This window comes from Streptomyces acidiscabies, from assembly GCF_020010905.1.
Lineage (GTDB): Bacteria > Actinomycetota > Actinomycetes > Streptomycetales > Streptomycetaceae > Streptomyces > Streptomyces acidiscabies.
The window spans coordinates 902433-945000 of record NZ_JAGJBY010000001.1 but is presented as its reverse complement, the minus strand read 5'-3'; the positions used below and the strand labels follow the sequence as shown (position 1 = coordinate 945000).

Sequence of the window (42568 nt, the reverse complement as noted above, 5' to 3'; positions counted from 1 at the left end):
TGTCGACGTACGCGCTGTTCGGGCTCGGCGAGTCGATGCTGGCCCCGACGGTCGCGCCCCTGGTCGCGGACCTCGCGCCCACCGGCATGGCCGGTCAGTACAACTCGGCGTTCGCTCTGGTCAAGCAGCTCGCGCTGGCCATCGGTCCGGCGATCGGCGGGCCGATGGGCGCGTCGCTGCACGCCCCGTACGTCGTGACGTTCCTGCTGTTCTCGCTCGGCATCACGTGGCTCGCGCTGCGGCTGGGCCGTCAGCTGACCCCCGTCCAGGACCAGCCTCTGCTGGCCCGGAACCGGGTGGTCGCGCGGGGTGGGGCGCGGGTGGAGTCGGTCAGCGCCTGAACCGCCGTCTCGCAGCCTGGATCGCCGTCTCGCACAGGGGGTCGTCGTACCGCTACGACGGCCCCCTTTCCGTATCTACATCTACCTCTACGGCAGCGCGAACTCGCACCACACCGCCTTGCCGCCCCCCGGTGTCCGCCGCGATCCCCAGCTCGTGGCGATCGTCGCGATGATCGCGATGCCCCGGCCCGATTCGTCGGCGGGGTCGGCCTGTCGGCGGCGGGGCAGGTGGTCGTCCCCGTCCGTCACCTCGATGATCAGGCGGCGGTCGGTGCGGCGCAGGCGTAGGCGCATGGGTGGGGTGCCGTGCTGGAGGGAGTTGGCGACCAGCTCGCTGGCCGCCAGGACTCCGTGGTCGTGGAGGTCGGCGGGGAAGCGCCAGCTGGTGAGGACGCCCGAGGCGAACGCCCGCGCGCGGGGCGCCGCTTCGATGCCGCCCAGCAGTTCCAGCGCCGCGTTGCGGAAGAGTTCGCCCTCCGGGCCCGTGCGGCTGGGGTGCTGGAGGACGAGGACCGCTACGTCGTCGTCGTGGTCGGCGGTCACGCCTGCCGAGCGGACCAGGCGGTCGCAGACGACCTGGGGGGTGCCGGTCGCTCCGGACAGGGCGCGTTCCAGGGCCTCGATGCCCTCGTCCAGGTCCGCGTCCCGGCGTTCGACCAGGCCGTCCGTGTAGAGGACGGCCGTGGAGCCGGGGCCCAGGGGGATCGTGGACGACGCGTGCATCAGGCCGCCTGTGCCGAGGGGCGGGCCGGTGGGTTCGGGGGCGCGTTGGACCGCGCCCGTCTCGTCGCGGACCAGGATCGGGAGGTGGCCGGCGGAGGCGTACACGAGGCGGCCCTCGTTGGGGTCGTGGACGGCGTAGACGCAGGTGGCGATCTGGTTGGCGTCGATCTCGGAGGCGAGGCCGTCGAGGAGCTGGAGGATCTCGTGCGGGGGGAGGTCCAGGCGCGCGTACGCGCGGACGGCCGTGCGGAGCTGGCCCATGACCGCCGCCGCGCGCACGCCCCGGCCCATCACGTCGCCGATGACCAGGGCGGTCCGGCCGCCGCCGAGGGTGATGACGTCGTACCAGTCGCCGCCGACCGCCGCTTCCGTGCCGCCGGGGTGGTAGACGGCGGCGATGCGCAGGTCGTCGGGTTGTTCGAGCTCCTGGGGGAGGAGGGAGCGCTGGAGGGTGACGGCGGTCTCGCGCTGGCGGCGTTCGCTCGCGCGCAGGCGCTCGGCGGCCTCGGCGTGGTCGGTGACGTCGACGGCGAAGATGAGGACGGCGTCCTTCTCGCCGCCGTCGTCCTCGGTGACGGGCGTGCAGGTGAACGTGTAGGAGCGGCCGTCGGGGGCCTTGCGGGACTTGAGGGTGCGCGGCCGGCCGCTGCGCAGGGCCTGGTCGAGGAGGGGGAGCAGGCCGAGTTCGGAGAGTTCGGGGAGGGTGTCGGCGGCGGGTTCGCCGGGCGGGCGGGGGCCGAAGGCGGCGGCGTAGGCGTCGTTGACGTAGGCGAGGCGGTGGTCGGGGCCGTGGACGAGGGCGACCAGGGCGGGGACCCGGTCGAGGACCTCACGGACGGGGAGCGCGTCGACGGCCTGGGCGGGCCGGGTGTCGTCCGGGTCGGTGAGGTGTTCGGCTCGGGCCGCGGGGACGGAGCCCTCGCCGCGCCGGTCGGGGGTGGCGTGCGGGTGCTCGGCCCGCGCGGCGGCGCGGCGCTGCGTTCCGGGGAGCCGGGCGCTCCAGCGCGTGAAGTTCACGAATCCTTGCCTCGTGTCGTGGTGGTCGGCCGGCTCCGGGGCGGCCGTGCGGCGGGGACACGCCGTGTGCTGCCTTGGTCGGTAGGACGTGAGAGGGCGGTAAGAGGGTCGTCGGGATGCAGTCTGGCAGTGCGGGCGCCGGGCCCGGTATTCGTTCGACGCCGGGGCGCTCGGCGGAGTTCCTGGATCGGGTGAGGACTACTCCTTCGGGTTGTCCTCGTCGCCCGGGGAACCGGGATTCCCGGGCGGGCCGGTCCTTTCATCGGAAGACTTTCCACCGGCGGCCAGTTCGAACTCCGCGCGAGGATGTTCGAGGGAACCCAGCGAGACGATCTCCCGCTTGAAGAGCCCGGAGAGCGTCCATTCGGCCAGCACGCGCGCCTTGCGGTTGAAGGTGGGGACGCGGCTGAGGTGGTAGGCGCGGTGCATGAACCACGCGGGGTACCCCTTGAGCTTGCGGCCGTACACCTGCGCGACGCCCTGGTGGAAACCGAGGGAGGCGACCGAGCCGGCGTACGCGTGCGCGTACTGCCGGAGGGGCTCGCCGCGCAGGGAGCGTACGACGTTGTCGCCGAGGACCTTCGCCTGGCGCAGGGCGTGCTGGGCGTTGGGGGCGGTGTGGGTGCCGGGGGCGGCGGTGAGGTCGGGGACGGCGGCGGCGTCTCCGGCCGCCCACGCGTGCGCGGTGCCCTCGATCGCCAGTTCCGGGGTGCACCTGAGGCGGCCCCGGTCGGTGAGGGGGAGGTCGGTCGCGGCGAGCAGGGGGTGCGGTTTGACGCCGGCCGTCCAGACGATCGTCCGCGTGGGGAAGCGTGAGCCGTCGCTGAGGACGGCGATGCGCTGGAGGCACGACTCCAGGCGGGTGTTCAGGCGGAGGTCGATGTTGCGGCGGCGGAGTTCGCTGATCGTGTAGCGGCCGAGGTCGGGGCCGACCTCGGGGAGGATGCGGTCGGAGGCCTCGACGAGGATCCACTTCATGTCGTCCGGGGTGACGTTGTGGTACGAGCGGGAGGCGTAGCGGGCCATGTCCTCCAGCTCGCCGAGGGCCTCCACGCCCGCGTAGCCGCCGCCGACGAAGACGAACGTCAGGGCCGCGTCGCGGATCGCCGGGTCGCGGGTCGAGGACGCGATGTCCATCTGTTCGATGACGTGGTTGCGCAGGCCGATGGCCTCCTCGACGGTCTTGAAGCCGATCGCGTGCTCGGCGAGGCCGGGGATCGGGAGGGCGCGGGAGACGGAGCCGGGCGCGAGGACCAGTTCGTCGTACGCCAACTGCCGGGGGCCGGTGCCCTCTTCCGCCGTGGCGAGGGTGGTCAGGGTCGCGGTGCGTACGCCGTGGTCGATCGCCGTGACCTCGCCGACGACGATCCGGCAGTGCGGCAGGACGCGGCGCAGCGGGACGACGACGTGCCGCGGGGAGATGGAGCCGGCCGCGGCCTCCGGGAGGAACGGCTGGTACGTCATGTACGGGTCGGGGGTGACGACCGTGATCTCGGCCTCCCCGCGCTTCAGCTTCCGCTGGAGTCGCAATGCCGTGTACATCCCGACGTAGCCGCCGCCGACAACGAGAATGCGCGCACGTTCCTTCACCACCCCATGACGCACCCGGCACCGGAGTTTGTCCACAGTCCCGGCGCGCAGCGGGGCGGGCGCCCCGGTGTGGCCGGGGTCGGCCGGGCCGCCCGCACGTACGCCAGGCGCGCAGGTCAGGCCAGGTGCGCCGGGGCGTGCGGGGGTGCGCGACCGGGATACACACCCCGTGTACTCCGATCGAGCGGTCCTCTGAGCGGAACGTGCCCCTTCTGAATTGACCGTCCCTCAACTATGTTCGTGTGACGACGGGGTGTAGGGCTTCCTGTCCGGTGCGTGTCCGCGTGGGGCGCGGGGCGTGCCGGCCGGAGAGCCCGAAGGGGGACGTGTGCCGCCGTACCCGCGACACGCGGGGGTGGGCTCGCTGCTCCCTGTTCCACACGCTCCGGCATTCAATGGCGGAGAAAGTCTCCGGGGGGAGACGACATTTACCGGGGGATCATTGATGCACATTCAGGACTCGCAATGGTCTACGGCGTCCGCTCTCGCGGGCGGCGCCATCATGAGCGCGACGGGGAACGGCCGCGGGGACACTTCGCGGACGACGCCGTTGCGTGTGGACGCACAGCGCAACCTCGAACACGTGCTGCGGGCAGCGCGCGAGGTGTTCGGGGAGTTGGGTTACGGGGCTCCCATGGAGGACGTCGCCCGGCGGGCCCGCGTGGGGGTGGGCACCGTCTACCGGCGCTTCCCCAGCAAGGACGTGCTGGTCCGGCGGATAGCCGAGGAGGAGACGGCCCGGCTGACGGAGCAGGCGCGTACCGCTCTCGGGCAGGAGGACGAGCCCTGGTCGGCTCTGTCCCGCTTCCTTCGTACGTCCGTCGCGTCCGGGGCCGGGCGGTTGCTGCCGCCTCAGGTGCTGCGGGTGGGGGTGGCCGAGGAGGAGGCACGTGTGCCTCAGCAGCGGTCCCAGCCGGGTGGGGGGGAGCTGCGGCTCGTTCCCGAGGCGGAGGCCGTGTCGCCGCTGGATGATCCGGGCGTGGCGGCTCTGCTCGACGTGGTCGGGCAGTTGGTCGACCGGGCTCGGGCGGCCGGGGAGCTGCGGACGGACGTGTCCGTGTCCGACGTACTGCTCGTGATCGCCACGGCGGCGCCGTCCCTGCCGGATGCGGTGCAGCAGGCTGCGGCTTCGGCTCGGTTGCTGGACATCCTGCTGGAAGGGCTGCGGTCGCGGTAGTGGCCGTGGATCGACACGGTCCGCGCCCCTGGGGAGGTCTTGCCCGGGGGCGCGGGTCCGTTTCGGAGCGGGGTGTGACTCGAAAAGGTGACGCTTCCGTCGTCGAACACGTGAACCATTTTTGATGCCCAACGTAACTACCTTGTTTCCTGCGGTAGTTGAGCATTCCCACGCCGGGTGAGTTCTAGTACAAGGGAACGGCAAGGGGGCACTTACGGGTGGAAGGGGGCGTTCGTGGGGGGCGGCGGGCGAAATGTGTGTGGCACTCTGAGCCGGTGTTCGGGACTGGACGGGCTGGCGGCGGGGGCTTTCCGCGATGAGTGTTGACGGGCGGGACGAGTCGCAGGGCGGCGACACCGGTGAGCTCGACGCGCCACAGGTCCCGCCACAGCGCGACCGGCGTGACGACAGTCTGCTGCCGCCGCTGCGGGAACTGCCGCCGGCCGACACCGAGCTGATCGCCTCCATGCGCGCCGGGGACGACTCGGCGTACGAGGAGCTCTACCGTCGGCACGCCGACGCCGTACGGCGCTATGCGCGCACCTGCTGCCGGGACGGGCACACCGCCGACGACCTCACCGCCGAGGTGTTCGCGCGGATGTTGCAGGCGGTACGGGGCGGGTCGGGGCCCGAGTACGCCGTACGCGCCTATCTGCTGACGTCCGTACGGCGGGTTGCCGCGCAGTGGATCCAGTCGGCGAAGCGGGAGCAACTCGTCGACGATTTCGCGGTGTTCGCGACTCAGGCGGCCGGGCGTGCCTCCGAGGTCGGTGACGACGACACGCTCGAACTCGGCGCCGACGTACGGGCCATGCACGAGGCCGAGCAGTCCATGGCGATGCAGGCTTTCCGGTCGCTGCCCGAGCGGTGGCAGGCCGTTCTGTGGCACACCGAGGTCGAGGACGAGTCGCCCAGTGAGGTCGCGACGCTGTTCGGGCTGGACGCGAACGGGACGCGGGTGCTGGCATCCCGGGCCCGCGAGGGGCTCAAGCAGGCGTATCTCCAGGCGCACGTGTCGGCGACGCTGACCTCCGACGAGGAGTGCAGCCAGTACGCCGATCAGCTCGGGACGTATGCGCGCAAACGGTTGCGGACGCGGGCCGAGCGGGGGCTGCGCAAGCATCTGGAGGAGTGCGCGAAGTGCCGGCTGGCGGCGTTGCAGATCGAGGAAGTCGCCAGTGGGATTCCGGCGGTCGTGCCGGTCGCGGTCATCGGGTGGTTCGGGGCTGCGGGGTACGCGAAGGCGGCTGCGCTCATCGCGGGTGGGGTGGGGGCGGGGGCTGCCGGTGTCGGTGGCGCCGCCGCCGCTGCCAACGGGGGTTCTGCCTCGGGTGGTGCCGCTGCTTCCGAGGGGCTCGGGGCGCCGGTGAAGGCGGGGATCGCGGCGGGGGTGGTGGCGGTGGCTGCTGCTGCCGTCGCGCTTGCGCTGGTGGGGAACGACAGTCCGGCGAAGACGCCTGCGGCTCCGGCGCCGTCGTCTGCGCCGGTGGTTCGGGAGGAGGTGACGCCTTCGCCGTCGCCGTCGCCGTCCAAGAAGCCGCCGGTGGTGGTTGCGCCGGTCGCTCCGGTGAAGCCCTCACCGAAGCCGTCTGCGAAGCCTTCGGTGAAGCCGAGTCCGGCTCCCGTGGTGCCGCGTCCCCCGGCGCCGAGTCCGACGCCGAGCGCCAAGCCTTCACCCACGCCCACCCCCACACCGACCCCGACTCCGCCGCCCGCCCCCGCCGTCTATCCCCTCAACGAACTCGCCTACAACGCCAACGGCGACGGCACCGGCCCTGAGATCCGGCTCTTCGAGAGCGACTGGGTCTGGCAGCGGGACAACCTCTCCATCGCCGGTCAGCCGTACAGCGGGGTGACCGTGCGGGCGGGGTCGTCCGTCACCGTCGACCTGAACCGGACCTGTACGTCGTACGACGCGCTGGTCGGCATCGACGACACGACGCTGCGGCTGGGGCAGGCGTACTTCGCCGTGTACGCGGACGGGGTGCGGCTGTGGCGGTCGGGGCTCGTCAAGGGCGGGGATCCGGCGGTGCCGGTGCATGTGGATCTGACCGGGCGGAAGACCGTGCGGTTGGTGGTGGAGCCGTATACGCGGTTCGACGAACTGGCGTTGGTGGACTGGGCGGAGTCCCGGTTCCGGTGCGGGTGAAGTCTGAGGTACCCATGAGGTTTCTCGGGTCCGCCGTACCCAACAATCACAGGCAGACGGAGACGGCGTGCACATGCCATCCGGGGAGCGGCATCCAGACGCTGTGATGGTGTGCGCCTGCCTTGCCGCCTGTGAGAAGTGACCAGCTCATCGAAACGGGGACCCATGAGATACACGTTGACGCGCACCGCACTTCCGTTCATAACCGCTGCGACGGTGCTGTTGGCGGCGTCCGGCGCCGGTGCCGCCGAGGCGGGTGACGAGCCTGTACCGGCCGCCGGTACGACGATCGTCATGAACGACGGGACTGTCGCCGGTGTCGACGACGAAACCGGTTTCGCGTTCGCGGGTGACGAGCCGGAGCCGCACGACTTCCGGGGCCCCGTCTGCCCCGAGGTGAACCAGCCGCCGGAGTACACGGTGAAGGGGAAGCCGTACTTCCTGGCGGACAAGGGCAAGCCGCAGTCGACGTGGCTCCTGCCCCGGCAGTCGGTGTCGTGGGCGGTGACGGGCTCCCACACCTTCACGTTCGACGTCACCGGCGGGTACGAGGCGGAGGCCAAGATCATCGTGGCGAAGGCCAAGGTGAAGGTCGACGTCAAGATCGGCAACTCGTGGACGTGGACGGGGTCTCAGACGGTCTCCGACACGAACAGCACCAACAAGGGGTACCGCGCGGTTCTCGGGCAGGTGGGCTGGAAGCTCACGTCGGTGAAGACCTGGTACGCGCCGCCGTGCACCAAGAAGACGAAGACGATCATCGTGAAGGCGCCGCGCAAGGGGGACATGTCTATCGGGCGGCAGAGCTCGTAACTCGGCATCGGAGAGCCGGCACCTCCAGCGAGGGGGTGCCGGTTCTTCGGCGTTCAGAGGGTTCGGATGAACGCGGTCCAGGTGGTGGGGGTGAAGAGGAGGGGGGTGCGGTGCGGGGTCTTGCTGTCGCGGACGGGGAGGATGCCGGGGAGGTTGTCGGCGACTTCGAGGCAGTCGCCGCCGTCGGCGCTGTAGCTGCTCTTGCGCCACGTGGTGGGCTCAGGGCTGAGGTTGTTCATGTGCTGGCGCTCCGGGTGTCGTGCTCTACATCTCCCGCCGAGCCTGGCCGATGAGAGCGAGACTGTCCTCAGGGCTCAAGGCTGTCGACAGCACCGAGTCGTACAGGAGGGCGTACTCCGCTGTCTCCTCGGGGGTCTCCAAGTACTGCGTACCCGTGCGGTGTTCCAGGGTGACGATGTCCGGGAACCGAGGGCTGGCGAAGCTGAACATGACGAACGACCTGACGGACAACGCGGCGTGCGCACCTGTCTGGTAGGGGACGACACGAATCTCTACGGACGGGTGTCCAGCCATGGTCTCCAGGTGTTCCAGCTGCTTGCGCATCACCTCTCGACCGCCTACCTGAAGCCGGAGAGCCGCTTCCCCCTCGACCACGCACAGGTGGGGCGCCGAGGGGCTCGACAGGATCTCCTGCCGTTTCATACGCCCCTCCAACATGGCCTCGGCCTCGTCGGGGAGCAGGGTCGTGGGAGTGGCGCCGAGAATGGCGCGCGCGTAGTCGGGTGTCTGGAGCAGGCCTGCGACGACGAGGCTCTGATACGAACGGATGCGTTCGGCCGTCGTCTCGTAGTAGAGGAAGTCCGCGAACGACCGCCGCGCCTCCAGCACCCGCTTGATCCACGCCGGTTCCCGTACCCGCTGCGCCAACGTCACCATCTCGTCGACCTGTGCCGCGTCCGTGACTCCGTAGAAGGTCAGCAGGTCGCGCAACTCGCCGAGAGAGATGCCCAGTCGGGCGTTCTCGATGCGGTTGATCTTCGTGCGGTGGCAGCCGATGCGTTCCGCCGCGTCGTCGAGGCTCTTTCCCGCCTTCTCCCGGTACTCGATCAGCAGAGCCGCGAGATGCCGGAGTCGAACTGGCGCTTGAGGCCTGGTCATTCGTCCCTCCTTCACACGGTTCTACCGGCGCAAACGGTACCCCAAGCTGATGATGTTGGAGATATTTCCAAGAAGTAGGTTGCGGACAGAGACATTGCTCACCACTCTGAGTTGAGTCACACGCCTCCCCAACAGGGCTCTGTGACACAGACCTTGACGTGCAGTCACTCGCTCCCCAGGAGATGAGCCATGTCCACCGAGACCGCACCCCCTCACACCACCAGCCACCAGTACCCCAGCCTTCGCCGCACCGTCTCTCTCGCCCGCGACGACCTCCGCCGTCACCTCTCCCGCTGGCGCATCAGCGGTGAACTCGCCGACAACGCCGAGCTGTTGCTCTCCGAGCTGGTCACCAATGCCGTGAACGCGAAGACCCTTCCCGGGCGGGAGATCCTCGTTGAAGTCGTCCTCACCGAACGGGAGTTGCGGATCGAGGTCGCCGACGCGAGTGATGGGCAGCCTGAGTTGAGGTGTGCCGGGGCGTTGGACGAGGGCGGGCGGGGGCTCGTGCTGGTTGATGCGCTGGCGTCGGAGTGGGGGTGCGGGGCTCGGGACGGGGTGGGGAAAGTGGTTTGGGTGACGCTGAACTTGCCTGAGAGGGGAACGAGTTGAGCCCCTTTCCGCCGCCGGGTCGAGGTACAAAGGCCGTATGACCGAGTGGGCGGACATCCTCGTACGGGCCCGGGGTGGGGCGTCTCCCCTGTGGGGCGTGCTGGACTTCGGGGAGTTGAAGTTCGAGGACGCGTACTTGTTCAGCGTGCCGCTCGATGATGATCGGCTCGGGTTGGCGGGGGATCTTGTCGACGCGTTGCGGGCTTGGGGATCAGAAGGGGGCGGGGATTTCGCGGCGGGGCTCGTTCTCGCTCGGCGGGTTGCCCGGCAGTTGGGGGACTCGTGGGTCGTGCGGTGTTGGGACGACGTTCGGCGGGAGGGGCGGCGGGTGTGCTGGGGGTGCGAGTTGTTCTACGACGAGCACGAGGAGGGACGTCCGCCGCACCCCGTCCACCTCGTCGTCGAGGGGGAGGTCGGGTGCAGTCCCCTCCGCGCCGAGGGGTTCGGGGACTTCCGTGCCGACGATCTTCTGGCCGCGATGGAGCTTTCCGAGGGGCTTACAGGGGCGCTCCGCGCGTGGGCGTACGCCATCGACGACGCGCTGCACCTCTGGCTTCGGGATCGGGTGGACTGGAGGTACGAGAGTGAGTGCGAGAGGTTGTTGCAGGAGGGGTTCGGGCTGGCGGAAAGGGTTGCGGGGGAGGTTGGGGCCACCCGAACCGTGACGTACAAGGGGTTGGTCAATGGGGGGCTCGGTGCGATGACTTCGGTCAGCTGGAGGGGGGACCGGCGGATATAGGTCACGCCGCCAGCGTTCTTCCCGCCGCCGCTACCAAGTCGTCCGTCGCCTTGATCGCCGTTTCCCTGCGGGTCGACAGCGTCTCCCTGTCCGGTACGTCTCGCAGGGCCACCGCCGCGAGTACTGCAGTACGGGCCGGCTGGGCCAGGGACGGTTCCAGGACGGATACGGAGACCAACGGGGCCGTCAGTGCGGAACGCGTCGCGTGGGAGGCGGTTCTGGCGGACTGGCGTACCTCCTCCGACGCGCCCTGCAACCGCAGTTCCTCCCGATGCCAGAGCGCTCTGCGGTGATCCCCCAACGCCGCGACCAACTCCCCCAACGCCACGCGCAACGCCTCTTCCCTGCGCTCAGCCCTCGCCGCGCGTTCCCCTCGCTGCTGAAGAAACCCGGCGAGCAGGCCGCCGAGGAGAGTGCCGGCCACGGCTATGACGCTGGACCACATGGGGGCTCCTGGGGGAACGTGCGTACAAGGGGCTTCAGTTTCACGCGGGTTGTTGACGGGGGCGGGTTCGGGAGGGGTGGGGAGGTGGGTGGTGGGGTGCGGGTTGTGGGGGGCTGGTCGCGCCTGCACTCCAGAACCGGGCAGCACCCCAGTCCCTCAGGGGCGCGGGGCTGTGTCAATGTGCGGCTACCGCCGCGCGGGCGCGACCAGCCCCACACAACCCGCACCCCCTCACCCCCCCGAAGACAACGCCCCCCTCCGAGGCGCAATCCCCGCCGGCACAGCGCGAGCCCGAGCAGGCGTGCCCGTCCAGCACGTCCCCCTCCGCGCCAGCAACCTCCTCAGCCACAACTCCAGCGACACCAAGTCCGCCAGCCCCGCCAACGGCAACGGCTCCCCCGCAGCCGCCGCCCGCACCGCCTTCCGCACCACCCGCGCCTCCACCAACCCCGCCTCCGCGAGCAGCGGCGTCTCGAACAGCGTCAGGACGCTCCCCGTAGCCGCCCGCAGCCCCGCGCGAGCCGTCGCCGTCGCGGAACCCGGCGTCGGAGTCCCCCACCCCGGCGGCAACTCCCCCACCCCGGAAGCCGTCAGCACCCGACGCAGAATCGCCGCCCGAGCCCCCGGCTGAACCCGAAGCGTCTCCGGCAGGGCCTGACAGGCCCGAATCACCTGGTTGTCGAGGTAGGGAGCGTGCAGCCGCTGGGAGCGAATCTCGGTCGCCTGCTCCAGCACCCGCAAGTCGGCCGCATGCCTCGCGAGAGCCGCACGCGCGCGGTGGTCGCCGGGTCTCTGTCCGGGCCCGACGGCGCCCGCACGGGACGTCGACGACTGGAGGCGAACCGATACTTCAGCCAACGCCTCACCCGTGAGCCAACGAGCGGCCGGACCCGCAGGAGCCCAGGTCAGAGCCGCAAGGGACGCCCCCACGGCACCGGGCGTGTCCTCGAACCGCCGGGACAGCAACCGGTCCGCCAACGACTCCAGCCCAGCGGCGTAAGGAGTCCGCGCCAGACGCCGAGCAGCCCCGTACACGCGCGCAGGGACAAGCACCGACCCGTCCGCCTTCGTCAACGCGGCCATCGGCCGGACCAGATGACGCCGCTTACGGTCCATCAGCAGATCGGCGAGGCGGGCCGGGTGCGCGTCGAGGGCCTGCCGCGCCCCGTGCCCCGTGAAGTGGTCCGCGCTGCCCGCTGCGAGCCGCGCACGGTGCCGGGCGGCCAGGACCAGGGAGGGGCCGGGTTCGTCCGTCAGGGGGCCGTCCAGGGCCGCGTAGGGGAGCATCTCGGCGTCGCCGGTGACGACGACGTGGTGGAGCCGGGGGTTGGCGGCGAGTTCGCCGGCCCGCTCCAGCTCCTCCTGCTGACGCCGGGACGTGAGGTCGTTGAAGGTGACCGCGAGAAGCCGCTCCCCCGCGCCGGTCCCGTGCCCGAGGACCGTACCCGGCATCCCGGGAAGTCCCGCCGCGAGCAGAGCCAGCGTCCCCGAAGCAGGCCCGCCCGTGAGATCCGCCCCGATCCCCGGCACCGGCATCCCGCGCGCGGCACGCCGCTCGGCGGGCCCCATGCCGGGAACGGGCCCGGGATCCATGTCAGGCACATGCCGGGGAGCCGACAGGCGCGTACGCACCGCCTCGACGAGCGCGTCCCGCACCCCCTCGATCGCACTGTCCGGATCGGTGGACGCGGCGGCGACGGCGAGCGAGGCGACGGGTTCGTAGTTCGCGACCTCTTTCGCGCCCGCGCGCAGGACGAGCGCGTGCCCCGGGGGTACGCGTCGCACGCCGTCGTAGGGCGTCGAATCGAGGAGGGCGGCCGGTACGTCGGGCGCCGCGAGCAGCGCGGCGAGGTGCCCGAAGTCGAGGTTGGCCTCGACGAGGTCGGCCAGCGGGAGCGCGGCGGTCGCGTACGCCGTACCGCCCGCCCACGGCGTGTGGAAGACCGGGCGCGCGCCCGCGAGGTCGCCGCAGACGGTGATCCGGCGGTCGACCTGGACGACGGCGGTGTAGCTGCCGGGCCAGGCCGTGAGGTGCCGCAGGGCGCCGCCACGGGCCGTCAGCAGGCCGATGCGCAACTGCTCGTCGCTGGCCCCGCACAGGCCCAGGACGGCGATCCTGGTGCGCTCGTCGACGCGGACGACACGGATCTCGTCGGGCCGCCAGTCGCCGACGGCCCACAGGGGATCGGGGTCGCCCCACAGGAGCTGCGAACCGACCGGCTGGACGACCTCGCCGTCCAGGCCGACGGCGCCGCCGCCCTCGTACCCGCCGTAGGGATCGCCGTAACCCGGCGCTGACCCCGCGGCGGTCATGCTCCAACCCACCAACCACCGCATCGACGCCTCCACAGGCTGTGGACAACCGGTGCACCGTACGAACCGATTCACCATGCTGCCACGAAGAACGCGCCCATGACGGAAGGCAGAACGCCTGACCGGCACCGCAACGCGCCCACGCGCGCGTGCCGTTGCCGAGGCCGGGACCCCGGCTACACCCCCGCGTGCGCCCCCGCGCCCGCGACGTGAATGCGCCCCCGATACGCTCCCCCCGGACGCCCCGTGCGCCCTCGATTCCCATGGTCGGGGCCTTGATCACCTGACGGTCCGAGGGGCGTTTTTCAGCCAAATCCGTAGCGTGACGCGGCGGTTGCCGAAGCTTCCGGGAACGCCGCGCACACGCTCCGTACACAGCTCGCACGACCCTGTGCGAGTGCGCGATCCGGGAGACGGAGTTCGCCCCCCGGACCGTTCCGCCGCCCGCGGGGATGTAGGCGGCGGTGTCCCCCAGCCCACTGGATCCAGTACAGCGGGCCGACCCACGCATCGCCCATCGAAGCGCTCCCGCGATGGCCGGAGAAGAGCGCACGCACGGGCGCACGGCCACACAGCGGGAGCACATCGCGACGGACCGCTACGGAGCCCGCACTTCCGTACGGGCAACAATCCCGCCAACCGGAACAATGCCTCTTAACGCTTGGGATGCGGCGAACTACGCTGGGTTTACGAATGCCGCGTGGTTATGCCAGCGCGGCAGCCGTCTGTGTCGAGGGGTGGCGCAATGTCCAGGGAGCAACGCGGGCCGAACGAAAAACTCGGCGCCGTTCTCGCCCTCGCGGGAATCAGCAACGCGGGGCTCGCGCGCCGCGTCAACGACTTAGGCGCGCAACGAGGGTTGACGCTGCGCTACGACAAGACGTCGGTCGCGCGCTGGGTGTCGAAGGGGATGGTCCCCCAGGGGGCCGCGCCGCACCTCATCGCCGCCGCGATCGGCCAGAAGCTCGGCCGGCCCGTCCCGCTGCACGAGATCGGCCTCGCCGACGCCGATCCCGCGCCCGAGGTGGGCCTCGCCTTCCCCCGGGACGTCGGCCAGGCCGTGCGCTCCGCGACCGAGCTGTACCGGCTCGACCTCGCGGGCAGGCGCGCGGGCTCCGGCGGCATCTGGCAGTCCCTCGCGGGCTCGTTCGCCGTCAGCGCGTACGCGACGCCCGCCTCCCGGTGGCTCATAACCCCGGCCGACAGCTCCGTGGCCCGCGAGGCGCCCCTCGCGGAGAGCGCGCCGGTGAAAGTCGGCCACAGCGACGTCCGCAAGCTCCGGGAGGCCGCCGAGGACGCGCGCCGCTGGGACTCCAAGTACGGCGGCGGCGACTGGCGTTCGTCCATGGTGCCCGAGTGCCTGCGCGTGGAGGCCGCGCCGCTGCTCCTGGGCGCGTACTCCGACGAGGTCGGCCGCGCGCTCTTCGGGGCCACCGCCGAACTCACCCGCCTCGCCGGGTGGATGGCCTTCGACACCGGCCAGCAGGAGGCCGCCCAGCGGTACTACATCCAGGCGCTGCGCCTCGCGCGCGCGGCGGCCGACGTCCCCCTCGGGGGCTACGTCCTGGCCTCGATGTCCCTCCAGGCCACCTACAGAGGCTTCGGCGACGAGGGCGTCGACCTCGCGCAGGCCGCCCTGGAGCGCAACCGCGGCCTCGCGACCGCGCGCACGATGAGCTTCTTCCGGCTCGTGGAGGCCCGCGCGCACGCCCGCGCGGGCGACGCACACGCCGCCGGTGCAGCGTTGAGGGCTGCCGAAGGGTGGCTGGAGCGCGCGCGCGAGGGCGACAGCGACCCCTCGTGGCTCGGCTTCTACTCCTACGACCGGTTCGCCGCCGACGCCGCCGAGTGCTACCGCGACCTCAAGGCGCCCCGCCAGGTCCGCCGGTTCACCGAACAGGCCCTCTCCCAGCCGACCGAGGAGTTCGTCCGCTCGCACGGACTGCGCCTCGTCGTCTCCGCCGTCGCCGAGCTGGAGTCCGGCAACCTCGACGCGGCCTGCGAGCAGGGCGTGCGCGCGGTCGAGGTGGCCGGCCGCATCTCCTCCGTCCGCACCACCGAGTACGTCAAGGACCTGCTCCACCGCCTGGAGCCGTACGGCGACGAGCCGCGCGTCGTGGAACTCCGCGAGCGGGCCCGGCCGCTGCTGATGACACCGGCGTAGATCTCTTCCGGGATCACGTTTGAGGGCGTTGTCAGTGGCGCAGTGCACTATCGAGAGTGGAGGTGGTGCTCGTGTCCGGTGGGGTTCCGTACGACTGTGACGTGCTCGTCGTCGGAGGTGGCATCGTCGGCCTGGCCACCGCGTACGCCGTCAGCCGTGCCGCCCCCGGGACCAAGGTCACCGTGCTGGAGAAGGAGACCGGGCCCGCGCGCCATCAGACCGGGCACAACAGCGGCGTCATCCACAGCGGGATCTACTACCGGCCCGGCTCCCTGAAGGCCCGGTACGCCGTCCAGGGCGGCGCCGAGATGGTCAAGTTCTGCGCCGAGTACGGGATCGCCCACGAGGTCACCGGCAAGCTGATCGTCGCGACCGACCGCGCGGAGCTGCCTCGCCTGCACGCCCTGGTCCAGCGCGGGCGCGAGAACGGCATCTCCGTCCGCGAACTCGGCGGCTCCCAGATCCAGGAGTACGAGCCCGAGGTGCGCGGGCTCGCCGCGATCCATGTCGGCTCCACCGGCATCTGTGACTACGGGGGTGTCGCGCGCGCCCTCGCGGACGCCTCCGGCGCGGAGATCCGGTACGGGGCCGAGGTCGTCCGCGTGGACCGGCGCGCGCATCGGGGGGTCGCCGTCCTGACCTCGCGCGGCGACGTCGTCCGTGCGCGCGTGCTCGTCAACTGCGCCGGCCTGTACTGCGACACGCTGGCCCGCATGACGGGCGACGTGCCGTCGGTCCGCATCGTCCCGTTCCGGGGCGAGTACTACGAACTGACGCGTCCCTCCCTGGTCCGGGGCCTGGTCTATCCCGTCCCCGACCCGGCGTTCCCCTTCCTGGGCGTCCACTTGACCCGGGGCATCGACGGCGACGTCCACGTCGGCCCCAACGCCGTTCCGGCGCTCGCCCGGGAGGGGTACGGGTGGGGGGTGGTCCGGGGTGCCGAACTCGCCGGAACCCTGAGCTGGCCCGGGACTTGGCGCCTGGGTCGACGCCATTGGCGCTACGGCGCGGGCGAGATCCGCCGCTCCCTGTCGAAGGCCGCCTTCGTCGACGCGGTGCGCCGGATGCTGCCGGGGGTCGAGGAGGCGGACCTCGTGCGGGGCGGCGCGGGGGTGCGGGCGCAGGCCGTGCTGCGGGACGGGGGGTTGGTGGACGACTTCCTGATCCAGGAGGGGGCTCGGGCGGTGCATGTGCTCAACGCGCCATCGCCTGCGGCTACGGCTTCGCTGCCGATCGGGAGAGAGGTGGCTCGGAGGGCGTTGGGGGTGTTGTCGGGGGTGTGAGGGGAGGTGAGGGCTGGCGTTCTGTGGGTGAGTCGGCCTTGAAGGGGCTGAAGCAGGGCTTACTACACGCCGGTGTTGCGGGCCAAGGCGATGAGGCCGGTGAAGGCCGCGCGGGTCAGCGTCAGGTGGGGACCATCAGGGGACTTGCTGTCACGGACCTTGAACTCGCCCGTCGTACGCGCGTGTTCAGGCGCCCACTCAAGACACTCGCCGCCGTTGTTGCCGCTGTACGTAGAGGCACGCCAACCACTCTGCGGGGCGGTGGAGTTCATGAGTGGCAGTCCTTCAAGACGGAGTCGATCAGGGCGACCGTCTCGTCCGGCGGCGCGGCGACGGCCGTAAGCAGATCATAGGCTTCGCGGGCCTGTCGGACGTCGTCCGGTTCCAGCAGGACGTACCCCTTGGGGTAACCGTCGACGTGCACCGCGTCGGATCCGTCGCCGAAGGACAGCACACCGAACGGACTGGGGTAACCGTGATACGGCCCCTTGTCAGGAATGATCTGCACCCGGTTGCGCGGAACCTCCGCCAGAACCCGCAGATGATCGAGCTGCCCCCGCATCACCGCCGAGTCACCGACCCTGTTCCGCAACGCGGCCTCCCCGATGATCACCCACAACCGTGCGGGCACATCCTCGCGGTGCAGGATCTTCTGGCGGCTCATCCGTGCCTCCACCAGTTCCTCCAGGTTCTCCGGACGCCCCGTCCGCAGCACTGCCCGCGCATACTCCGGCGTCTGCGCCAGCCCCGGCACGAGCTGAGGATGGAACATCCGCACCCAGATCGCCTTCTCCTCCAGCGTGACGTACGGCAGGAACCAGTCGGGATGCCCGAGATTGACCAGCCGCGCCCGCAGACGGGCGTACACCCCCGGCGTCCCCGCGACCCTGTCCACCGCCATCGCGAAGGACTCCGACGCCAGGACCTGCCCGCCCTCGACCTTGCAGACCTGCGCCGCCCCGTACTTCAGCTCCTTCGCGAACTCGGCCTGCGACATCCCCAACGCCTCGCGGAGCGCCTTGACTTCGTTGCCGAAGTATTCAGCCGCGTTCGAGGGGACACCCACTTCGCTCACGCGTTCCATCAACTCCCCCAGATTTCCAGCGCTGTTGGAATGCCTCCAGATCTGGCGAGCGTACGCCCCTCCAGTTCACCATGTGATCGAGACGACACAGAGAGTCAGACCTCTTGGAGGAACGACGTGCCCACTTCCAACGCGACCCCCTGGGGCGTACGGCGATTGGCGCTGTACCCAGACGTCACCCAAGTGCCCTACGCCCGAACCGAGTTGGACCCGGCGACCCAGACGACCCGCTACTTCCGCGCGGACGGCACCCACGTCGACATCGGCAACAAGCACGGCACCGGCACGACAACCGCCGGCCAGACCTCGACCTCGTCCGACGGCGGCGGCCCCAACCCGCCCCCACCCTCGGACTCCGACCTCACCGAAGACTCCGACTCGGACGCCTGAGATGACCGACGCACCGGTTCTCGTCGTCACCGCGCTGGGCGACGTCACGGCAGACCTGGTGCTGGACGAGCTCCACGGCCGGGGCGTCCCGGCCGTACGGCTCGACCCCGCCACCGACTTCCCGTACGCCGCGCGGATGAGTACCCGGCTCGGACAAGGCACCTTCACCGGCGAGGTCACCACCAAGACCCGCCGCCTCGACCTGTCGAACGTCCGCTCCGTCTACTGGCGCCGCCCGAGTCCCTTCGGCACGCCGAACGGGACCCCCGCACAGCGGTTCGCGATCGAGCAGTCGCGTCACGGCTACCTGGGGACACTGCACGCGCTTCCCGGAGCCCTGTACGTCAACCATCCCGCGCGAAACCGCGACGCGGAGAACAAGGTGCTCCAGCTCTCCACGGCGACCCGCCTGGGCTTCTCCGTCCCCGACACCCTGATCACAAACGTCCCGGCGGACGCCGAGAAGTTCACGGCCGAGTACCAGAGCGTGATCTACAAACCGGTTCACCGCGTCCACCTCGCCTGCGAGGACGGCCGCAACCGAACCGTCTGGGTACACCCGGTCCAGGCGGACGACCTCGACGACTCGATCGCCCTGTGCCCCCACCTCTTCCAGGCCTGCGTCCCGAAGACCGCCGACGTACGCCTCACGATGGTCGGGGACGAAGCCTTCGCGAGCCGTATCGACACCGCCGGCGACCACCTCGACTGGCGCCGGGACCAGACCCTGATCACCTGCACCCCCATCCCCGTACCCGGCCCCGTCCGCGATGCCGCACGCGCCTTCCTGCACACTTTCGGGCTCCGTTTCAGCGCCTTCGACTTCGCTCTCGACGCGCAGGACCGATGGTGGTTCCTCGAATGCAACCCCAACGGCCAGTGGGCGTTCGTCGACGAGTCCACGACCCGCGCCATCGCGAGCGCACTCGCCGACACCCTGGAGAAAGGCGACACCGCATGACCGAGGAAACCGCCGCCGACCTGCGCCACCGGCTAGTCGAGCGGCTCGTCGCGGACGGCGTCCTGCACGACCCGGACGTACGGCGAGCAGCCGAGGCCGTCCCCCGCGAGGTGTTCCTCGGCCCCGCGATCTACCGGCAGAGCGACTCCCCGACAGGCACCACCTGGACCCCTGCCCGCCGCGCGGACACCCCGGATCGCGCATGGCTGCGCCTCGCCTACGAGAACCAGACCTGGGTGACCCAGATCGACGGCGTACTCGCCGAGAACGCCACCGGCCCTGTCACCGGTCTCAGCCCGACCTCGTCCTCGACCCTCCCCAGCCTCGTCCTCCGAATGATCGAGCAGGCCGGTATCGCCCCCGGCAAACGCGTACTCGTCATCGGCACCGGAACCGGCCTCTCCACCGCCTACATCACCGAGATCACCGGCGCGCGGAACGTGACCTCGGTCGAGACCGACCCCTCAGTGGCCGAGCGCGCCCGCAAGGCGCTCGCGGCGACCGGCCACACCCCCACGCTCGTCACCGCCGACGGCCTGCGCGGCCACGCCGCCCGCGCCCCCTACGACGTCGTCATCGCGTTCTGCGCGATGCGGTACGTCCCGTACGAACTGCTCCGCCAGATCACCCCCGGCGGCACGCTCCTCGTCACCCTCTCCGGCTGGAGCTTCGCGCACGGGCTCGTCAGGCTCACGGTCGACGAGGACGGTGGCGCGGAGGGCCGCTTCCTGCCCGGGTACACCTCGTTCATGATCGCGCGCCCCCACGACCGCCCCCCGCACGGCGTCCTCGACCTGCTCCCCGGCGACGAACGCCCGAGCCGTATCGACCCGGCCCTCCTCGACGACTGGACCGGCAGATTCGTGGCCCAGCTCGCCGCACCCTCGGCGGAACGCCTCGGCATGGGCGCCGGACAGGTACTCCTCGACGTCGCCACCGGCTCCCAGGCCAGAACCCGCGCCGACGGCGAGGGCTGGACGGTGACCGAGCGCGGCCCGCTCAGCCTGTGGACCGGCGTCGAGGACGCGATCACCACCTGGCAGTCCCACGGCTCACCGCACCTGTCCGAGTTCGGCCTGACCATCACCCCCAACGGCCAGCGGGTGTGGCTCGGCACCCCCGGCGGACCAAGCTGGACGCTGCCCGTCTGAGGTACGCCCTAGCCCCGATACCCCCCATACGGCGGGTACTGCCCCACCGGCACCCCATACGCCGCCGGCTGCTGCCAAGTCACCGGCGGCTGCCAAGGATGCTGCTGCCACGGCATAACCACCGGCATCGGCGGAGCCGTCGCGCGGGCCGCGTACTCCAAGGCGGGGCGCGTTGTCGTGCGAGTCGTCCACAGGGTCGTCAGCAGGTGTTGTTCCCTGGCCACGAAGTCCACGGGCGCGTGGCCCCGGCGGCCCCGGCGGCGGAGTTGGGCCAGGGCCAGGGCCGTCGATTCGTACTCCGCGAGGGTTTTCGCCGCCGGTTTGCCGAGGTAGTGCGTCGCGTAGTCGCGGGCCACCCGCCGCGCCTTCATCGAGCCGAGCGCGAAGGGTTCGGCCGGGGAGAGCCAGCCCGCCGCTACGTACGGCGGGAGTTCCTCGCGCAGGTAGCGGAGTTCGCGTTGGCGGGTCCAGATGATCAGCCACGTCAGGAGGCCGAACACCGGGACCATGAACACGCCGTACACGACGAAGAAGCCGAGCGGGCCGAAGTGCGCGGAGCCGTTCCACAGGGAGTGCATCCCCATCGCGAGGACCAGGCCGGTCAGGGGGAACAGGACCCGGCGTACCCGGCGGGCGCTGAGTGCGGAGAGGCCGAAGCCGATGCCGGTGAAGACCGTGAACAGGGGGTGCGCGAACGGGGACATGATCACCCGTACGAAGAACGTCGCCGCCGTCACCGACACCCTGTCGCCGGCGATCTCGTCCGTGCCGTACGCCGAGCCCAGATAGAGGATGTTCTCGGTGAACGCGAACCCGGCCGCCGCGGTCCCCGCGATGACGACGCCGTCGACGAGGCCGGTGAACTGCCGCCTGCGGAACAGGAAGACGAGCAGGACGGCCGCGGCCTTGGCCGACTCCTCGACGATCGGCGCGATCAGGGTGGCGCCGAGGGTGTCCGCGCCGTCCGGGTCCGCCGTCGTGTTCGCTATCCACTGCGTCGTGAACGTGTTCGCCACGATCGCGATCAGCGTCGCCGCGCAGGCGCCCCAGGCGAACGCGAAGAGCATGTTCCGCCAGGGGGCGGGGTCCACGCGGTCCAGCCAGCGGAACGCGGTGACGAGGAGGGGTACGGGGAAGACGGCCAGCCCGAGCCCCACCAACAGGCCCCGGGTGCCGGTCTGTTCGCGGACCAGCGCGAGGATGACGACGCCGGAGACCGCGAGGAGGGTGATCAGCGCGGCGTACCGCACGGAGGGGCGTCGCCACCAGCGGGGGCGCGGTATCGGGGGGTGAGGGACGGGTGGGTACGCGGCACTGGTCGACACGTCAATGACCATAACGAGGGTTGGCGTCGCGTGCGACGGTGCCTGGAGAGGAGTTACGCGTGCGGACTGCGCCGGAACAGCAGATCCCGTACGACGTGGCCCTTGTCGATCCCCTGGCCCTCGAAGCGCGTCAGCGGGCGGAAAGTCGGCCTCGGCGCGAACCCGCCGTCCTCCTGCGTGTTCTCGAACTCCGGGTGCGCGTCCAGCACTTCGAGCATCTGCTCCGCGTACGGCTCCCAGTCCGTCGCGCAGTGCACGACCGCCCCGGGCCGCAGCCTCGTCGCCGCCAGGTCGAGGAACTCCGCCTGGATCAGCCGCCGTTTGTGGTGCCGCTTCTTCGGCCACGGGTCCGGGAAGTACACGCGCAGCCCGTCCAGCGAGTCCGGCTTCAGCATCTCCCGCAGCAGGATGATCGCGTCCCCGTTGGCGACCCGGACGTTGGTCAGCCCGTTCTGCTCGGCGAGGTTGAGGAGGTTGCCCTGGCCGGGGGTGTGTACGTCCACGGCGAGCACGTTCGTCGCGGGATCGGCGGCGGCCATCGTCGCCGTCGCCTCGCCCATCCCGAACCCGATCTCCAGGACGACGGGCGCCTCGTCCCCGTACAGCTCACCCAGCTCGACGGCATGCCCGTCGACGTCCATCCCCCACCGCGTCCACAGCCGCTGCAACGCGTCCGCCTGCCCCGTCGTCACCCGGCTGCGGCGCGGCTGGAAACTCCGGATCCGCCGCTCGAAGTGTGATCCGGCGGGGTCGGCCTTGGGACCGTCGGGGAACCGGGGCTCGCCCTTGGGGCGGGCAGGGCGGGCTTCGAGGCCGGGGGTCTCCGGCTCGGGGCTGGGGTTCAGAGAATCAGACACAGTGAGTCGATTTTACGATGCGGACGGGAGCAGGCTTCCGGTGGCCACAGCCGCTCTCCGGCAGCGGGGCCGTCACACCCCGCCGCCGGAACCCCCGGACCGGAGCGAGCCCCGGTCGGCAAGCCAACCCTCGTACGGCTACGCCGAAGCCTCCGTAAGCCGCCCCACCTCCGCCTCCGTAAGCTCCAGCTCCCCCACCGCCAGCAGCGCCGGAAGCTGCTCCACCACCCGCGCGGAAGCGATCGGCGCCGCAACCGTCGGCTGAGCCGCGAGCCAGGCGAGTGCGACCGTGGCGACCTCGGCCCCCCGAGCCTCCGCGACCTCGTCGAGAGCCGCGAGGACCTTCACCCCCCGCTCGGACTCCAGGTGCTTCCCGGCACCGGCGGCACGCGCGCCCTCGACCACCGCACCCGGCCGGTACTTCCCCGTGAGGAACCCGGACGCCAGCGCGAAGTACGGCACCGCGGCAAGCCCCGCCTGGGAGACCACGTCCTGGAGGGAACCCTCGTACGTGTCCCGGGAGACGAGGTTGTAGTGCGGCTGGATCGCGACGTACCGGGCGAGGCCCTCGCGGTCGGAGAAGTCGAGGGACTCGCGGAGGCGGTCGGCGGAGATGTTGGACGCGGCGATGTGCCGGACCTTCCCGGCCCGCACGAGTTCGTCGAGCGCGCCGATGATCTCCTCGACCGGCGTGTCCGGCTGGTCGAAGTGGGTGTAGTAGAGGTCGATGTAGTCGGTGCCGAGGCGCTTCAGGGAGGCGTCGGCGGCGGCCTTGATGTTGTCGCCGGAGAGCCCCTGGAACTCGGGGTGCTGGCTGACCTTGGTCGCGATGACGACGTCGTCCCGGTTGCCGCGCGCGGCGACCCACTTGCCGAGGATGGTCTCGGACTCACCCCCGCTGTTGCCGTCGACCCACGCGGAGTACACGTCGGCGGTGTCGAGGAAGTTGCCGCCGGCGGCGGCGTACGCGTCGAGGACGGCGAAGGAGGCCGCTTCGTCGGCGGTCCAGCCGAAGACGTTGCCGCCGAGGGAGAGGGGGAAGACTTCGAGGTCGGAGGAGCCGAGCGGGCGCAGAGTAGTCATGTACTACGTCAACGGCGGACCCGGACGGACACATTCCGCGACGACCGCAAAGTTCCGGTCAGAAAGAAGGCCGCCCCGAAACCGAGGCGGCCCAGACTCCTACAACAGCCTCACGGGTTCAGCCCGTTGCCCCGCAGCCAGGCCATCGGGTCGATCCCGGTCGCGGCCCCATCGGGGTGCACCTCCAGGTGCAGGTGCGCCCCGGTCACGTTCCCGGTCGCCCCGACCCGCCCGATGACATCCCCCGTACCGACCTTCTGGCCGACACTGACGCTGATCGACGACTGGTGGGCGTACCAGATCTGCGTGCCGTCATCCAGGGTGAGGATGGTGCGGTAGCCGTAGGACCCGGCGTACCCGGCCTCCGTGATGGTCCCGCTGTGGACGGCCTTGATGAGCGTCCCGGAAGGAGCCGCGAAGTCGAGCCCGGTGTGGTAGCCGGACGACCACAGCGCCCCGGACTGCCCGAACCGCGAGGTGAGGGTGTACGACGAGGTCGGCAGCGTGTACTGCTTGGCGAGCTCCGCGAGCCGCGCCTCCTCGGCCTTGCGCTTGACGGCGGCGGCGGCCTCTTCCTTGGCGTCCGAGACGTTGGCCTGCGCGGCCTTGGCGGCCTTCGACGCGGCCTCGGCCTCGGCGCGCTGGGCGGCGACCTTCGCCTGCTGCTCGGCCTGCGTCTGCTGGGACTCGGCCTGCGCGATGATCCGGCTGCGCAGCGCCTCGGCGGCGTCGGAGGACTCCTGGCCGGCCTCGGCGACGATGTTGCTGATCGGCGCGGGGTCCTTGGCCTGGTCACCGTCGTCGGAGACGAGGGAGCCGACGCCGGGTATGTCGGCGACGTTGATGGAGACGGGCGCGTTGCCCGTGTTGGCGCTGGCCATGCCGCCCGCGCTGACGGCGGCGATGACGCCGACGCCGAGAACCGTGGAGCTGCGGGCGAAGCCGCCGCCACCGGTGCGCTGCTTGGCGACGCGGTGCTTGCCCTTGACCGGCGCGAGGGAGTCGGCGGTGGGGTTCCACTCCTCCCAGGGGCCCTCGTCCTCGGCGCGGTAGCCGCCGAACCCGAAGGTCGGCTTGGGGGTTTCCTGGGCAGTCGGGTTCGCCACGCGGGCGCACTCCTTTCCTTCCGCCGCCTACCGGGTTAGCTGACGGGTTCGGAGCGGGAAGGTCTCCTACGCGCGTAAACCGACCGCTCGTGAGCGGTGGCGTCCGCGTGATTCACCCCAAGGTGGTGGTTCCCCGGTTCCCTCGCGGGATTCGGCGCGTGCGCACGGAGCCGTCTCTTGTGACGGCTGGGACAACCGTGCTGCGTTATCGAACGTTAATCGACCCGGGGGCCCGTTTCCAAGCCGTTCTTCTTGATCGACAAACATTTTCGGCCCGGGATTATTGGGTCAACCACAGGGAAAAACGGGCGAGTTGGGGTGCTGGTGAGAACATCGCGATACGCAGAGTAACCGGCAGAGGACACAAAAGAACCGGGACCCTGTTTCCAGGATCCCGGTTCTTTTTCAGTAGCGGGGACAGGATTTGAACCTGCGACCTCTGGGTTATGAGCCCAGCGAGCTACCGAGCTGCTCCACCCCGCGCCGTTGGCTTAACTATATGCAGACACAGGGCGGATCACCAAACCGGTTCTGTGGATCTTCGCGGCAACCTTTTCGGCCTCTCCGACCACTCAGTGTCGTCCGGCCAAGCGGTCCGGCCACATGCGACAGGTGAAAGAGAGCACAGGCATGCCCCTGGAACGAGAGCACGTCCCCGGTACGCACGGTGGGCGTCCGAAGCATCGCGGCCGTCGGTTGCTCGCACGTCGGGGGCTCTGGGGAGGACTCGCCCTGGTGGTCGTGGCCGGCTCGGCTGTCGTGGTCAGCCAGGCTTCGGCGGACCAGAAGCAGGACACCCTGGATCTGAAGAAGTGGTACGTGCTGGTCAACCGCAACAGCGGCAAGGTGCTGGACGACCGCGGCGCCGCCAAGAACGACGGCGCGGCGGTGGTGCAGTGGGCGCGCCACGGCGGGGCCAACCAGCAGTGGCAGTTCATCGACGCGGGTGACGGGTACTACCGGCTGAAGAACCGGACCTCCGGCAAGGTGCTGGACGACCTCGGCTGGTCGAAGACCGCCGGCTCCGCGCTCGTGCAGTGGAAAGACCAGAACGCCTCCAACCAGCAGTTCAAACTGGCCAAGTCGTCGGACGGCTACCTGCGACTGGTCAACCGCTTCAGCGGCATGGCTGTCGGTGTCGACAAGGCCGTCAAGGCCGACGGGGGCAACGTCGTCCAGAACCGCGACGGGAGCGGCGCCGACCAGCAGTGGAAGCTGGTCGCGGTAGGGAACGTCAGCGGCGGCGGTACGCCCACCACCCCGAGCGGCAGCGCCCCCGCGAGCCCGGCTCCGAGCGCCCCGCGCCCGTCGTCCTCGCCTTCGTCCGCGTCTCCGACGCCCACGGCCGGTGGCGGCAGCTCGACGACGCGTTTCATGGGCAGCGACAAGATCCTCATCGGCGGCTCGATGACTGACGCCTCGGCGAACGCCGCGCCGTTCGACATGCGCTACGCCTACATACACAGCCAGCCCGCGCCCTCGTCGGAGGCCTATACGGCATCGCGCTGCAAGGCTGAGTGGTCGGCCTGGTGGGGCTGCTGGGGCGGCACCAGCACGGCGCCCGGAAACCAGGTGACCTGGCAGGACGCCCAGGCGGCCAAGGCCACCTACCAGGGCAAGTCGCGCCCGCAGAAGTACCTGTGGACCTGGTACTCGCTGCGCGACCTCGGAGACGCGGCGGGCGAGGGCGACGGCCCCGGCGAGGTCAAGGCCATCAACAGGACCGACCTGCTCACCAAGTACCTGAACGACTACCGCTTCTTCCTCCAGAAGATCGGCACCTCGCAGGACGCGATCGACCTGGAGCCCGACTTCTGGGGCTTCGCCCGGTCCCTCGGCAACCTGCACCAGGTCCCCGCGCAGGTCACGGCCTCGAACCCGACGGACTGCGGATCGCAGGAGAACAGCGCCTCCGGACTCGCCCAGTGCCTGATCTCGATGGCACGCAAGTACGCCCCGAACACCGCCGTGGGCCTGCACCTCTCCTGCTTCAACTGGGAGAGCGACCTCCAGGCGTGCGTCAAGGACTACGCGGACCTCGGCGCGAAAAACGCCGACTTCCTGGCCACCGACGTGTCGGACCGCGACGCGGGCTGGTACGCACAGCCGGCCCACGGCGGCAGTGACCACTTCTGGAACGACCAGAAGGCCGCCGCCTCGCTGAAGTTCTGGAAGACGATGGCCGAGTCCGTGGGCAAGCCGGTCGTCCTGTGGCAGATCCCCGTGGGCAACATGGCGGGCAACAACACCCCCGGCCACTTCAAGGACGACAAGGTGGACTGGTTCTTCGGCCACATGGACCAGGTGGCGAACGCCCACATCGCCGGCCTGATGTTCGGCGCCGGATGGACGGAGCAGACGACGCCCGAAACCGACGGCGGGAACCTGATCAACAAGACGATCGCGTACCGCAACGCGGGCGGTACGACGCTCAAGTAGGTGAAGACGACGAAAGGCGCCCCCCTCTCTTCGAGGGGGGCGCCTTTCGTTCATGCTCAGCGCTTCAGGGTGAGGATCGCGGGGCGGTACGGCAGGTTGTCGTACGAGGTGTTCGCCGGGGTGTTCGGGGACTTGCCCTGGTAGAGGAACTGAAGGTTGCAGGGGTCGATCGTCATCGTCTGGTCGGGGTTGTCGCGGACCAGGTCGCCGTGGCTGATGTCGTTGGTCCAGCCGGCGCCGCTGTTGGCCTTGCCCGCGAAGGGGTTGGACTCGGTGGCGGCCTGCGGGGTCCACGGACCGTTCAGGCTGGTGGCGGTGAAGGAGCGGAAGTAGCGCTGCTCGCTCGCGCCCCGAGCCTCGACGATCATCAGGTACTGGTTCTGGCCCTTGACCTTGTAGACCTGCGGCGCCTCGAAGAGGTTCTTCACCGTGTCGCTCATGACCGTCGTGTACGAGGAGCCGAAGCTGCCGGGGAAGTTCCCGATCGGCATGGACGCCTGGTAGATCTTGCCGTTGTCACCGGCGAAGAACAGGTACATGTTCTTGTCGTCGGCGATCAGGGTCTGGTCGATCGGGCCGGTGCCGGAGTCGGTGCGGGGGATGCTGCCGGTGAACAGCGGCTGCGGCGCGGACCAGCCGTTCGGGTCGGTGGGGTCGCTGGAGGTGCGGTAGCTGAAGGGCCACTGACCCCACTGGTACGCCAGCACCCAGATCTTCTTGGGCGCGAAGTAGAACAGCGTGGGCGCCACCGCGTTCTGGCTCATGCCGGTCTGGCGGGCCGACGCCATGTCCGACCAGTTGGTGAAGGGGCTGAACGCCATCGAGCCGTAGGACGAGCCCGAGTAGTTCGACCCGTAGACCAGCTGCTTGCCGTTGTAGGGCGCGGTGGTGAAGTCCTTCAGCGAGGCCCACCCGTTCGCCGGCTGCGCCAGCGGGCCTGTCGAGGTCCATCGGTACGTCGACGGAAGAACGCACGAGTCGCTCTTCGGCGCTGCGGCCGGCTGGAAGGTCCAGCGCTGGTTGGCGGCGCCGTTGGTGTCCCAGATCTGGACGGGGGTGCCGTTGGCGGTCTTGCCGCCGGGAAGCTCCAGTGCCCGGCCCGACGCGACGTTGGTCAGCGTGTAGGTGCCGTCGCTGTTCCGGCTCGCCTTCCAGTGCTGGTGGGCGCCGCCGTTGGCGTCCCAGACCGTCGGTCTCGTCCCGTTGGCCGTCCGGCCGGCCGGCTCGTCCAGTACCCGGCCGCTGGCGACGTTGGTCAGCGTGTAGGTGCCGTCACTGTTCTGGGCGGCCTTCCACTGCTGGTTGGCGGCGCCGCTCGCGTCCCACACCTGGAGCGGGGTGCCGTTGGCGTTCTGGCCCGCGGGCTCGTCGAGAACGCGCCCGGAGGCCGCGTTGGAGAGCGTGTAGACGGTGCCGGCGGTGATGCCCCCAGCCTGCGTGCCGCCACCGCCACTGCCGGTGCTCCCGCCCAGGGCGGTGCGCACCGCGTCGTAGGCGGGCTTCTTGTTGCCGCTGTTGTCGAACAGCAGCGCGTTCTCACCGGTGCGCCAGGAGTCGCTGTCGCGGATGCCCCACACGGTGATGCCCGTGCAGCGAGCGACGTTCACGCAGGCCTTGACGGCGTTGGTGTACGCGGTGGCGGACGCCTGGGCGATGTCGAGCTCGGTGATCTGGACGTCCACACCGAGCGCGGCGAAGTTGGACAGCGTGGTCTGGAAGCTGGCCGGCGGGCCGCCCGCGCCGAAGTGGCTCTGGAAGCCGACGCAGTCGATGGGAACGCCGCGCGCCTTGAAGTCCTTGACCATCTTGTAGACGCCCTGCGTCTTGGCGTCCGACCAGTTCTCGATGTTGTAGTCGTTGTAGCAGAGCTTGGCGGCGGGGTCGGCGTCCCGGGCGGTGCGGAAGGCCTCCTCGATGAAGCCGTTGCCCAGCACGTCCTGGAAGACCGAGCTGCGGTGCTGGCCGCTGCCGCCGTCGGCGAAGGCCTCGTTGACCACGTCCCAGGCGTAGATCTTGCCCTTGTAGTGGGTCATCTCCTGGGTGATGTGGTTCTTCATCACCGAGCGCAGGGTGTTCGCGTCGGTGATGGACTTGACCCAGCCCGGCAGTTGGGAGTGCCACACCAGGGTGTGGCCGCGCATCCGCTGCCCGTGCGCGGTGGCGTGGCTGACGATCGAGTCGGCGGCGGCGAAGGTGAACGACCCCCGGGACGGTTCGACGGCGTCCCACTTCATCTCGTTCTCCGGGGTGACCATCTTGAATTCCCGGTCGAGGAGGGCGGAGTACGTGGAGTCGCCGAGCCTGCCCGCGGCCACCGCCGTCCCGAAGTAACGGCCGCTGCCGGCCGCCGCGTCGGCGACCGTGGCCGGTGCGGCGGCGTCCGGCGTGCGGGCGGCCATGGCGACCAGCGGTACGGCGGCGCCCACGGCGGCGAGGCCCACCGCGGCGGCGATGACGCGGCGGGTCGCCGGGCGGCGACGATGAGAGCGGTTCTGTTCTGACAACGGCATGTCCTTCTGGCACAGCGGGACTTGATCCGATCCCGGTCATCTGCCAGTTGCCGCCACACCCGCAAAGGTTGCCGCTCAGCGGCGTTCACCGGGTCGGGACGTACCCTCCCCGGACCGACGCTGAGCCGCCCGCACCCTGTGCGTCGACGCGGTAGCCGTCGCCCGTGGCACTGTGCGCGCCGTCGGTGCCGTTGTTGAACTGCGCGGCGAACTCATGGTTCCCGGCCGGCACGGTCAGGCCCGGCTTGAGGACCCAGCGGTAGACCAGCGCGCCATCGGCCTCCTGGACGGTGACGGTGAAGTCGTCAGCCGGCAAGGTCTGCCAGGTGCCGGTGCTCTTCGCCCCGCCGGTCTGCACGATCCGGATCTCGACCGTGAGCGAGGTGAGCGGCTGGGTCGTCGTGAGGAAGAGGTCGCTCTGCGTCCAGTAGACGGTGCTCTTCGCATCCAGCGAGCCGGACGACCGCAGCGGCCCGTTCCGGCTCTCGTCGGCGGTCGGCGACGACGAGGGACCGGTGGCCGACGGAGTCGGGCGCGAACTGCCCGGGCTGGGGACCGGGGGCGGCGCGACCGGGGTGGGGCGGGCCGATGTCGGCGGCGGGGAGCTGACGGCCGGGGGCAGGGTGGCGGGCGTGGTCACGGTGGGCGGCGGCTTCGCGACGATGGCGGCGACGGCGAGGCCGCCGGTCGTCAGGATGCCGGTGGCGGCGAGCCCGGCGAGGGCGACCCTGGTCCCGGACCTCGCGAACGGTCGCGCGCGGTGCCGGACGGTGGGGCCGGCCATGCCGCGTTCCACCCGGGCCAGCATCCGCGCATGGTCGGGCCGGTGGGCCTCGGCGGCCTCGCGCAGCCGACGGTCGATGTCGTCGATGTCCTCGTTCACCGGTTCCTCCTTCCTTGCACCAGGTCCCCGGCCGCGTGTGCGCCCAGTAGCTTCTTCAGCTCGGCCATTCCCTTCGAGGTCTGGCTCTTCACCGTCCCGACGGATATGCCCAGCGCTGCCGCCGTCTCCTTCTCCGACAGGTCGAGGGCATGTCTCAGCACCACGCAGGCGCGCTTGCGGTACGGCAGCCGGGCGAGCGCCGCGCGGACGTCCAGCACGGCCGCCGCGTCCGGCCCGTCCACCTTCTCGGGGCTGCGGGACCAGAACAGCGTGATCCGGCGTCGCTCCCGCACCGCGCTGCGGACCCGTCCCCGCGCCAGGTTGGCCACCACACCACGGGCGTAGGCGAGCGGGTGGTCGGCCTGCCGCAACCGGTCCCAGCGCTGCCACAGGGCGACCAGGGCATCCGCCGCGAGGTCGTCCGCCGCGTCGGCCTCGCCGGTCAGCAGGTGTGCCAGCCGGGCGAGCTCGGCATAGTGGCGTTCGAAGAATTCGTGGAACTCCACGGACGCGTCATCGAGGACCATCCCCCGGTCGGCCTCTCCTACCCAGGAAGTGCGCGTTAGCTGCATGCTCAACAACAACGGGGGCGCGGCCTAACAGTGCCCGGTCCCGTGACCGGTCCGCGCCTGCGCCACGGCCTCGGCGCGGCGTGCTTCGTTGCCCTCATGCCCGTCCATCCGGTAGTTCGAGTCGACCACCCCCTGGTTGCCGCGGAGGACGAGAAGGTTGCCGTCGTCAGCAGGACCTCCTGCTGACGAAGCGGCCGAACCTACAACCCCGGGTTACGCGCGTGCGTCAGCGTCTCCCAGGCCACGAACAGATCGTCCGTACCGGCGGGCCGGTGCCGCTCCACCAGCCGGTGCGCCGCCGGGACGGACTCGCCGAGGCGGCCCTCCAGGTGGTTGACCAGGACCTCCAGGTCGGGGCCCATGTTGCGGTCGACCTTCCCGCCGCACAGCCACGCCGGGGCCTTCTCGCCCTCCTGGTAGCGCGCGTGCAGCTCGGCCGCCGCCTTCAGCCGGTCCTTGGCCTCGCCGTACAGGTCGACGCCCTGGTGCCAGGCCGTCTCCGCGATGTGCGAGGCCGCGGCCAGCGAGTACCCGGCGTGCTTGAAGTTGCGGCACGTCTCCTGGGAGACGCCGTCCTTGAACGTCGTCTGCCCGAACCAGTACTTCGTGAGCTTCGCCGGGTCGTCGAGCCCCGAGCGAGCGGGCGCGATCGGCACTCTGCCGTCCTTCGCGAGATAGAAGTACGCCGGGACCCGCGCCCGGAACCTGCTCAGCGCCCGGTCGAAGACCTTGTGGTCGTTCGTGAAGACCCCGATGCCGATCGCCGCGTCCGTCATCGCGAGGTCCCAGTTCCCGTTGTAGTCCGGGACTTCTCTCGTTACGACGGGGAGGTACGCGTTCCTCAGCATGTCCTCGAACCTGGTCACGCGCGCTGACGGCCACCCCGCCCCCGGCGTGTGCCGGACGATCTCCGCCGCCCGCGCCCACGTCGAGCCCGCCCACGCGGTCTGCAACCCGGCGTCGTCCTCCGTGTGCTGCCGGATCTTCCCCGACCAGGCGTCCATGATCTCCCGCGCCTTCACGGCGTGCGCCTGCTTGCCGGTCACCCGGAACAGCAGGGCCTGCGTGTACGCGGCGATCGCGTCCTGCCGCTCCTCCACACACCCGTGCGCGGGGCGGTTCGGCTGGTCGCCGCCGGGGCAGTCGACACTCTCGTACGGCTCCGGCCGGTACTTGTACGAGCCGTACTTGCTGTCCCGCATGTCCAGGTAGGCGCGCAGCCAGGGCTGTTTGCCGGCCTGCACGTTCTCGCGGGCGACGTCGAGCTGGACGTCGTTCACGAGGACCCCCGGGTGCGTGAAGGACGCGTCCGGGGGGAGGGCTCGGGCCATCTGGCGGGTGCTGTCGGTGGAGGTGGAACAGGCGGCTAGGGCTGCGCCCAGGAGGAGGGCGGTTACGGCTTTGACTGACCTCATGTGGGCAGCGTCACCGCCCGCCCGCACCCCCGCCAGTCGTATCACCCCAATAGATGACCATTCGGCGCCTTTGCCACCTTCTCGTACTCCGGCAGCAGCACCACGTCCACCCCCGCGTCCCGCAGCAACCCGTTCCCGTCCGCGTCCTGAACAAAGGTGTCCGGCTCCACCCACGCCGTCACCACCCGCCGCACCCCCGCGTCCAGGATCAACCGCGCGCACGGCGCCGGCCGCGAGGCCCTCCGGGCGCAGGGCTCCAGGCTGGAGTACACCGTCGCCGTGGCCAGCCTCGGATCCGCCGGGTCCAGCTTCGCGAGCGCCGACTCCTCCGCGTGGACGACCGTGTCGGCGCCCTCTCTCGAGAAGCCGCGCGCCATCTCCGTACCGTCCTGCGCGACGATCACCGCGCCGACGCTGAAGGCGGTCTCCGAGGGCGGGCAGAGTGCGGCGAGGTCGCAGGCGAGGGCCAGCCAGTGGTGGTCGGCCGGGGTCACGCCCGGCCGGTACCGCATCAGGACGACGTCCTCGATCTGCCGCGTCTCGATCAGCCGGAGCCGGCCGCGCTCGTACTCGCCGGGCCCGAACAGCCGGGGCGCCTTGGGGTCCCCGACGAACAACGGGGCCACCACGAGCTGGAGTTCATCGGCCAGCCCCGCCTGGATGAGCTGCGTGTGGACCGTGCCCCCGCCCTCGACCATGAGCCGCCGGACGCCGCGCTCGTACAGGTCCGTGAGCAGCCGGTGCCAGTCCAGCTCCGGGCCCAGGGGGACGACGTCGGCGCGGATCCCGAGTCCTGCGACGCGCTGGGCGCCCAGGTCGGTCGTATAGACGGCCTTCTCCCCGCCGGTGTGCCAGAACTTGGCGTCGGGATCGAGGTCCCCGGACGCCGTGACCGTCACCTTCAGGGGGTACTCGGCGCGGCCCTCGGCGACGCGGGCGGCGCGGCGGCCCTCGGAGTAGACGAGGAGGCGCGGGTTGTCGGCGCGGATCGTGCCGGCGCCGATCAGGATCGCGTCGACGGAGGCGCGGACCTCGTCGACGCGGTCGAAGTCGGCGGGGCCGGAGAGGAGGAGGCGGTCGGGGGCGGTGTCGTCGAGGTAGCCGTCGAGGGAGACGGCGGCGGAGAGGAGGACGTACGGGTAGGGCATCGGTGCGGTCTCCCCAGGCTCGTATGGCTGATGCTTGGCATGGCGGCGCTTGGTTCAAGTTTGAAACAAAACTACACTGGTCGTATGACGACCCGCTGGCTCAGTCCCGACGAGCTGCGCGCCTGGCGCGCGTACGTCTCCGCGCTGTTCCTGGTGGAGGACGCACTCGACCGGCAGCTCCAGCAGGACGCCGGGATGCCGCACCTCTACTACTCCATCCTCGCCAACCTCTCCGACGCTCCGGAACACCGCATGCGCATGACGGACCTCGCCGAGAGTACGAAGATCACGCGCAGCCGTCTGACGTATGCCGTGACTCGGCTGGAAAAGGACGGTCTGGTCCGGCGCGAGCAGTGCCGGTGGGACAAGCGGGGCAGCATCGCGGCGCTCACGGAGGAAGGCCTGACGATCCTGGAGCGCACCGCGCCGGGCCACGTCGAGACGGTCCGCTCGGTGCTGTTCGACCAGCTCACGGAGGAACAGGTGGGCCAGCTGGAGGAGATCAGCCGACGGATCGCGGAGGGGTTCGAGGGGGAGGAGGTGCCGTGGCGGCGGAGGTCTTCGGGGTGCGAAGGCGTCACGTGACGTACATCAAAACCAGTTGCTTCAACTTTAAAACGAGGAGTAGGGTCGGGAACCGAGCATCTGCTTCAAATCTGAAGCAACTGAAGCGGGTGCCCTGCTGAGCCACTGACCCGCCCCGGCCCCCGGAGACCCGCATGTCCGACTTCCCCGCCGCCACGCCGCGCTCCCGCGTCCGGGTCCCGCTGCGCTTCGCCGACGGTTACGGCGTCGACGCCGAGATCGTCACCTTCAACGGCCTCACCGACGGGCAGGAGCACATCGCCCTCGTCCTCGGCGACCCCGGCACCGGCACCCCGCTGGTCCGCCTCCACTCGGAGTGCCTCACCGGTGACGTCTTCGGCTCGGCGCGCTGCGACTGCGGGCCGCAGCTGCGGGAGGCGGTGGAGCGCATCGCGGAAACGGGCGGCGTCCTGCTCTACCTCCGCCAGGAGGGCCGGGGCATCGGCCTCTACAACAAGCTCGACGCGTACGCCCTCCAGGACCAGGGCCTCGACACGTACGAGGCGAACAAGGCGCTGGGGCTCCCGGAGGACGGCCGCGACTACACGGCGGCGGCGCAGATGCTGGCCGCCCTCGGCATCACGTCCCTCGACCTCCTCTCCAACAACCCCGACAAGGCCGCGCAGCTCCGAGCCCTCGGCGTCGCCATCCGCGACCGCGTCCCGACGGGGGTCTTCACCACGCCGCACAACGTCCGCTACCTGCGGGCGAAGGTCCTCCAGACGAGCCACACGCTGCCGCTGGCGGAGCTGAGCGCGGGCTGAGAGGCCGCTGCCGGTTTCTTACGCCCCCTGTCACATCCCCAGCGCTTTGTAACAGCCGTACGTCACCCCCCGCCCGGTCACCTGTGACGCGGTTGCCGGGTCATCGAGACGTACGGCAGGTCTCCTCCTTGGTGTCGGCCGGAGAACAACCACTCCGGCCAGGAAACCCCACACCTCCCAAGGAGCCACCATGTCCTCGTCCGAGGCCTTGGAGACCCCGAGCGCGAAGCGCTCCCTGTCCTCCCGGCTGCGCGCCCACGCCCGCAAGGCCGTGATCCCGGCCATGCTGATCGGCGTCACCGTCGGCGGGCTCGGCCTGTCCACGACCGCGCACGCCGCCGACGCCCCCCAGTGCCCGCCCACCGCCCAGACCTGCCGCTACGAGGCGCCGTGGCGCGGGGAGCAGCCGAGCGGCGTCTCCAACGAGGACTGGCGGGGCGCCATGACCGCGGCCCAGTTCTGGAGCGACCACCAGACCGTCCGCCAGGGCAACAGCGGCGGGTACCTCGTCACGGGCCAGGGAGGCTGGCCCGGCGACACGGCCGGCCGGGGCTGGTACTCGTACACCACCGGCCCCTGGTACAACCGTTCGACGTGGTGGATCTACTACGGCGGCCAGTTCTGGGACCGGGACAACAGGGTCGCGCACCACGAGGAGTTCGACTACGGGATCTCGGCCTGGGACGCCAATGGCGGGGCCGGGCAGTACCGCGAGTACGACGTCTTCGCCCACACGGGCACCGACAGCGGCATCCGGGGCAAGGTGCGGATCGTCCGCAACACCCGCAACGGCCACGTCTACGCGACGTTCGACCACTACGGGAGCTTCCACTACCTCGGCCGCTGGTAGCCGGCGTGTGCCCGCCGGGGCAGACCCCCGGCGGGCGCGTCCGCGCTCCCCTCCCCCCCCAGCCCGGAAGAACGACATGCAGACCATCACGCACAGCATCCGCCCCCTGTCCGCGTCGGAGACGGTCCCCGCGTCGGCCAAGGAGATCCTCGGCACCCGCTGCCGCACCGACATCGACCTGTTCGCCGAGTGGGCCTCGGTGCTCGGCTTCCCGGCCTGGTTCGGCCACAACTGGAACGCCTTCGAGGACTGCCTGCACACCATGGCCGACGAGTCCGGACCCGTGACGATCGTGCTCCGCAACGCCGCCCTGCTGCTGGAGGACGAGGGCCCGAGGGAGCTCAGCGTCCTCCTGGAGATCCTGGAGGACAACGCCTTCGGCCTGCTCCTCCTGGACGACTCCGCCTGCGACCTGGCCCAGCTGGCCCGGCGTATGACGGCGTCCGGCTTCACCTTGCCGACAGAGGACTGAGCTTCCTCACGGGCGCAGCTTGTAGCCGAACCCGCGTACCGTCTCGATCCGGTCCCGCCCGATCTTCGCGCGCAGCCGCTGCACATTGACGTCCACCACCCGGTTGTCGCCGCACCAGGCGAGGTCCCACACCCGCTCCAGGAGCAGGTCCCGGGTGAGGACGGTGCCGGGCGAGGCGGCGAACTCCCGCAGCAGCTTCAGCTCGGTGGTGGTCAGGTGGACGGCCTTCCCCTCCCGGTGCACCTCCAGCGAGACGGGGCAGAACACCAGGTCACCGAACCGCACCGCCCGGATGCCGGACGGCTGACCGGCGCCGGACCGGCGCAGCAGGGCGCCGACGCGGGTGGCCAGGACCGGCCCGTCGACGGGACGGGCGAGGCGGTCGTCGGCGGCCGTCTCCAGGTCCGCCGGGTCGTCGCCGTCCGACAGGAGCAGCACGGGCACCCCGGACTCCTCGCGGATCCGCAGGGCCAGGCCCGTCCCGTCCAGCCCCGGCAGTCGGGCCGCGAGCACGGCGACGTCCGGGGTCTGGCGGCGGAACAGCATGAGCCCGGTCACGCCGTCCGCGGCGGTACGGACCTGGTGGCCGCGTTCCTCCAGGGCGAGCCGGGCGTGCTCCCTGGCCGCCGGGTCGTGGTCGACGAGCAGGACGTCGGCCGTTCGGGGGCCTTTGGGGGACATGTGCTTCAAGGGCTCGTCCGGTGCGGGGACCGCGAGGGCGTAGTCGACCGCCTGGACAGGGCACTGGTGCCTGCCGCCCTCGGCGAACGCCTTCCGGTACGCCGCCTCCCCCAGCGCCTCGATCGCGGCTCGCCCGCAGCGCGCGTGCTGTTCGGCCATCCTCGGTCCGAACGCGTGGACCGAACTCCCGGCGTCCCGCCACAGGGCGTCCGCCAGGCCGAGCAGCCGGGCGGCCCGCTCATGGGCGCCGCCGGCGGCGGTGGCCCAGGCGAGCAGTTCCAGCATCCGCGCGACCATCGCGTGGTCGGCGAGGCCGCGCATGGTCTCCAGCGCGGAGGTGATCAGGTTCCCGGTGGCCGCACGGTCACCGCGGGCCCAGGCGTGGTGGCCCAGGGCCATCAGCACCTGGGCGCGGCCCCACCGCTCCCCGTCCGTCCGGGCGGCGGCGATGAACTGTGCGCCGGTGTGTGCCGCCCGGGGATCGTCGGCGTACGCCTGGACGCAGGCCAGCGCCAGCCGCCAGGAGGTGACCTGGCGTTCGTCGCCCAGCGCGGTCATGGCGGCCAGGGCCGTCTCGTACCGGCGGATGCTCTCCCGGGGCTGCCCCCGGTAGTGCGCGGACACCCCGCGCAGGCCGTCCGCCTGTACGCACACCCACTCGTCGCCCAACCGCCGCCCCAGCGCGTCGGCCTCGTCCAGCCAGTGGTCGGCCGCCGTCAGGTCGCCCTGGGTCTGCGCCACCCAGACGGCGACCAGCAGCGCGCGGGCGCGTTCGGCGCAGGGCTCGGGCGCGGCGGCGAGCACCCGCTCGGCCTGGCGGCGCCCCTCGCTGAGGAACCCGCCCGCGCACCAGTGCCAGCACAGGGCCGCGACCAGTGCGAGACGGGTGCGGGGTTCGCCGTCGTGGTCGAGGGCGGCCAGCAGGTTGGTGTGTTCCGCGCGCAGCAGGGCGAGGTTCTCCTCCTGGCCGGGGCCGTACCAGTTCCGGTCGATGCGCTGGGCGAGCGCGAGGAAGAAGTCGCGGTGCCGGCGGCGCGGTTCGCCGGAGTCCGCGAGCCGCTCGCGGCCGTACTCCCGGATGGTCTCCAGCAGCCGGTAGCGCGGCCGGCCGCCCAGCGTGCAGGTGAGGACGACGGACTGGGTGACGAGCCGGTCCAGGAGGTCCAGCACCTCGGCCTCGTCGATGCCGTCCCCGGAGCAGACGCCCTCGGCGGCCTCCAGGCTGAACCCCCCGGCGAAGACGGAGAGCCGGTTCCACAGCAGCCGCTCGGCCGGGGCGCACAGCTCGTAGCTCCAGTCGATCATCCCGCGCAGGGTGCGCTGGTGGGCCGGTGCCGTCCGGCTGCCGCCGGTCAGGAGCGCGAAGCGGTCCTCCAGCCGGTCGGTCAGCTGCCCGACGCTCAGCGTGCGCAGCCGGGACGCGGCCAGCTCGATCGCCAGCGGCAGACAGTCCAGACCGGCGCACAGGCGCGCGATCCCGTCGTCCCCGGTCGTCTCGTCCGGGGAGTGGGGGCGGACGGCGGCGGCCCGGTCCCGCAGCAGTTCCGCCGCCTCGTCGGGTGCGAGGGGCGCGAGCGCGTGGACGTGTTCGCCGGTGACGCCCAGGGTGTGGCGGCTCGTCGCGAGGACGCGCAGCTCCGGAGCGGCCGGCAGGAGGGTGGCGACCAGGTCGGCGCACGCGTCCACCAGGTGTTCGCAGGTGTCCAGCACCAGCAGGGCGTGCCGGCCGGCCAGGTAGCCGGTGAGCTGGTCCGTGAAGGACCGTGCCCCGAGGTCGGGCACCCGTAGCGCGCCGGCCACCGCTGCCGGGACCGCCGAGGGGTCGGACACGGGGGCGAGGTTCACCAGCCACACGCCGTCCGCGAACGCGTGCGCGGACGCCGTGGCCACCTCCAGCGCCAGCCGGGTCTTGCCGACGCCGCCCGTTCCCGTGAGCGTCAGCAGGCGGCGCGTGTCCAGGAGCCGGCGGACCTCGGCGGTCTCCTGGCGTCTGCCCACGAAGCTCGTGTAGGCGGCGGGCAGGTTCCCGCACTCCGCGATCGCCTCGGTCATGGTCTTCCCTCTCCCCGTACGTTCGGGAATCTCCCGGGGTCTTGCCGATCGCCCGCTCCGGCTCAGCCTCATCATGCGAGCCGTGCGCCTTTGATCGGGGGGCCGGGCGGGCTCTGGAAGCCGCGCGAATCAATGCCTGGACGGCCTTATTGCCGCTGTTTTCGGCCACTCGTGACGCATGTCACGCCCCTGCGGAGGGAATTGCTGGGGGCATGACAGAAGACGCCGCGATATCCCCGGCCTCGTCCCCGGCTTCAGCTTCAGCTTCAGCTTCAGATGAGGAGCGCCTGGCCCAGCTCGGCTACACCCAGGTCCTCGCCCGCCGCATGTCCGCGTTCTCCAACTACGCCGTCTCCTTCACGATCATCTCGGTGCTGTCGGGCTGTCTCACCCTCTACGCGTTCGGCATGAAGACGGGCGGCCCCGCCGTCATCACCTGGGGCTGGGTCGCCGTAGGGCTCATGACCCTGTTCGTCGGCCTCGCGATGGCGGAGATCTGCTCGGCGTACCCCACCTCGGCGGGCCTGTACTTCTGGGCGCACCGCCTCGCGCCCCCGCGTACGGCAGCCGCCTGGGCCTGGTTCACCGGCTGGTTCAACGTCCTCGGCCAGATCGCGGTGACCGCGGGCGTCGACTTCGGCGCGGCGTCTTTCCTCGGCGCGTACCTCAACCTCCAGTTCGACTTCGAGGTGACGCCCGGCCGTACGATCCTGCTCTTCGCGGCGATCCTGCTGCTGCACGGCCTGCTCAACACCTTCGGCGTGCGCATCGTCGCGCTGCTGAACAGCGTCAGCGTCTGGTGGCACGTCCTCGGCGTCGCGGTCATCGTCGGCGCGCTCACCTTCGCGCCGGACCACCACCAGTCGGCGTCCTTCGTCTTCGGGGAGTTCGTCAACAAGACGGGGTGGGGAAGCGGGGTGTACGTCGTCGCGCTCGGGCTGCTGATGGCGCAGTACACGTTCACCGGGTACGACGCCTCCGCGCACATGACGGAGGAGACGCACGACGCGGCCACCGCCGGCCCGCAGGGCATCGTCCGCTCGATCTGGACCTCCTGGATCGCCGGGTTCGTGCTCCTGCTCGGCTTCACCTTCGCCATCCAGTCGTACGACGCGCAGCTCGACTCCGAGACCGGCGTACCCCCGGCCCAGATCCTCCTCGACGCCCTCGGCGCGACGGGCGGCAAGCTGTTGCTGCTGGTCGTCATCGGCGCTCAGCTCTTCTGCGGCATGGCGTCCGTGACCGCCAACTCCCGTATGATCTACGCCTTTTCGCGGGACGGCGCGCTCCCGTTCTCCCGCGTCTGGCACACGGTCAGCCCCCGTACGCGGACCCCTGTCGCCGCCGTCTGGCTCGCGGCGGGCGGCGCGCTGGTCCTGGGCCTGCCCTACCTGATCAACGAGACGGCGTACGCGGCCGTGACGTCCATCGCCGTCATCGGGCTGTACATCGCGTACGTGATCCCGACGTTCCTGCGGCTGCGGAAGGGGGCGGAGTTCGACCGGGGTCCCTGGCACCTGGGCCGCTGGTCGGCGCTCGTCGGCACGGTCTCGGTGACCTGGGTCGTCTTCATCACGGTCCTCTTCATGCTCCCCCAGGTCTCCCCCGTCACCTGGGAGACCTTCAACTACGCCCCGATCGCGGTCCTCGCGGTCCTAGGCTTCGCGGCGACCTGGTGGCTGACCTCGGCCCGCCACTGGTTCCTGAACCCCGACCGCCCCCGCGAAGAACCCACCCAACCCTGACGATTCCGCCCCCTGACGCGGCCGTGTCCCCCATACCCGATCGGCGACACGGCCTCGGGCGGCTATGCTCGGGGGGCAACATCGGCCAGGGCCCTTAGCTCAATTGGCAGAGCAGTGGACTTTTAATCCATTGGTTGTGGGTTCGAGTCCCACAGGGCCTACTGCCGCAGGGGCGGGAAACCCCTCTGAACCGCTGCGAAGCGCCCGGATCGACTTCGGTCGACCCGGGCGCTTCGGCGTTTTCGGGGCCTTGCGTGAGCGATGCGCGAGCGGATGTGCCGGGGACTGATCACGGCCTCGCGGACAGCCTCGGGGCAAGCAGTTCCAGCGCTTCCTCCCAGTGATACCGGTCGGCCCCGCCACCCGCCTTCGGCCGATGAGGCTCGTACGACCCGATCAGGACGCCCATCTCGCGCAGCCGTTCCAGGCTCTGCCGGTACGCGGGGTGGGCGGCCTGGGCGGAGTTCAGGTACGGCAGCACAGCCACCGGTACCCCCATCGCGGGCGCTTCGCACAGGATGCCCAGGGCGAGGTTGTCAGAGATCCCGGCGGCCCACTTGTTGACGGTGTTGAAGCTGGCCGGGGCGACCGCGATCGCGTCCGCGGGGCGGGCCGGGCGCGGTTGGTCCGGTGTTCGCCAGGCCGAGCGGACGGGGAGACCGGTCCGCGCCTCGACCGCCTCCACGTCGAGGAAGCCGAGCCCCTGCGGGGTGGCGACGACACCGACGTCCCAGTGCTGTCCCTGCGCTGCGGTGATCAGTTTGCCGACGTCGGCGGCTACCCCGGCCGCGCAGACGATGATCTGGAGGAACGGCTCGTCGGGCTGGTCACTCACGCGGGCACTCCCAGTTGGCGACTGAAGTGGTGCAGTTCGGGCAGGGCCCGGCGGCGGTCGCGGGCTGCCATGTCGGCGACCAGTTCGCGTACGGCCGGGCGGCGGATGTCCTGGGCCGCACAGCTCTCGGCGATGCGCAGGGCCTGGTAGCCGTCGGCGAGTCTGCCCTGCTGACTGTAGGCGCGGGCGGTCTCCACCCAGAGCGCGGCCCGGCGCTCGGGGACGGGAATGTGCCGCCGCATGAGTGGCCGCGCGGTTTCCAGCGCGATGCCGGCGTCGCCGAAGGAGACGGCCGCGCTGATCTCGTGCAGGGCGACGTTGGTGGGGCTGAAGTTCGCCCAGGCGTCGGGTCGGTCGAAGGAGACGTAGCGCGCCACCTCCTTGGCCTCGGTGAGAAAGCCCTGGGTGGTGTCGCGGTCACCGTTTCTGCTGGCGGCGGTCGCCCCACGGAGCAACAGCAGGCCGACCGCCGCCAGGTACCGGGGCGAACGCTGGTCGTAGGAACCGGTGAGCTGGTCGGCGGTGTGGCGGACCATGTTCACGGCCTGGGCGGTGTGCTTCTCGCGCACGAGGACGTGGGCGTGAACACGGACACTGGCGGCGAGGACGACGGGATCACCTGACCGCTCCGCCTCGGCCATGGCCCGACCGGCCGCAAGCCAGGCGTTGCCTTGATCGGCTCGCTTCAGCAGCAGACTCACCGACGTCTGGTAGGCGGTGGCCAGCAACCCGGACGCCTCAGCCGAGCCGGCGGCATGGCGCAGGTCGGTGATCAGACTCGGCAGCGTCCGCTCCAGGTCCGTGTACTCGCACGTGCAGAACATCCGGCGTACGTCCTGTGTCCGGTCCCGCAGTTCGTCGATGTCCAGGGTTTGCGCGGGGGCGGCAGGGCTCGTACCTGGCAGCAGAACCCGTACCAGGTCGTGATGTGCCGCAGTGGACGACGACGGAGCCGCGAGAGCTGCGACGCTCGCGGCCAGGAAGGTACGGCGGTGCATGTCCTCTGTCCCGGGGTCGGCGGGGCTGGCGTCGGAGGAGGCGGCGAGACCGAGACAGTGCGGCGGAATGCCCAGCACCCGCGCGATCTCGCGCAGCGTGCGCAGGTCTTCGGTGCCCCTGCCGCTCTCCAGGCGGCTCACCTTCGACTGGTGGTACCCCAGGGCAGCGGCGACGTC

The 42568-nt window shown here is 70.8% G+C and carries 37 protein-coding genes, 2 tRNA genes and 1 riboswitch (2 of these 40 only partly in view); of the genes, 18 read left to right on the top strand and 21 right to left on the bottom strand.

Translation table 11 applies throughout. The annotated features are described in order from the left end of the window. A protein-coding gene (locus J8M50_RS04600; protein WP_040835800.1) for an MFS transporter crosses the window boundary here: on the top strand, window positions 1-341 show its 3' end. Its footprint begins 913 nt before the window's first position; only the last 341 of its 1254 coding nucleotides appear in the window; its start codon lies beyond the left edge, outside the window; it ends in the stop codon at window positions 339-341. 87 nt (window positions 342-428) lie between these two features. Here the strand turns inward: J8M50_RS04600 and J8M50_RS04595 are convergent, their stop codons facing one another. Continuing rightward, window positions 429-2081: an ATP-binding SpoIIE family protein phosphatase gene (locus tag J8M50_RS04595; protein ID WP_010352029.1), complete on the bottom strand. Its 1653-nt coding sequence runs from the start codon at window positions 2079-2081 to the stop codon at window positions 429-431. Between the two features lie 198 nt (window positions 2082-2279). Continuing rightward, window positions 2280-3674 (bottom strand): NAD(P)/FAD-dependent oxidoreductase, encoded by a 1395-nt coding sequence (locus J8M50_RS04590; protein ID WP_010352030.1) that lies wholly within the window; start codon window positions 3672-3674, stop codon window positions 2280-2282. Between the two features lie 442 nt (window positions 3675-4116). Here J8M50_RS04590 and J8M50_RS04585 point away from each other — a divergent pair, with 442 nt between their 5' ends. The 3 genes from J8M50_RS04585 (at window position 4117) to J8M50_RS04575 (ending at window position 7810) form a co-directional block, all read left to right on the top strand. Next, on the top strand, window positions 4117-4848 hold the full coding sequence (locus J8M50_RS04585; protein WP_010352031.1) for a TetR/AcrR family transcriptional regulator: 732 nt from the start codon (window positions 4117-4119) through the stop codon (window positions 4846-4848). Between the two features lie 316 nt (window positions 4849-5164). Further along, window positions 5165-6997 (top strand): sigma-70 family RNA polymerase sigma factor, encoded by a 1833-nt coding sequence (locus J8M50_RS04580; protein ID WP_010352032.1) that lies wholly within the window; start codon window positions 5165-5167, stop codon window positions 6995-6997. Between the two features lie 165 nt (window positions 6998-7162). Beyond that, window positions 7163-7810, top strand: coding sequence for a hypothetical protein (locus J8M50_RS04575; RefSeq protein WP_178855142.1), 648 nt, complete (start codon window positions 7163-7165; stop codon window positions 7808-7810). A 53-nt stretch (window positions 7811-7863) separates the two neighbouring features. Here the strand turns inward: J8M50_RS04575 and J8M50_RS04570 are convergent, their stop codons facing one another. After that, complete coding sequence (locus tag J8M50_RS04570; RefSeq protein ID WP_010352034.1) at window positions 7864-8049, bottom strand: DUF397 domain-containing protein; 186 nt, start codon at window positions 8047-8049, stop codon at window positions 7864-7866. 25 nt (window positions 8050-8074) lie between these two features. After that, window positions 8075-8929 (bottom strand): helix-turn-helix domain-containing protein, encoded by an 855-nt coding sequence (locus tag J8M50_RS04565; protein WP_010352035.1) that lies wholly within the window; start codon window positions 8927-8929, stop codon window positions 8075-8077. A gap of 189 nt (window positions 8930-9118) precedes the next feature. On the opposite strand from J8M50_RS04565, the gene J8M50_RS04560 reads away from it, so the two are divergent. Then, window positions 9119-9541 (top strand): ATP-binding protein, encoded by a 423-nt coding sequence (locus tag J8M50_RS04560; protein WP_010352036.1) that lies wholly within the window; start codon window positions 9119-9121, stop codon window positions 9539-9541. A gap of 97 nt (window positions 9542-9638) precedes the next feature. Beyond that, window positions 9639-10280: a hypothetical protein gene (locus J8M50_RS04555; protein WP_223786164.1), complete on the top strand. Its 642-nt coding sequence runs from the start codon at window positions 9639-9641 to the stop codon at window positions 10278-10280. Window position 10281: 1 nt separating this feature from the next. Here the strand turns inward: J8M50_RS04555 and kilB are convergent, their stop codons facing one another. Both kilB and J8M50_RS04545 read right to left on the bottom strand, forming a co-directional pair. Then, entirely contained in the window at window positions 10282-10725 is a 444-nt protein-coding gene (gene kilB / locus J8M50_RS04550) for a plasmid transfer protein KilB (RefSeq protein WP_010352038.1), read from the bottom strand. A gap of 231 nt (window positions 10726-10956) precedes the next feature. Beyond that, window positions 10957-13062 (bottom strand): asparagine synthase-related protein, encoded by a 2106-nt coding sequence (locus tag J8M50_RS04545; RefSeq protein ID WP_010352039.1) that lies wholly within the window; start codon window positions 13060-13062, stop codon window positions 10957-10959. A 721-nt stretch (window positions 13063-13783) separates the two neighbouring features. Between J8M50_RS04545 and J8M50_RS04540 the strand changes: the two genes are divergently transcribed. Both J8M50_RS04540 and lhgD read left to right on the top strand, forming a co-directional pair. Continuing rightward, window positions 13784-15202 carry an NsdA family TPR-like regulatory protein gene (locus J8M50_RS04540; RefSeq protein ID WP_010352040.1) on the top strand — a complete coding sequence of 473 codons (1419 nt, stop codon included), beginning with the start codon at window positions 13784-13786 and terminating at the stop codon, window positions 15200-15202. A gap of 62 nt (window positions 15203-15264) precedes the next feature. Beyond that, the gene (lhgD, locus tag J8M50_RS04535; protein ID WP_010352041.1) at window positions 15265-16485 is read left to right on the top strand and encodes an L-2-hydroxyglutarate dehydrogenase; all 1221 of its coding nucleotides are present in this window, start codon (window positions 15265-15267) and stop codon (window positions 16483-16485) included. A 62-nt stretch (window positions 16486-16547) separates the two neighbouring features. Here lhgD and J8M50_RS04530 read toward each other — a convergent pair whose 3' ends face one another. Together J8M50_RS04530 and J8M50_RS04525 are read right to left on the bottom strand one after the other, a co-directional pair. After that, window positions 16548-16757, bottom strand: a complete 210-nt coding sequence (locus tag J8M50_RS04530) for a DUF397 domain-containing protein (RefSeq protein WP_010352042.1) — start codon at window positions 16755-16757, stop codon at window positions 16548-16550. Beyond that, on the bottom strand, window positions 16754-17560 hold the full coding sequence (locus tag J8M50_RS04525; RefSeq protein WP_223786163.1) for a helix-turn-helix domain-containing protein: 807 nt from the start codon (window positions 17558-17560) through the stop codon (window positions 16754-16756). Before J8M50_RS04525 ends, J8M50_RS04530 begins: the two co-directional genes overlap by 4 nt. A 126-nt stretch (window positions 17561-17686) precedes the next feature. Between J8M50_RS04525 and tgmA the strand changes: the two genes are divergently transcribed. The 3 genes from tgmA to tgmC are packed head-to-tail and all read left to right on the top strand — an operon-like array spanning window position 17687 to window position 20071. Continuing rightward, window positions 17687-17959 (top strand): putative ATP-grasp-modified RiPP, encoded by a 273-nt coding sequence (gene tgmA / locus J8M50_RS04520; protein WP_010352044.1) that lies wholly within the window; start codon window positions 17687-17689, stop codon window positions 17957-17959. Between the two features lies 1 nt (window position 17960). Beyond that, window positions 17961-18920, top strand: a complete 960-nt coding sequence (gene tgmB, locus J8M50_RS04515) for an ATP-grasp ribosomal peptide maturase (protein WP_010352045.1) — start codon at window positions 17961-17963, stop codon at window positions 18918-18920. Then, complete coding sequence (tgmC, locus tag J8M50_RS04510; RefSeq protein WP_010352046.1) at window positions 18917-20071, top strand: ATP-grasp peptide maturase system methyltransferase; 1155 nt, start codon at window positions 18917-18919, stop codon at window positions 20069-20071. The genes tgmB and tgmC overlap by 4 nt, the downstream gene beginning before the upstream one ends. 8 nt (window positions 20072-20079) lie before the next feature. Here tgmC and J8M50_RS04505 read toward each other — a convergent pair whose 3' ends face one another. The 5 genes from J8M50_RS04505 to J8M50_RS04485 form a co-directional block, all read right to left on the bottom strand. Further along, the gene (locus J8M50_RS04505) at window positions 20080-21408 is read right to left on the bottom strand and encodes a PrsW family intramembrane metalloprotease (protein ID WP_078480589.1); all 1329 of its coding nucleotides are present in this window, start codon (window positions 21406-21408) and stop codon (window positions 20080-20082) included. Window positions 21409-21449: 41 nt separating this feature from the next. Next, the gene (trmB, locus tag J8M50_RS04500) at window positions 21450-22253 is read right to left on the bottom strand and encodes a tRNA (guanosine(46)-N7)-methyltransferase TrmB (protein ID WP_010352048.1); all 804 of its coding nucleotides are present in this window, start codon (window positions 22251-22253) and stop codon (window positions 21450-21452) included. Window positions 22254-22391: 138 nt separating this feature from the next. Then, the gene (locus J8M50_RS04495; RefSeq protein ID WP_010352049.1) at window positions 22392-23336 is read right to left on the bottom strand and encodes an aldo/keto reductase; all 945 of its coding nucleotides are present in this window, start codon (window positions 23334-23336) and stop codon (window positions 22392-22394) included. Window positions 23337-23446: 110 nt separating this feature from the next. Beyond that, the gene (locus J8M50_RS04490; RefSeq protein WP_010352050.1) at window positions 23447-24442 is read right to left on the bottom strand and encodes a M23 family metallopeptidase; all 996 of its coding nucleotides are present in this window, start codon (window positions 24440-24442) and stop codon (window positions 23447-23449) included. A 9-nt stretch (window positions 24443-24451) separates the two neighbouring features. Beyond that, a riboswitch (cyclic di-AMP (ydaO/yuaA leader) is annotated at window positions 24452-24609 on the bottom strand. Between the two features lie 242 nt (window positions 24610-24851). Next, window positions 24852-24925, bottom strand: a tRNA-Met gene (locus tag J8M50_RS04485). A 147-nt stretch (window positions 24926-25072) separates the two neighbouring features. Between J8M50_RS04485 and J8M50_RS04480 the strand changes: the two genes are divergently transcribed. Continuing rightward, window positions 25073-26881 (top strand): RICIN domain-containing protein, encoded by a 1809-nt coding sequence (locus J8M50_RS04480; protein WP_078480592.1) that lies wholly within the window; start codon window positions 25073-25075, stop codon window positions 26879-26881. Window positions 26882-26937: 56 nt separating this feature from the next. On the opposite strand, the gene J8M50_RS04475 is transcribed toward J8M50_RS04480, so the two are convergent. The 5 genes from J8M50_RS04475 to J8M50_RS04455 form a co-directional block, all read right to left on the bottom strand. Further along, window positions 26938-29391 carry a non-reducing end alpha-L-arabinofuranosidase family hydrolase gene (locus tag J8M50_RS04475; protein WP_010352052.1) on the bottom strand — a complete coding sequence of 818 codons (2454 nt, stop codon included), beginning with the start codon at window positions 29389-29391 and terminating at the stop codon, window positions 26938-26940. An 85-nt stretch (window positions 29392-29476) separates the two neighbouring features. Further along, window positions 29477-30274, bottom strand: a complete 798-nt coding sequence (locus tag J8M50_RS04470; RefSeq protein WP_010352053.1) for a hypothetical protein — start codon at window positions 30272-30274, stop codon at window positions 29477-29479. Then, entirely contained in the window at window positions 30271-30801 is a 531-nt protein-coding gene (locus J8M50_RS04465; RefSeq protein WP_010352054.1) for a SigE family RNA polymerase sigma factor, read from the bottom strand. Before J8M50_RS04465 ends, J8M50_RS04470 begins: the two co-directional genes overlap by 4 nt. A gap of 245 nt (window positions 30802-31046) precedes the next feature. Beyond that, window positions 31047-32261, bottom strand: coding sequence for an alginate lyase family protein (locus J8M50_RS04460; RefSeq protein WP_223786161.1), 1215 nt, complete (start codon window positions 32259-32261; stop codon window positions 31047-31049). A gap of 41 nt (window positions 32262-32302) precedes the next feature. Next, window positions 32303-33409 carry a dihydrofolate reductase family protein gene (locus J8M50_RS04455; protein ID WP_010352056.1) on the bottom strand — a complete coding sequence of 369 codons (1107 nt, stop codon included), beginning with the start codon at window positions 33407-33409 and terminating at the stop codon, window positions 32303-32305. An 84-nt stretch (window positions 33410-33493) separates the two neighbouring features. Between J8M50_RS04455 and J8M50_RS04450 the strand changes: the two genes are divergently transcribed. From J8M50_RS04450 to J8M50_RS04435, 4 genes are all read left to right on the top strand, one after another. Next, window positions 33494-33994 (top strand): MarR family winged helix-turn-helix transcriptional regulator, encoded by a 501-nt coding sequence (locus tag J8M50_RS04450; protein ID WP_010352057.1) that lies wholly within the window; start codon window positions 33494-33496, stop codon window positions 33992-33994. A 134-nt stretch (window positions 33995-34128) separates the two neighbouring features. Continuing rightward, complete coding sequence (locus tag J8M50_RS04445) at window positions 34129-34758, top strand: GTP cyclohydrolase II (protein ID WP_010352058.1); 630 nt, start codon at window positions 34129-34131, stop codon at window positions 34756-34758. Between the two features lie 190 nt (window positions 34759-34948). Further along, entirely contained in the window at window positions 34949-35608 is a 660-nt protein-coding gene (locus tag J8M50_RS04440) for a ribonuclease domain-containing protein (protein WP_010352059.1), read from the top strand. Between the two features lie 76 nt (window positions 35609-35684). Then, window positions 35685-36080 carry a barstar family protein gene (locus tag J8M50_RS04435; protein WP_010352060.1) on the top strand — a complete coding sequence of 132 codons (396 nt, stop codon included), beginning with the start codon at window positions 35685-35687 and terminating at the stop codon, window positions 36078-36080. 6 nt (window positions 36081-36086) lie between these two features. Here the strand turns inward: J8M50_RS04435 and J8M50_RS04430 are convergent, their stop codons facing one another. Then, window positions 36087-38813 (bottom strand): winged helix-turn-helix domain-containing protein, encoded by a 2727-nt coding sequence (locus tag J8M50_RS04430; RefSeq protein ID WP_010352061.1) that lies wholly within the window; start codon window positions 38811-38813, stop codon window positions 36087-36089. Between the two features lie 212 nt (window positions 38814-39025). Between J8M50_RS04430 and J8M50_RS04425 the strand changes: the two genes are divergently transcribed. Then, window positions 39026-40558 (top strand): amino acid permease, encoded by a 1533-nt coding sequence (locus J8M50_RS04425; protein WP_029183625.1) that lies wholly within the window; start codon window positions 39026-39028, stop codon window positions 40556-40558. A gap of 88 nt (window positions 40559-40646) precedes the next feature. Then, a tRNA-Lys gene (locus J8M50_RS04420) sits at window positions 40647-40719 on the top strand. Window positions 40720-40847: 128 nt separating this feature from the next. On the opposite strand, the gene J8M50_RS04415 is transcribed toward J8M50_RS04420, so the two are convergent. Further along, the gene (locus J8M50_RS04415) at window positions 40848-41393 is read right to left on the bottom strand and encodes a flavoprotein (RefSeq protein WP_010352063.1); all 546 of its coding nucleotides are present in this window, start codon (window positions 41391-41393) and stop codon (window positions 40848-40850) included. Beyond that, window positions 41390-42568: the 3' portion of a helix-turn-helix domain-containing protein gene (locus J8M50_RS04410; protein ID WP_010352064.1), read on the bottom strand. 81 nt of this gene lie beyond the right edge of the window; the window shows 1179 of its 1260 coding nt (coding positions 82-1260); the start codon falls outside the window, past its right edge; its stop codon occupies window positions 41390-41392. Before J8M50_RS04410 ends, J8M50_RS04415 begins: the two co-directional genes overlap by 4 nt.

Coding starts and splice junctions, on each gene's coding strand:
- J8M50_RS04585 (WP_010352031.1), top strand. CDS start 4,117: ATGCACATTCAGGACTCGCAATGGTCTACGGCGTCCGCTCTCGCGGGC.
- J8M50_RS04580 (WP_010352032.1), top strand. CDS start 5,165: ATGAGTGTTGACGGGCGGGACGAGTCGCAGGGCGGCGACACCGGTGAG.
- J8M50_RS04575 (WP_178855142.1), top strand. CDS start 7,163: ATGAGATACACGTTGACGCGCACCGCACTTCCGTTCATAACCGCTGCG.
- J8M50_RS04570 (WP_010352034.1), bottom strand. CDS start 8,049: ATGAACAACCTCAGCCCTGAGCCCACCACGTGGCGCAAGAGCAGCTAC.
- J8M50_RS04565 (WP_010352035.1), bottom strand. CDS start 8,929: ATGACCAGGCCTCAAGCGCCAGTTCGACTCCGGCATCTCGCGGCTCTG.
- J8M50_RS04560 (WP_010352036.1), top strand. CDS start 9,119: ATGTCCACCGAGACCGCACCCCCTCACACCACCAGCCACCAGTACCCC.
- kilB (WP_010352038.1), bottom strand. CDS start 10,725: ATGTGGTCCAGCGTCATAGCCGTGGCCGGCACTCTCCTCGGCGGCCTG.
- J8M50_RS04545 (WP_010352039.1), bottom strand. CDS start 13,062: ATGCGGTGGTTGGTGGGTTGGAGCATGACCGCCGCGGGGTCAGCGCCG.
- J8M50_RS04540 (WP_010352040.1), top strand. CDS start 13,784: ATGTCCAGGGAGCAACGCGGGCCGAACGAAAAACTCGGCGCCGTTCTC.
- J8M50_RS04530 (WP_010352042.1), bottom strand. CDS start 16,757: ATGAACTCCACCGCCCCGCAGAGTGGTTGGCGTGCCTCTACGTACAGC.
- tgmB (WP_010352045.1), top strand. CDS start 17,961: ATGACCGACGCACCGGTTCTCGTCGTCACCGCGCTGGGCGACGTCACG.
- tgmC (WP_010352046.1), top strand. CDS start 18,917: ATGACCGAGGAAACCGCCGCCGACCTGCGCCACCGGCTAGTCGAGCGG.
- J8M50_RS04505 (WP_078480589.1), bottom strand. CDS start 21,408: ATGGTCATTGACGTGTCGACCAGTGCCGCGTACCCACCCGTCCCTCAC.
- J8M50_RS04495 (WP_010352049.1), bottom strand. CDS start 23,336: ATGACTACTCTGCGCCCGCTCGGCTCCTCCGACCTCGAAGTCTTCCCC.
- J8M50_RS04480 (WP_078480592.1), top strand. CDS start 25,073: ATGCCCCTGGAACGAGAGCACGTCCCCGGTACGCACGGTGGGCGTCCG.
- J8M50_RS04475 (WP_010352052.1), bottom strand. CDS start 29,391: ATGCCGTTGTCAGAACAGAACCGCTCTCATCGTCGCCGCCCGGCGACC.
- J8M50_RS04465 (WP_010352054.1), bottom strand. CDS start 30,801: ATGGTCCTCGATGACGCGTCCGTGGAGTTCCACGAATTCTTCGAACGC.
- J8M50_RS04460 (WP_223786161.1), bottom strand. CDS start 32,261: ATGAGGTCAGTCAAAGCCGTAACCGCCCTCCTCCTGGGCGCAGCCCTA.
- J8M50_RS04455 (WP_010352056.1), bottom strand. CDS start 33,409: ATGCCCTACCCGTACGTCCTCCTCTCCGCCGCCGTCTCCCTCGACGGC.
- J8M50_RS04450 (WP_010352057.1), top strand. CDS start 33,494: ATGACGACCCGCTGGCTCAGTCCCGACGAGCTGCGCGCCTGGCGCGCG.
- J8M50_RS04445 (WP_010352058.1), top strand. CDS start 34,129: ATGTCCGACTTCCCCGCCGCCACGCCGCGCTCCCGCGTCCGGGTCCCG.
- J8M50_RS04440 (WP_010352059.1), top strand. CDS start 34,949: ATGTCCTCGTCCGAGGCCTTGGAGACCCCGAGCGCGAAGCGCTCCCTG.
- J8M50_RS04435 (WP_010352060.1), top strand. CDS start 35,685: ATGCAGACCATCACGCACAGCATCCGCCCCCTGTCCGCGTCGGAGACG.
- J8M50_RS04430 (WP_010352061.1), bottom strand. CDS start 38,813: ATGACCGAGGCGATCGCGGAGTGCGGGAACCTGCCCGCCGCCTACACG.
- J8M50_RS04425 (WP_029183625.1), top strand. CDS start 39,026: ATGACAGAAGACGCCGCGATATCCCCGGCCTCGTCCCCGGCTTCAGCT.